Genomic DNA, 42,490 nt, shown 5'->3' with positions numbered 1-42,490 from the left:
TTTAAAAATTTACCAGAGGGTGGGGCAGAGGGGATTTCGTTTGGCAAAAGCTTCTCGGCCACTTGTGAGAAGGTCGTTAAGCTTTATTGCTTCTGCTCAGGGTGTAAAGGCCACTTGCCACAATGATGGTGCCGCCCAATAGGGTTAGATTGTCCGGACGTTCAGCAAAGACAACAAAACCCAATCCCATTGCAAAAACCAGTCTTACATAGCGGAATGGTGCCACGACAGAAACGTCTCCGCATCGCATGGCCAGTGACAAAAAATTATAAGCCAGCGATCCAATTAGGATTGCGGTAATCAAATGAAGGATTGAGCGTTCGTCAGGTATGGTAACACTGCCTGTTATTGACAAGGCGACGATCCCCGCAATGATCAACATCAGAAATCCGTAAACACCCAACTGAATGTTGGATACGGCTATCGGCGTCGCGCGTGACCCCAGATCGCGCCCGGCGAAACCCAGAGTTCCCAAAACAGCGAAGAGGGATGCCAGCTCAAATCCTCCCAAGCCGGGTCGCAGGATGAGCATCACTCCAAAAAACCCCATCAGGATGGCAACCCAACGGTGCAGTCCAACTCTCTCCTTAAAAAAGAGTATTGCACCGATCGTAACAAACAGCGGCGTGGCTTGTAAAACGGCTGAAACACTGGACAAAGTTGTCAAAGCCAGGGCATTGAAGAAAAAAACATGCCCTGCAATCTCACACACTGAGCGCAGCGCTAGGATCGGTGAAAGGATGCCGGACGCGAAAATGGCTTCACCTCGTCTGTAAGCCAAGATCGCAAAAACGATCATTCCACCGGTGCCAAAAAGGATCAGCATCTGCCCCACCGGCATTTGCTCCATAACTCTTTTGAGCAACATGTCTTGTAAGGAAAATCCAGCCATGGCGAACACCATAAACAAGCTGCCACGCAAATTTGGATTCTGGATTATTGAACTGGCGTTCATATGGTTTGGTGTCTTTCACCTTGACCAATCTGACGCATCCACCGAAAACGGTCTTACCTATTGTATGGCGCAAGGGTAGATGTCAGATCATTCTCAAACAATTTTCAGGTCACCAACCAAAGTGTGTGTGGTATCCAAGCAGGAGGGGTGGTGTCCTTCTGTTAATCTTGGAAATAGTGAGGATATTTTTCCCGAGCAACGATAAGGGATGTATCAAGACGGGAAAGATGAACCCGTGTGAGAGACACGGCTTCTTCGATATCACGATGCTGCAATGCTGAAACGATCTTGGTGTGATCCGAAAGCAACTCGTCCATGCTTTCGGTGCTCGTGATGTCCAGCATACACAGCCGATCTACGTGAGACTTGTATTCCGCGATCGTATCATAGGCAAACTCGCAATTGGCGGCTTTGCATAGCAAATGATGGAACTCATAATCAAGCGTGTGAAGGCGATCGCCATCCTTGGTTTGAACCGCTTTTTGTTGTTCCGCAATATTTTCCCTAAGCGCTTTCAGATTGTCTGCATTTGCACTTTCACATCCACGCCGAACGACCTCCACCTCTATCGCAATGCGAAGGAACCAGGAATTAAGAATGTCGCGGCTGGAAAGCTTGCGGACCGTTGTTGCTCTTTGCGGTTGAACGCGAACCAAATTCAAATGACTCAAGCGAATAAAGGCTTCACGAACTGGCTGGCGGGAAACCTGATGCCGACTGGCGACCTCAGCTTCAGATAGTTTGGCTCCGGGCTCAAGGCGAAGTTTCACAATGTCCTGTCGCAGCATTTCGAATATCGCATCTGCGGTGGTGCGTCTCTGACCACCGATCTGTAGAGCACTGGTATTCATTTTCTATTCCAAACCGCCATAGTCAGTAACCCTCATATGCCATCCGTATTCGGTGCATTCTTATACAGAAAAACCGGATGCCTCGGCCAGCCTTTTATACGGCTTTTGTTCATTCAATACATCATTCATTGGCCAAGCCGAGATAAAAATATCCAAGCCACCCCAACTAGTATGCATTACCATTCTAGTCTACTAAATTATTGACATGCAAGGTGGGCTGTGATTTTCTTTTACCGTCGCTTTCTAGCTTCACGGCTCGAACCTACTGGGCCGACTTCGATATGTCATTGGGAGGAACCAATATGACTTTCTTGAAATCCGCATCTAAATTCGCATCAGGAGCCGTGTTTGCCGGCGCGCTGGTCATATCTGCAACGGCAACGCAAGCCGCAGACATGACCCTGCGTGGCGCCAGCTTGTTCGATGAGAGCCATGCCTATACCAAAACGCTCATGAAATTTGGTGAGCTGGTCAACAAATATGCCGACACAGAGGTTACGTTTGATCTGCGCCTCAACAGCGAGCTGGGCATTGAACCCGATTATGTCAACTTCCTGACACAGGGTGTTGCCATTGACTATGCCATCATCGCCCCGTCCAACCTAGCGCGCTTTGCACCAGCAGTCCCTTTGATGGACATGCCTTTTGTTTTTCGCGACCTAGAGCATTGGAATGCGGTTCTTTCTAGCGACGTCCTAAAGCCCCTTGAAGATGAGTTGCTTGAAAAAGCGGACCTAAAGATTATTGGATATGCAGGCGGTGGCACGCGTAACCTGATCTCCGATAAGCAGATTTCCAATCTTGAAGAGTTAAAGGGCCACAAAATGCGCGTAATGGGTGCTCCCATTCAGGCCCGCATTTTTGGCGCAGCCTCAGCAGCTCCTTCGGCGATTGCCTACTCAGAAGTCTATAACGCCATTCAAACCGGTGTTGTCTCCGGTCTTGAAAATGAAGCCGCAAGCCTGTTGCAGTATAAATTCTTTGAGGTTGCTCCACACGTAACACTTACCCAGCATTCTATAACCGTTCGTCCGATTGTCTTTAGTGGCAAAAGTTTTGCTAAATTGTCTCCGGAAATGCAGGCCGTGGTGCTTAAAGCCGGCAAGGAAGCTGGCGAATATGGTCGCAAAGTTGAATCGACCGAAGATGGCCAGAAACTGACACAGATGAAGGATGCCAAGCAAATCGAAGTGCACGAATTTGCTGATCGCGACAAGCTGCTTGCGATGGTTATTCCTGTTCAGAAGGCCTATGCCGAAGAGCTTGGAGCGACGGCTCTGCTTGATGCCATTCAGGCAAAATAATCAAATTTCCCTCTCACTCCCATGGTCTTCGGACCATGGGGGTTCTTAGGTGCATCTGCATCAAGACTTCAAGGGTTGACTATGATTAAGAATTTCCTCGAAGGACTTTGCCAGGTCTTGCGTGTTTTGGTTGGCGCCCTGATTGCGGTATTGATCATCCCTGTCGCCATGCAGGTTCTTGCCCGGTATACGGGAATAATTCCTGTCTATCTATGGACCGAAGAGCTCGCCAACTTTATTTTTGTTTGGGTCGTCATGTTGGGATCCATGATCGCAGTATGGGAGGGCACGCATTTTGATGTGCTCGTCTTTCCCGAGGCGACATCCCGCTGGGGGATGCTTTTGCAAAAGGGGTTTGTCCTGATCATGGTCAGCGCATTCGCACTTCTCTTTGCGTGGTATGGCATCGGATATGCGAAGTTCGGCTCAATCCAGAGCTCCGTTATGCTACAGGCAAATCTGCTCTTTACCTATATCACGGTTCCTCTGGCCGGTTTTGTCTGGTCGGCCTTTTCGCTCTATCACCTATGGGAAGTGATACAAACTTTTCGTGAGTCAGGACACGCGTCGCAATGATTATAACCACAGGTATTGCTTGTTTGCTCTTGGTCGGGACCTTCTTGGTTCTCGTCCTCTTGCGTGTTCCGGTAGCTTTCGCGTTGGGCATTGCTACCATACCAGTAGTTGTGCTGGACATCAGGCTTACGCCCTTCCTGATCATGGATCGTATGTTCCAGTCGTACGATTCCTTCATTCTGCTCGCTGTACCCTTCTTTCTGCTTGCAGCCAATTTGATGAACTCGGGCAAAATAACCGATCGGCTTATCGAATTATCGCGGGTCCTTACCGGCTGGCTTCCCGGTGGCTTGGGTCAGGTCAATGTCGCGGTGTCGATGTTGTTTGCCGGTATTTCAGGTTCGTCTACGGCTGATGCGGCAGGGTGCGGCAAAATTCTGATACCTGCAATGATTAAGCAGGGTTATAGCCCCCGTTTTGCTGTCGCCATCACCGCCTGCTCTTCTGTTATGGGTGTTATTATTCCGCCAAGCATTCTGATGGTCGTCTGGGGTGGGGTCATGTCCATTTCAGTGGGCGCCTTGTTCCTTGCTGGCGCCGTGCCGGGGTTTCTGATCGCTGCCGCCTTGATGGGAACCGTTTATGCTTATGCTCGAATTTATGATTATCCGACGGCAGGCAAACCGAGCTGGAGAGACTTCTGCTCTGCCTTCAAGGGAGCGTGGCTCGCTCTGATGACGCCGGTACTGGTCATCGGTGGTATTGTAGGAGGCATCGTAACGCCGACTGAGAGTGCTATCATCGCTGCCTTCTATTCGTTGATCCTGGGCATGTTTGTTTATCGCACCATCAATCCCAAAGAACTTGTTAGTGTTCTCTATGAGACAGGGCGCTTTGCTTCCATTTCCCTGTTCGCAATTGGAACCGCTTCGGCTTTTGGGTGGATGTTAGCATATTACAATGTTCCTCGGCTTATTGTCGGGCTGCTGACAAACCTTGAGTTTGGCCAGTTTGGAACCTCGCTGGTGATTGCGGCACTCTTCTTGCTGTTTGGGTTATTCATCGATGCTATCCCGACAATCATCATCTTGGGCACAGTTCTCTTTCCGGTCGCCACCGCAGCGGAAATTCATCCTGTTGTTTTTGCTATTATCGGTATTATCTCGCTGGCCTTCGGGCTTGTAACGCCTCCATATGGTTTATGCTTGCTCATCTCCGCCTCAATTGCCAATCTCAACGTCGTACATGTGCTGCGAGACACGGTGATTATTTTGATGCCAATGCTGCTAATCCTGCTTATCGTGATTTTATTCCCAGAGATTGCACTTTGGCTTCCCAAGACATTGATGCCAGCCACGTTTAAGTAGGCGTGGTCACCAGCATTCGCAGGATCCGCAGCGCTTGTAGCCGCGGGTCCTGATACTACTCTGGCGATGCCCCTTGGTGGCGATCAAATGCAAAATGCTTGTGAGCCTTGGAACTGTTCGCGTGGTTTGATCATGTGAAGACGCATAAGCTCTTCAGCGGCGGCGGTATCCCGCGCTTCGACAGCCTCAAGAATGGGCGCTCATTCTTTGTCGAGAAACCGTAGGGCCGAGGTTCCTTCGGCCTTGAGCTCTTCAAGGCTTGAAAGGCCCATCAGTTGCAAGGTGGTCTCGGTTTCGACCTTCAAAAGCTGAAACAATTTGGACACGCCGCGTTCGCCCTTGGCTGTGACAGCCCATGTGAACGGGCGGCCCATTAGCACAAAATCGGCGCCAAGGGCGATGGCTTTGATCACATCACTGCCACGCCGGAAGCCGCTGTCCACATAGAGTGATTTTTCGCACCCGAGCGCTTGGCGGATGCCTGCGACGAGAGAAATTGTCGATAGACCATGATCAAGCTGTCGGCCGCCATGGTTGGATAGGACGATGCCATCAATATCTTCTTTGGCAGCCTGTGCTGCGTCTTTGATATCGGATATGCCTTTGATGATCAGTTTGCCATCCCATTGCTTGCGTAAGGTGCGGATGGTTTCCCATGTTAAATTTTTATCAAGGCGCCCGGCAAGGGAGCCGGACTGAGCCAAAGCCCCTTTGCCAAAATCCGCTTCCCTACCTTTGATGATTTCAACTTGAGGGAATGGCCCCATCGCCATGTCGAGCGTCCAGCCGGGACGGGTGGCGAACTGCATGGCCAAGTGCGGCGTGATACGATCAACCGCGCGGAAGCCGTTGCGAACATCTTTTTCACGTACCGATGTGATCGCCGTATCCACCGTCAGGAAAATGGTATCAACACCTGCTTTGCGGCATTGGCTCAAATAGGAGGCATTCACGTCGGGATCAATGTCGAGATAAAGCTGGAATTGCGGCGCAACGCCTGTTTCGCGCGCTATCGTTTCCGGACCCGCAATGGAAAATGTGGAAAGCACAAAAGGCACACCTGCCTTGGCTGCGGCCTTGGCAATGGCGAGATCGCCACCCCTCCGATAAAGCCCTTGATATCCAACAGGGCCCGGACCAAAGGGCAGGGTGTATCGGGTGCTATTCAGCAGTGTGCTGATATCGGGGTCTTTCAGATTTGTAAGCACCTTCTGCCGCAGAGCAATGCGTTCAAAATCGGCACCGTTGCGCTTCAGTGTCGTTTCGGTAAAGGCCCCGCCATCAACATAGTCCGCAAAAATCTTGGGCAAGCGTCGCCGCGCTGCTTTTTGGAAATCATCGACATTGAGAAAGTGGCGATCAAAAGACATGGAGTTTGCTTTCTTGGTCTTGGCGTGGCGCGTTGATTGGCTGATGCTTTGCCTCTGATGGGCGATGCGTCAGTCTGGCATAATGGAATCGAAAAAGGAGGAGAAGGCGTCCTTGCCCGAAACAGGGCGTGAGCCTGCGCTAAGGGCAACGGCAAACCCGATGGCCGAAGAGATAGGATTATGCAAATCTGCACCTTGCCCCGCATTGAGATTCATCACCAGCGTTGGGGAGAGGAACAAGCCGATGCGGATGACATCTTCCCAATCCTCTGGCAGCAAGCCTTGCGCCTTGAGATGGGCTAACCAGGGTTTCCAGAAAATCTCGGCTTTCACAGTTAGCATCTGTTCGCGCACGGGCGATAGCGCCCAGTCGGTCTCAATGAATAACTTGCCACTCTCATGGCGAACCGATGCGCTAAAGCGTTCTTTGGTGAGATCGGCGCTGTAAAGCCATAAGGGATGGGCAAAAACATTGTGAAAGGTAGATTTGACCTCTGCCAGCAATGACGGCACGTCGCGCCCGGCAAAGGCAGGATCGAAAAAGGCCAGACGATCGGATGCCACGCCGCGCTCATACCAGACATTGGCATTGTGGGCATCCCCATGGGCGATAATACCGCCAGCATCGGCGAGTCTTTCGGGCTGATAGCGTCGGTGTGCAAGGTCAAACAGTTCACCAAGACTGCGATGATATTCTAGGCCATTGATAACCGGACGGGCGGATGAAAGCACTTGCCAATCAAGGCCCATCTCGTTGGGGAACGCAAACCGCTTGCCCACATAGAAGTGCTTGAAGCGTCCGCCGGGATAGGTGCCGCTGGCGGGATCGATCAGGCGCTCGTGAAAGAGGCGATGGATTGGCTCGGCGCGTGATTGCGCAGGCGTAATCGGATGTAGACTGTCTTTTGCCGTTGCCAGAAGGCGTCTATTGAGATCAGCTTCCGCCTCAACAGCGCGCTGGATCGCGTCCTTGTCTTGGGAACCATCAAGCTCATAGAGCAGGTCGGAAAATCGCGGATCAGAGCGGCGGGCATAGACCAGGACCTGTTCACCGGGCAAAGTCGACATATACACCGGTTGGTCCACGGGCAATCCGGCGCTGGCGAGAATATCGGCACGGTAATACTCGCCCCGCATTGCTTCTTCGCCTTCCTCCTGATGGAACTTGAAGAAATAGTCTTTGCCGCTTGCCGAGAAAAAGCCGTTGAGGGAATTGAGGGAGTATTTGTCCAGATTGATCTTCAGACCTTCCACCGGAAGGTCGAACAAGTCACAGAGCAGAGCCTGAAGCATGGCTTGAGCCTGCTGCAGGTCATCTCGTGCCACGGCGCGAATTTCGGCCGTGCGGGAAAGGGGAGTGGTCATGGCAGTCTGATTAGCCTTCCTGACAGTTGATTATGGTCTTAAGGCTGGTCACATCGCCTGCGAGATGGCGCAGATAGGCGTCGGGGATCGCATCAAGTGAAATCGGTTCAGAGATCACCTGATCAAGATGTGGCGACAGGCTTGGCAACAAGTCTGCAATTGTTTGCAGCTCGCCGCCATAGGCGTGGCAGCCAACAAGAGAAATTTCCTTCTCAACCAGCGTGACCGGATTGAGATCAAGTGTCCCATGGCCAATACCAACCAGCCCGACAGCACCACCGGCGGCAAGCTTCTCGATCAACTGCCCGATCACATGGGGAGAGCCTGTTGCGTCAACCGCATAACGTGGCGCTTGGCAGCCCCAGTCTTGAGACAAATCTAGGATCCGTCCGCCTGTCATTTCAGCGACTGTATTGGCGCGCGGTTCATTGCGATCAATCACAGCAACTTTGTGCCCGTCCTGCGCCGCAAGTAGGGCCACAAGGCCGCCAATGGGACCACAGCCAGCAATGAGAATTTCAGTACCCTCGGGGATATTGAGTTTATTGAGGACATGCAGCGCAACGGCCAGCGGTTCGGCAAGCGCAAGATGGCGATCGGCAACATTCGCAGGGGCTTTGATCACATTGCGCGCCGGAAGGGTCACGGCTTGCGCAAATCCGCCGTCAATGATTTCACCTATGAAGCCAAGATTTTCGCAGACTTGCCCGAGGTCGTCACGGCAATTGCGGCAGTGTCCGCAGATGTGCCGACTGTCGACGATTACCCGATCCCCAACGCAGACATGGGAAACTTTAGCGCCGATGGATGAAATCACACCGGTGAATTCATGCCCGGCGACCGATGGCGCGCGTGTAATCCATTCACCCGTGCTGAAATTATGCAAATCCGAACCGCATATTCCCGCATAGGTCACATCAAGCGTCACTTCATTTTCCAATGGAGGGGCAGGCGGGCCGATGTCCTCGACCCGCAAATCCTTCACCCCAAACAAGCGCACTGCTTTCATGGTGCTTTGATCCCTCAATCCTTGAGATATTGCTCGCGCAGCTCGCTGACAGCGTTGGCGTGAGAGGAAAAGCCTTCGTAATCGGCAAGGATCTTGGCGTTGGCCGCGAGTTCCGGATAGCCCTTTGGTGTGACGTAGCCAATAGAACTACGGCGCACAAAATCGCTGACCGACAAGGGCCCCCATGTGTTGGCACCCATTGACGTTGGCAACACGGCATTGGGACCAAGCGCAAAGTTGGCAATGGTAACCGGCGTGTGGGTGCCCATCAGGATTTCGGATGCTTCGGTGATCATGCCGAGATATTCAAATGCTTTAGTGGAGAGAATTTCCAGATGCTCCGGAGCATACTCGTTGACCAAAGCACAGGCATCATCCATATCGCGCGCCAAAACAATGCCGCCCGAAGAACCGGTTAGAACAGCTTTGGAAAATTCCACGCGTTGCTCGGTCATGTTGGCCCAGTGCTTGGGCAGGGCTGCAAGGGCTTCTTTGGCAACGCGCTCGGATGAGGTGATGAGCCACGCGGAACTGTCGGGACCATGCTCGGCTTCGATCAGTAGATCCATTGCGGCCAGACCACCATCAACCGTGTCGTCTGCGAGAATGACCACTTCAGACGGACCGGCAGGCAAACCCGGGTCAATCACACCAGCCAGCAGGCGTTTTGCTGCAACGACCCAAGGGCTACCCGGGCCAACAATCTTTTTGGCAGGCATGATGGTTTCCGTGCCAAAAGCGGCAGCGGCCACGGCCTGTGCGCCGCCAACTTTATAAACGGTATCCACGCCTGCAAGACGAGCCGCCACCAATGTGGCTGCATCCACTTTCCCATCCGGTCCCGGAGGTGTGAAAATGGCAATATTAGGCACTTTGGCAACAACCGCCGGTGTGGTCGTCATCATGGTGACAGACGGAAATGAGCCTTTGCCACGCGGTACATAGAGTGCAACCGAGTTTATCGGGGTGAAACGATCTCCGGCAAAGGCACCGGGGCGCACTTCTTTCAGCCACATGGGTTCTGGAGCTTGTTCCTCATGGAAGCTGCGGATATTCTCAATGCCATACCGAATGGCGTTGATTACCTCTTCCTCAACCAGATTGAAGGCTTCTTCGAATTCTTCCTCGGATGCTTTTAGATTGTCGACAGTCAGGCCTTGCGCCTTGTCGAGTTCTGTACCAAAGCGCACGAGCGCAGCGTCGCCCTCGGTCTTGACGGCATCAATAATTGGCTGAACTTTTTCTAGAAAGAAAGAAAGGTCCGTTTCGGACCGCTTCACCAGCTCTTTGCGCTCTTCTGGCGACAGATCGGCCAGAACCTTGTAGGTTACTTCAGTCATCGGGCATTCCTTTCTATATGATTTGGCTGCTGGTCCACATCATCTATTGGCGTAAAGCGTCTTCACTTTGATTTGAGGAAAATCTCCAGCCCTACAATCTTGTCGAGCAACCACACTGCCAAAAGCGCGATCAGGACGAAAACAACAGAGATCGCCGCAAGGTCAGGTGTGATAATGGAGCGGATATTATTGTAGATCTGCACGGGCAGGGTCACTGTGCGCGCATCGGTCAGCAGTAGGCTGACGAGGAATTCGGTCATTGCCAGCACGAACATCAAAAGCCCGCCGGTGATAACGCCGGGCATAACGGCAGGCAGGGTGACATACCAGAAGGTCTCAATCCGTCCGGCACCACAATTTTCCGCTGCCAGTTCCAGATCCCTGTCCAGAACCGCAGCCGAGGAAGACACCGACCAGATAATGAAGGGTAGGTTGATCACCGCGCAAGCCACACCGACTGGCCAAACATTGCCAAGAATGCCCCATTCACCAAATACCAGCATCATGCCGATGCCGGAGCCAATTAGCGGTACAGTGAAAGGCAGCAGCAAATAGATGTTGATCAGATTGATGAACCGCAGTCGGTAGCGTGTCAGCGCGATACCTGCCAAGGTGCCGATTGGCAGTGAAACGGCGACACAGACCGTGGAGACGATGAGCGAACGCCATAGGGCAAGGCGCAGATCTCGCGCCATGGCAATTTTCTCATACCACTTGAGTGAAAAGCCTTCGGGCGGAAAGGCAATGATATTGCCAGATGTCACAGACGCACCAATGACGATGATGGTTGGCAATGACAGCGTAATGACGCTAATCATAACCAGCGACCAGAAAATGACCTTTTGCGATGGACTCGTCATTTTTTTGCTCCCATGCCGAGCGTGCCTGCGCCAAAGATCATAAAGACAATTCCGACCATTATTGACCCGATACCAACCAGAACAAGCGCCAGTGCGGCACCCAGGCCTTGATTGGAGGTCCGGAAGAATTGATCATAAATGGCGTTGGCGATGAAATCTTGCGAACCACCACCAAGCATTGCCGGCATGGCAAAATCAGTCAGTGACAAGGTGGCCACCACCAGCCCAGCACCAATCAGTCCGGGCTTGGCCATAGGCAAAATGACATGCCAAAGCGTCTGCCTCCAGTTGGCGCCAAGAGAGCCAGCTGCGGTTTCTATTTCTTGTGGAATGGCTGTCAACGCAGGGGCGAGCAACAGAACAGCAAAGGGCAGCATATATTGCACCAAACCGAAAATGACGGCCGGGAAATTGAACAGAAGCCGCATCGGTGCGATGCCGACAAGACCGAGAACCTCATTTACTGCGCCCGAGTTGCCAAGGATGATGAGCCAGCCATAGGCCCGCACCACCTGACCGATGAAAAAGGGAAGGAACAAAATAACCAGAAGGGTTTTGCGGGTCAGGGCAGAGCGGGTGCGAACCAGAATGTAGGAATAGGGGAAGGCGAGCAACAATGTGAAAACCACGGTCAGAAAAGCGCCAAGCAGAGAACGCCAGATCACTTTGGCATAGGTCGCGCTCTCAATGATGGTTGCATAATTCTCACCAGAATAGGTCTCAGAGAACAAATATGTTGAGGTATCGAGCGTCCGCATAGAGCTGTCTGCAATCTGAACAAGCCCGATTACCAGAATACCCACCAGTAACAGCGCCGGAGACAGCAATAACCATCCGGTATATCGGCTCATGGATTTGGGCCAGAGCAAGCTGGTGCCTGTCTCAAGACTGTCCATTATCCGCCAACGCATTGGATAACGAAAACGGGTTTTGTTGACGGTTGGATTGTTCATTCTGGGTCTTCTCTCCCCGCGGGAAGCATGCATGTGCGGGCATGTTTGGGTCAAAAACCCAGCGAATGGGGGATTATCTAGTATTAGGCCGCTATCGCTGGGGTCAGGTTTGGGCAATAGGCGGTGCCGGATACGCAGTACTTAGCCGCGTATCCGGCAAAATATTAGCCCTGCATGATTTCCTTGAATTTGGAGAACCAGTCACTTTCATTCTCGACCTGAACCTTATTCGAGACACGGATGAGATGCTCGAAATCTTCTGGTTTGGTCGGATAGGAGGGATCGCCCACCAGATTTGCAGGAGGCGTCAGGCCTGGAACCACACCGGGTAGGCCAAGGCCGTTGCACCAGATCTGCTGTGCATCCTTGGAGATGGCGAAGTTGATATATTGCTTGGCCCAGTATAGCTCATTCTCTGGCAGGCCTTTAGGGATCCACAAGCCGTCAGTGTCGAACTTGCAGCCTTCTTCGGGAACAGTCCAAGCGATTTCGACGCCATTTTTCTTGGCCGCCAGCGCGTTGGTTGAGATGGTGCAAGCTGCATCGATCTCGCCATTCTGGAACCAAGTGGTGAAATCGGGGTCTTCACCGAGCAGGGGCTCTTGAGCCTTCATTTGTTCGACAAAGTCCCAACATGCGGCCATATCGTCAGGAATGCCATCAAGGGATCCGCCGCCAGCAACCTGAGCAGGGAAATGGAAGCCAATGCCGTCATTATAGAGCGCGATGCGGCCCTTGAATTTGGGATCAAGTAGGTCTTTCCAGCTCTTTGGTGGGCCGTCAGGGAATGCTTCTGGACGATAGGCCAACACATAGACATAGCCATAGGTGTTAACGATAGGGTAGCCATCCATGCCCACCGGCTTGGCGAGATCGGTTGTATTGGCCAGATTGGCCAGGCCCGTAAGATCCTCTGTCACACCGCGCAAGGCAGATTTGGTTGCGTTGGTGGTGGTGTCCCAGTTGACATGAATGGGTGGAACGCGTTTTTGTGCCACGGCCGCCCAGACCTTGGGCTGAATTTCATTGTCTTCAGTGAGATCATGGCGTATTTCGATGCCGGTCATTTTGGTGAAGGGATTGGATACCCCTGCTTTGAGGGCCTCTACCCATTCCCCGCCCCAGGCGCGGACAATGATTTCGGTTGGCTTTTCTGGCGCTGCAGCCAAAAGACGCCCACTTGGCATCGTGCTTAGAAGCGCTACGCTACCTCCTGCGACACCAGCACGCAAGATTGAGCGCCGGGATAGGCCTTTCTTGATATTCACCATGTGTCTGTTCTCCTGTCGATGGTTTGATTGGGCACTGCTTTGATATTGTTATTATTGGGCAGCATGTTGGAAAATTTTCATGTCTTTCGCGTTCCAGCCAAAGCGGACTTCAACGCCCGGCTCGAAAAGATCGAACTCGTGCGGATCATGATGGAAAATCTGGAATTTGACTCCCGGTAGTGCGGTGGAGACAACAACATAAATGAGCCTCTCGCCTTCAAAAATCACATCTTCGACAGATCCGGCTAATTGTATTTCGCAGTCAGCCAGAGCCGCGCCGCTCTCGCTTCCCACGAGCCGGATTTGTTCAGCACGGATCGCTCCGCGTACTGACGCCCCCGCTGTGATATCAGGGGCATGGCGGCCGGGCAGCTCTTGGTTGCCAACCTTTAGCCCGTCAGCACTGGCCACGCCGTCGATAAATGTGGATATACCGATGAAGCTGGCAACAAACAGATTGTTGGGCGAACGATAGAGGCCAACAGGTTTTGATTGTTGCTGAATGACGCCATTGTTCATGACGATGATATCATCCGAAACCACAAGAGCTTCACGTTGGTCGTGTGTCACGTTGATGGTCGTCACACCCAATTCTTTCTGGATGCGGCGAAATTCGAGCTGCATCTCTTCACGCAACTTGCGATCAAGAGCGGCCAGAGGCTCATCAAGCAACAACAGGTCCGGTTCAAACACCAAGGCCCGCGCAATAGCGACGCGCTGTTGCTGCCCGCCGGACAATTCGTGTGGACTACGCTCGCCATACCCGTCCAGCTTCACCAGACTGAGAAATTGCTCGACCTTGTCGGGGATCAGAGAGGGATCGGTCCTGCGCATTTTCAAGGGAAAGGCGACATTCTCCGCCGCGGTCATATGGGGAAACAGGGCCAGTTTCTGGAACACCATTCCAACCGAACGGCGATGCGGAGGTGCAGCATCCACTGGTTTCCCGCCGATGGTTATGACGCCACTGGTTGGTGGCTGAAAACCGGCAATCATCCGTAGCAAGGTGGTTTTGCCGGAACCCGAGGGACCAAGAATAGTTAGAAATGTGCCTTTCTCAACATCAAAAGATGCATTATCAACCGCAGGGAGGTCTGCCCCGAAATCCATTGTGACGTCACGGGCGCTGACCGCAATCCGGTCATCGGCATCACTTTTGGTCTGCCGGTGCATACTACTCATGCCTTATCCTCGTTCTTCATCGGCAACACCAAAATAGATCATTGGGTCGGGTGGGCAGTCTTTTAAAGATGCATTATGTATATACTATTCCGCTACGCTGCAGAACCTTACAGATGCCGTCACTATGCTCAAATAGCCGCCAAATAGCCACCATCAATGCCTAAAATTTGTCCTGTGACATAATTAGAGGCAGGCGAGGCAAGAAACAATACCGCACCGATCAGATCGTCAAGTTGTCCAAAACGACCTAACGGAATTTTGGACTGCATGCCCTCGGCCCACTCTTCGTTTTGATAGAAGCCCTCGGTCATCTCAGTTCGGAAGTAACCCGGCGCTATGGCGTTGACACGAATACCATCAGATGCCCATTCTGTTGCGAGTGCGCGAGTCATGCCCGATATGCCGGATTTCGATGAGCCATAGGGCACCGCCGTCGGGACCCCCACAAAGGAGGTGAGGGAGGCGAGATTGATAATTGACCCGCGCTTTTTCTCCGCCATGGATTTGGCCACGGCTTGAGATGTGAAGAAAGCGCCTTTCAAATTGGTATCCAGAATCTTGTCCCAAAGTGCCTCTTCAATGTCCTTGGCGGGGCAGACATCCTCAACCCCGGCATTATTGACAAGAATATCAATAGGGCCAATGGCCCCAAGAGCGTTTCGAATAGCCTCTACGTCGCGTTGATCACAGGCGATACTGTCCACATTGCGTCCAATGGCCTTTATCGCATCTGCGGTTGAAGCAAGGCTTTCTGTATTGCGTGCGGTAATCACCAAATCCGCCCCGGACTTTGCCAAGCCAATAGCGAGCGCCTTGCCTATCCCACGGCTGGCACCGGTAACCACGGCGCGCTGGCCTGAGAGGGAAAACAGTTTGCCCAGATGCTCAAGGAGGGTGTCGTTCATTTTTATCTCCGGCGGTGATGAATACAAATATTGTCGATTGCATTATTATGTATAGACAATATGCTAGACGGATTGGTGATAAACTTCAATGAGAGGCCTTCTAATGACATCCCAAAAATTCATACTAAGGTCGGAACTAACCACACTCAAGCCATACAATGCGGGTTTGTCGCTGCAGGATGTGGCGGAAAAAGCAGCAGGCAAGCCAATAGCAAAACTTGCTTCCAACGAAAATCCCTATCAGATGCCGAACGTCATCGCAGAAGCCATGCATCAAGAGATTGCTACCGCCTATCGTTATCCTGATCCGCAAGGCCGTGCTCTCGCGAAATCTATCGCGGAATTCTGCGGTTGTGATGCGGAGCAAGTGATCCTTGGCAATGGGTCCGAGGATCTATTGAATATACTAGCACGCACTATATTGCGGTCCGGCGACGAAGTGGTCACACTTTATCCGTCCTTTCCGCTGCATGAAGATTACGCCATCATGATGGGCGCTCATGTCACACGCATCGGGCTTGTTGATCACAACAAAATTGATGTGGATGCACTGGTAAAGGCTGTTTCCCGCCCCGTACGCCTGACGATTTTTGCAAATCCGATGAACCCGACAGGCCTTTGGTTGACGGCAGACGAGCTGGATCGTGTGCTAGCTGCTCAACATCCGCAATCAGTTTTATGTATCGACGAGGCCTATCTGGAATTTGCGTCCTATCAGAGCGATGGCCAGTCATACCTCCCTGCAACGGAGCGCCTGAAACACCATGACAAACCGTTGTTGGTGTTGCGCACATTCTCCAAAGCCTATGGGCTGGCTGGTTTGCGCATCGGTTATGGCCTTACCAACAATTCCACTCTGCGTTTGGGGCTCGATTTGGTTCGCACGCCATTCAATGCAAATTCCGTGGCCCAAGCGGGTGCTGTCGTAGCGTTACAAAATCCCGCTGCCATCTATCCGGTTTTGCAACAGATCGTGGAGCAGCGTCAGATGCTGTTGACAGGGCTCGAAGCCTTGGGCCTTTTTGTTCTGCCCTCTCTTGGCAATTTTCTGTTCTTCTCGACATCGGAGCCTGCGACGCAAATTGCAGAAAAACTTATATGTGAAGGGGTGATCGTTAAGCCTTGGAAGCAAGCGGGGTATGAAAATTGGCTGAGAGTTTCTGTTGGGGTGGAACAGGAAAATCGGCAATTCCTGTCAGCTCTTGCAGGTATCCTCACACAAAATACTTAAAACTGAGCAATCAATTGATGGGCTTGGCCGGGATAGAGGAGCCGAGCCCAAGTAACCCAAGTGGCATCAATCTCTGTGCGGCGGATGATTTCAAGGCAGGCACTGCCCGGATCAAGCTCCAGCAGACGGGCGCTTGGATTGCTGACATTGATGGCACGGATCTGGTGGGCTGCCTTTGTCCAAGGCATGACCTTGAGCAGCCAACTTCCCGGTGCCAGACAGGCAAAATCCTGTTCAAGAACATTGGGCACGATATCGCTGTTGATATAGCGCGTTTCAAGGCAGAAGGGCGTATCACAAGAGTAATGAATGCCTTCCAGAAACAAGCCGCCTGTATCCGTTGTTGCCGGCAATGTGAGCTGTTCTAAGTTTTTGGCACTCATTGGGTGGTTTTGACGCGTCAGGAGATCCCAGCGATAAGTCTTGTCGAGCGCGAGCACTTCCCGCTCGATATCGGTAATTTCCATCACAGCCGATTGGGCTCTTGGCTCGGCAACGAACGTTCCCTTCTTCTTGCGCCGATACACATATCCTTCATTCGCGAGCTGTGTGAGGACTTTGTTCATTGTCATACGAGAGACGCCATAAGAGTCGGCGAGAACTGTCTCAATGGGCAATTGAAAGCCCGGTTGCCAAGTGCCATCAATGATTTGTTCCAATATATCCGACTTGATGCGGGCATGACTGGTCTTGGATGAACGGCTGGATGTCATGAAACTAAAATCAACCCTCAAACTTTATAGGTGCATTCACTGGAGGTTGGGAAACGCTTATATATCTGTAATCATTGAATTTTTAATATATGTATACACTTAATTATAGCCATCTATTCGGTACATGCAATAGACCGGCCCAGAAGACTGGAGTGACGCTGGATTGAAGAGACGGGCATAGTCACGCAAACGGCTGCACCTCTGGCAGCCGTTGATCCTTGTTTCTAAGCATCTCCTTGTTTCCCAATTGGGAGGTTAAAGAAGATTTCCCGTTCGTCACGACATATATCTCTAGATTTTAACGCTTCATCCAGCCCAGAGTTTTGTCTGTTGGTTCCGTCGATTTATATTCAGCGCCAAGTGGCGTGGTCCAGCCTAACTCTGCAATTCTTTCGAAGACAAAGCCATAATTGACCTCACCATGATCCGGAGCGCCGCGATCGGGCACAGAGGCAAACTGGATATGACCGGTGATAGGCAGCAGCTTTTCAAGCCGACGGACCAAATCACCTTCCATGATTTGCAAATGATAGCAATCAAACATCAGTTTGAGATTGGAAGCGCCAACTTCAAGAATAATGGTTTTGGCTTGTTCTGAGGTGCCTAAAAAGTAATTGGGTGCATCATAATGATTGAGAGGTTCAATCAGGATTGTGACGCCGATCTTGGCGGCTTCTGCTGTGGCATAGCGGAGGTTTTCAACGAATGTTACGTGTGCCTTGGGGCCTCCGGCAAAACCGGACATGACGTGGACGTTGGGCGCGCCAATCGCAGCAGCATAGGCAAGAGCTTCATCAATCGCTGCGCGCGCTTCCTCTTCGCGTCCGGGAACAGCCGCAAGGCCATTGTCTCCGGCTTCAACATTGCCACGCCGTGTGTTCAACCCCAGCATAACAAGGCCGGTCTCGTCGAGGGCAGCTTTGACCTCTGTTGCCGGTGTGTCAAACGGCCAGTGGCACTCTACCGCAGCAAATCCTGCGGCTTTCGCAGCGCGAATTGCATCGGGTAAACTCCGGTCATTCCAGAGAAATCCAAGATTGGCTGAAAATTTTGTCATGCATCCCACTCCACATTGAATTTTTTGACCAGTGCCTGAATCTGATCATCATTAAGACCGCGCGGTGCGTGTCCACGTGTCATCATGGCAAGTCTTGCTGTGTCTTCCAGTTCCTCAATCGCATTGCAGGCCGCCTCTACATCTTTGCTGGCAACAACAGGACCGTGATTGGCCAACATAACCGCGGAGCGTTTGCCTGCCAGTCCTTTGACGGCTTGACCCATGGCCTCGTCGCCGGGGAGAAAGAAAGGCAGCAGTTTGACCTTACCCAATTTCATGATGGCGTAAGGGGTGAGCGCAGGCAGGAAGTTGTCCGCATCCACATCCGGCATCATGGACAACGCAACCGAATGGCAGGAATGCAAATGCACCACCGCACCCGCTGTACTGCGGGTCTCATAAAAGGCCAAATGAAGCGGCATTTCCTTTGTCGGCTTGTCTCCATCAATCAGGTTCGCTCGTTCATCAAAACGAGATAGCCGCGCGGGATCCAGTCGCCCAAAACAGGAACCAGAGGGGGAAACCAACAATCCCCCATCGGCGGTGCGCGCTGAAATATTCCCAGTGGAGCCACCGGTCAATCCTCGATCAAACAATGATTTGGCAAGCAAACAAATCTGGTCTCGAAGCTGGCTTTCTGCACTCATTATATTTCCAGCTCCTTTAACCGGGCAAAGGCATCGGCAAAGAAACCGACGGCCCCGAAGTTGCCTGACTTCAAGGTCAAGGCAATTTCCTGCCCCTGACTAACACAGAAGGACCACGGAACACCGGGGGCAATTTCGGCGCTGACATCAAGCTTGGTCACATCTAGTGCCTTTGTTACCGCGCCAGAAGTCTCGCCACCAGCGACAACAAAACGCCGCGCCCCTTGCGTTAGGGCTGCAACAGCCAATGCAGCCAGAGCATCTTCGATAATTTCACCTGCTTTGGCAACACCCAGCTGGGCTTGTGCCGCTTTGACATCTGCCGGCTCAGCGGTTGCATAGATTAGCGGGGCGCAGGCCAGATCTTGCGCAGCCAGCCAATCCAAAGCCCCTTTGGTACCATGCTTGGCCAACTCCAAAGGGTCCAACCGATAACTTGGCGCTTGGCTTGAATAGCTTGCCACTTGCGCTCGGGTCATCGCCGAACAGGAACCTGACAGCACAATGGCTTTTGGGGACAGGTGCGGAACTTGCGTCTTGGCAAAGTCCGCAGAGAGACTGCCTTCTTCCAAATAGAGATGCGGCAAAGGCATGGCGATCGCGCTGCCGCCGGTCATGAGTTTCATGTCCTGACAGGCTTTCGAAATCGTGAAGAGATCCTCATTGGCAACAGCATCCACAACCACATGAGCTACACCGTCTGCAGCCAAGTCCTCAAGCCGCGCTTTAAGAGCGTCAGGCCCTTTGGCGACAGTCAGACGATTGGCCAACCCGACAGGTTTGGTGACCTGCGGCTCTAGAAGCCGCATCAAATTGCTGTCACGCATAGGGGTCAGGGGATGGTCTTTCATGGGGCTTTCGGCCAATGGCAGCTCACCAACAAACAAATTCCCCATAAATATGGAACGCCCATTTTCAGGGAACGCCGGACAATAGATGGTTTGTTCCGCACCAATTTCTGCCATTAACGCTTCTGCGACTGGTCCGATATTACCTTCAGCAGTACAGTCAAAGGTGGAGCAATATTTCCAGAAGAATCGCTCGGCCCCTGCGCGTTTGAGCCAGTCTAGTGCCGCCTTACACTCCGCAACAGCCTCCTTGACAGGTGCTGTGCGGCATTTGAGGGCGATGACTTCGAAAGCCGCCGTATCCTTTGGCTCCTCGATAGGCACCCCCATACGGAGCGAAACCTTTACTCCCGAGCGCGCCAGAAGCCCGGCCAGATCCGTGGCTCCGGTAAAATCATCGGCAATGCAGCCAAGTAGAGTCGTCATCTTGCTTCCTCAGTATCGTTTGTGTCGCACGCAGCGGGCGCCCCTATCTGGGCCGAACGACAGATCATCTATTTACACGTGTCGGTTTGCTCTAATGCTCGTTAGCCAAAGACCATCGCAACGGGCCACAGTGTAATCGCAGGGATGTATGAGACCAGCAGCAAGCAAATGATAACTGTCGCGACAAACCAGACAAGTTGGGGTACGATTTCTTCCAGTGATATCTTGGCTACGGCGCAAGCGGCAAAGAGATTGACCCCCAGGGGTGGGGTGATCATACCCAGAGCCAAATTGACGACCATAATGAGCCCGAAATGCATCGGATCAATGCCGAACTGGATAGCGACAGGAGCGAGGATGGGTGCGAGCACCAAAATGGCTGCTGATGTTTCGATAAACATACCGATGAAGAGCAAAAGAGCATTGACAGCCAACAGGAAACCAAACTTGGTTTCAAAGACGCTCGAGAACCAGTCAGCAATTTGCCCGGGCAGCCCTGACCGTGAAATCAGGAATGAGAACAGAGCCGCCGCCGAGATAATCAACATAATCGCAGATGTAGAAATCATCGTTTGCGTCAGGATGCGTGGGATGTCCTTTAAATGAAGCTCACGGTAGAAAAAGAAACCGACAATAATTGCGCATGCCACGGCCGCCGCTGAGGCTTCCGTTGGTGTAAAGATACCAGAATAGATCCCGCCAATGATAACGAATGGCACCAACAAGGCTGGTATCGCTTTGATAAAGGCATCCCTCAGACGGGGGCGATTTAGCCGGTCTTCAAGACCATACCCCTTAAGACGACATATAACGATCACCAGCGCCATCAGAGCGACGCCGACCAACAATCCCGGACCAATGCCTGCAATGAATAGTTTGCCAATCGAAGTTTCTGTGGCCACGCCATAAAGGATGAGTGGGATAGATGGTGGTATCAGAACACCCAGCTCTGCCGAGCTGGCCTGAATGGAAGCCGCAAGTGGGCGTGGGTAGCCGTGACGCGCCATGGCCGGCACGAGGATCGAACCGATTGCAAATGTGGTTGCGACGCTGGAGCCTGATACTGACGCAAACATCATGCATGTCAAGACACAAGAGCAGGCCAATCCGCCCTGAATGTCGCCGACCATCGATTTTGCAAGATTGACGAGCCTTGCAGAAATCCCGGCTCCAGCCATCAGGTTACCCGCAAGAATAAACAGGGGAATTGCGACCAACGGAAAACTATCCAGTCCGACAAACATGCGTTGTGGGATTAGAAGTAGGGGTAAACGTCCATCGATATCAATACCGACGATGGAAGCGAGGCCGATCGCAATTGCAATCGGGACCCCCATGAGGAAGAAGATAACGAGTGAGACAACTATGGCACCATTCATAACTCAGATACCTCCTCTTTCTCAGGCATATCGCCGGACCGAATGGCCCGTACGGTGCAGGCAAGAACAGCAATGATTGTAAAAACCGTGCCGAATGGAAGAGCCGCATAAGCCCATGCAATCGAAAAGGACAACCCACCCATTTTTTGGGATAGGACGCGTAGCGTCATCAAATATCCTTGCCAAAAAAGAAAGGCGAAAAAGATCAAGGACATGGCGTTGGCCGCGACATAGAGCCTAACGCCCCATTTGGGCGGAAGTGCTAGTTGTACGATGGTAATCGCTATCATCCCGCCTCGCTGGTAGGCGACAGAGATACCAAGGAACACGGACCATATCATTGCTGCACGCGTGAAAGTTTCTGACCATATTGAAGGTTGGCCAAAAACAAAGCGGGTTGTAACCTGGTAGAGTGCCAATATGGTTGCGATGATGAGAAAGCTAACTCCAAGAAAGAGTGCTATTCGAGTTGTTATCCGCTCAAGCTTCAAGAAAGCATCCACGTCGCGACCTCCTACAATTTGAGACTAAGGTTGCCCGCAGCACTTGGGCGCTGCGGGCGGAGATCGCTCATCGGGCGAGGATCTTATCTACGAGTTCGGTGCCATACTTGTCAGTGAAGATTGCATAGGCAGGTTTGGCCAACTTGGCAAAAGGTGCTTTGTCAATTTCGGTGACGACTTCCATGCCATTTTCACGCAAAAGGGCAACGCCTTCATTTTCAAGGCGAGTGACTTCATCTCGCGTTGTTTTTACGGCTACCGCTGCGGCTTCATAGAACCAGTTTTGTTCCGCTTCAGAAAGGCTATCCCAAAGAACCGGGGACACCATAATGATGGACGGGGAATATACGTGACCGGTTAAAGTCGCATATTTTTGGACTTCCCAGAATTTGGCAGCAGAAATAACCGTGACCGGGTTTTCTTGGCCATCAACAACACCTTGTTGCAGTGCGGTGAACAACTCAGGGAACGCCATTGGTGTTGGTGCCGCACCCATTGCTGTGAAGGCCGCCATATGCATCTGATTTTCCATCGTACGCAGTTTTAGCCCTTTAAGGTCGGCGGGTGTTTTCACTGGGTGTTTGGAGTTGGTGACATGGCGGAAGCCATTTTCGCTCCAAGCCAATGCTTTCAGGTCGTTTTCGCTGACTTTATCAAGCAGCGCCTGACCAATTTCACCATCAAGTGTGCTGCGTGCATGTTCGTAGTCGCGGAACAAGAACGGCAGATCAAGTACATAGACTTCCGGTACGAAGTTACCGAGTGGGCCGGTCGAAGATATGACGAGATCCAGCGAACCAATCTGCAGGCCTTCAATCATGTCGCGTTCACCACCAAGGGCGCCAGCGGCAGCTTGCCGACCTGTAAATTTACCGCTCGACAGGTCTTCAAGTGTGTCAAAGAAAGCTTCAACGCCAACACCATAGTGTGATGTTTCGCTTTGAGTATGGCCCATGACCAATTCAGTTGCCTGCACTGGTCCAACAGAAAGAGCTGCTGCGACGAGGAATGATGAGAATACGTGTTTCATAGGTTTTTCCTCCCTATAGTTGTGAATATTTAATGCTGGCAGGTCTCCTCCAGTCAGCACGTCGATTTTATATAGGCTCGAATAAGCTCATCGAAGCTGGCATCGGAGCGGAAGCCCAGTGCTTCTGCGCGCGGTGTTGTGATGCCGCCGGGCCATGTGCCTACAATGGCTTCAATTTTGGGATCTGGATCATCTTTGACCAGAGCGGCCGCGTCTGGACCGACAATTGCACTGAGGCGTTCGATCATTGCTTCAACTGAGATACTGAGGCCCGGTAATGTGATGGTTGTTTGGTTGCCAATCGCATCCTGCTCTAAACCAATGGCATGCAAAACCGAATTCACCGCCATGTCTGGTGAAGCAAGGTAGAGCTGTGTTGAGCGCGGCACCGGTAAGCGAGCTTCCTCTCCCGAAATAGGCTCACGAATGATGCCGCTGGCAAAGCTGGACGCTGCACTATTGGGCTTTCCGGGGCGCACAGAAATGGTTGGGAAGCGAATGGAACGACCAAACAGGAAATTCTTGCGGCTGGCATCTCTGACAAGATATTCTCCGATGACTTTTTGAGAGCCATAGGAAGAAAGAGGCATTGGTGGACGGTCTTGATCGATGACTTCATTGTTGCTGCAGCTGAAAACGGCAAGCGAGGAAGAGAAGACAAAGACAGGTGGCTGGGGTCTGGTTCTGCAACAATTGATCAAAGCGACCAGAGCATCAACGTTGATCCTGATGCCCAACTCAAAATCGGCTTCGGCTGCGCTGCTGACAACAGCGGCTAGATGGACGATAACATCGGGAGAAATCTCCCGAATTGCATCTTGTGTTTCCGCCGCGGTCAGATCACCAACAAGGGGCTCCACAATCGTAAACTCCGATGCGAGCTTATCGACGGCTTCCGCGGCGATATCACAAGCAAAGATCGTCTTGATTGCCTTTCGGGAGCCATTGACTGCAATTGTTCCTTGATTAACCAGCTCTCGAACAACCCTTTGACCAATGAAGCCTCCTGCTCCTGTCACCAATATCTTCATTTTCATAACCTTTATATTTTGCAGCACTTGCCACGCGATGGGAGGCTTCTCTTTAAATTTCAGGAGTCTCTCATGAGGGATTTTGTTGTGATGTAGACATTTTGCAGATGCTCGGCGAAGGCCTGACTGGCAGCATCTGGGTCACGTTTCTTCAGTCCAGCGAGAATTTTTTCATGCTCGCGACAGCTGGCTTCGATGACGCTGGGAACCGCAACGATTTTCCGTCGCCGAGCCATTTCATAACCGTAAAGATCAAAGACAAAATCAGCGAGGATTCTGTTGCCGCAAGATTCGTAGATTGAAATGTGAAAGCCTCGGTCACTCACTAGGAACCGTACAGGATCGTTGATCATTTTATACTGAGCGGCAAGCATCTCTTCGAGCTTAGCCAGTGTGTCGTCGTCGATTCTTTGCGCTGAACTTCGGATGACATCAACTTCCATTGACATTCTGGCAGCATGGATCTCTTCAATATTATATTCATTGATTGGGCGAACCCGCCGTGTCTCTGCCTCTACTTGATCGGAGATCACTCGTGTTTTGACACCTTGAGCAATTTGCACGATGCCCTTGGCCGAAAGAAGCTGGATACCACTGCGGATACTTGAGCGGCTCAAGCCGAAGGATACCGCCAACTCTCTTTCGCTTGGTAGATCATCGCCGATGCTTAAAACACCTGTGGCTATGAGCGAAGATATTTTCGAGGCGACCAAATCTCGCGCAGAAGATGGGCGCAATGCTTCTTCAAATAGGGGAGGGACGTTATAAGATTTGATCATAGCTTTTGGGGCTCTGGTATGCTGGTATGACTATCGTACCAGTTAGCCTACGAGTAGATATGGAAGCTGTCAAATCATTTAGGTGCTGAGTCACCACCAAAATGTCGCATCCCTTTTTTTGTTGAGAAATTTAGAAATTAATTATTATATTCAATTGCTTAGTATTTTTAGAATGGGTAGCCAACTTGGCTGGGATGAATAAACTGCGAATATCGCGCATTTCTCGCAATCACAATGTGTCGTTTCTTATTTTGCAGCATAGCCAAACAGGCTGCTCTGGAAATCGGATATCTTTATCATAAGAAGGCTTCTAATTTGCAGGCCAAAACCTTGCACATCGTCCAAATTCCGATCATCAAGCCGACACATCAACTTCAAATCGGCTGGTGATGCCAATCAGACAGTGTGAGACAAACATACCTCTGATGGCCAATCGTTATGTCTGTAATGACAAGGCAAGCCTGATGGCGCCAGTCTCTCTTTGATAAAAACGGGTCGTTCAAATCAAACGCTCTTATAAAAACATGGTTTAAGAGACAATCGATGCTGGTCATGAGCCGAATTGCTGCGGGAGGCCTTTTCAAGGCACCGCTAAAGACTCGCCTGCTTTTGGCGTGCGCGCCTCCATAACTATTCATGTCTAATTGTTTCTGATTTATATTTATGATATACGTGGAAACATTAAAATTTTAACGATTTAGTCATTAATTTATCTTCAGAAGGCGATTGTCATGAAAATCAAACATTCATTTTTCACCATCGCTCTTGCTCTCGGCCTGAGCATCGGCGCACTGCCCCTCAGCGTACCAGGAACGTCTCTAGGTATATCGACCGTATCAGAAGCTCAAGCGCATCGCATTGGACGGCCTCATCGGCACTATCGCCGTCCTGCGATACGTCACTATCGTCGTCCTGCTCCGCGTCGCTATTATCGCCCACCACCACGCCGCTATTGCAACGTTCGAGCATGTTCCGCGCACTATAGAAGTTTCCGGGCTTATGACTGCACATTCCAGCCCTATAATGGACCGCGTCGCGTATGCCGCAGATGATCATACAAATCGAGTGACGCGTTTAAATCTCAACGGAGAAAGCCTCGCCACCAAGCGGGGTTTTTTGTTGCCTTGACTTGCATCCTGCTCATATTCTGTCAATCGGAGCATAGCTAATGCCGATTGACAGTTTGATCTCAACGGAATAGCGAAGGTGCAGCTCTAAGAAAAGGGAATGGTCGAAGATTTTGGCTGTTCAATGCATGACACTGGATGTGTTGACGCGTGATTGTCCAATTACGTTGGAACCGATGGTACAAAAATGGTTTCTGGAAAAGCGCCTATGAATTCGCCCGGCATTCGATTTGCCGTACCGCCACTTGTTTTTACGCTCTGTTTTGTGACTGCAGGCGCATTGCAATGGTTTTTGTTTAGTGACATCAAATTGCTACCCTTTCTTCCGTTTATGCTGCATAGCGCGTTCGGTTTGATGATCGGCCTTGCGGGGTTTGCATTCATGATGGCTGCCTGGTTCCATTTTCTGTTGATCGGCACCACGGTGACAACCAGCACACCAGTCAACATTCTGGTTGAAAACGGTGCATTTCACTATAGCCGCAATCCCATGTATGTCGGCTTTGTTTCGCTGTTGGTTGCCGGAGCCGTTGGCTTCAATAGTCTGCCTTTCCTTCTTGCTGCAGCCTTTATGTTTGTCTACCTAAGCCAATATATCATTCCTCGCGAAGAGCGATATATGAACGCGGCATTCCCCGAAAGCTACCCGAGCTATTGCCGAAAAGTGCGGCGCTGGTTATAGCTCGCAAATATCATTGCCTGTTGCGGACTGGAAAAATCGAGGGAGCCGATGCTTGCACGGCATAGTGAGCCATGACCCAAAGCTGATCAATTTTGGTTTATTTGGGCCATCACCGTTATTTGCGCAAAGCCTGAGCAAGAGCTTCACCCAATTGACCCATTCCATTTCCTTTGCCTTTAAGGTTTGATGTGCCTTTAGGGCTTGATGGTGATTTTTCTTGCGGCCGCGGAGCTGCTCGGCCACCTCGAACAGGATCGCCAATTTCAGGCGCAGATTTCATCGACAAGCCGATGCGCTTTGCTTTTACGTCCACTGACGTGACCACAACCCTCACGACCTGCCCAGCTTTAACAATCTTCGAAGCATCGCTAACAAAGCTGTCTGCCAACTGCGAGATATGCACCAACCCATCCTGATGAACACCCACATCAACAAATGCTCCAAAGGCGGCAACATTCGTCACAGTCCCTTCAAGTCGCATTCCGGGTTGAAGATCAGAAATCTCATTGACACCATCTTTAAAGGTCGCTGTTTTGAACTCTGGGCGTGGGTCCCGTCCGGGTTTTCTCAGCTCGGCTATAATATCCTTGATCGTGGGTATTCCAAAATCTCCAGAGATAAAATTCTCGGGATTAACATCCTTGAGGCTGTTGTCGTCTCCCATGATTTCTCTTAAGTCGCGACCGCAGTCTGCAACGATCTTTTTAGCAATTTTATAGGTCTCTGGATGAACACCTGAGGCATCAAGCGGTTCTTTTCCGCCTATCACTCTCAAGAACCCTGCACATTGTGAGAAAGCACGAGCGCCAAGCCGTGGAACCGATTTTAACTCAGAACGTTTCTTAAAAATGCCATTTGTATCGCGGTAGTGAACGATGGACTCAGCAAGGGATGGTCCCACACCTGCCACATAAGACAACAATGCTGGTGAAGCGGTATTTACATCAACACCAACAGAGTTCACCACGTCTTCCACTGCGCCAGCCAAGGCTTTTGCCAAACGGGACTGGTCCACATCATGCTGGTACTGACCAACACCAATGGCTTTGGGATCAATCTTCACCAACTCCGCAAGCGGGTCTTGCAACCGGCGTGCGATGGAAACGGCCCCACGCAGAGACACGTCAAGATCGGGAAACTCACGCGAGGCAAATGCGGATGCGGAGTAGACCGAGGCCCCCGCCTCACTGACGACCACCTTAGTCGGCTTTTTGCCATCGATGTTGGTCAATAGCTCCGCCATCAACGCATCAGTTTCACGCGATCCTGTACCATTGCCGATGGCGACGAGTTCCACGCCGTGTTTTTTAATAAGAGAACCAAGCTCCACCAAAGTGCCGCGCACATCGTTGCGAGGCGCATAGGGATAAACTGTGCTTGTATCCAGCAGCTTGCCCGTTGCGTCTACAATCGCAACTTTCACGCCCGTGCGGATTCCTGGATCTAGGCCCATCGTTGTTTTCATACCGGCAGGAGCGGTCATCAAAAGGGCTTTAAGATTGGTAACAAAAATATCGATGGCTTCTTGTTCTGCACGCTCCCTAATCTCTGAAGTCATTTCGGAAACAAGCCGCTTTGCGTATTTTTGCTTCCATGTCCAATCGACGACAGTGTCCAGGAAGGCATTGCCACGGGGGACCTTGTTGTCATTGACGATAGCAGACTTGGAAAATGACACAGCGTCATCCTCAATATCGATATCAAATGACAAATAACCGGCTTCTTCGCCTCGCAGCATTGCTAAAACACGGTGACCAGGGGCTTTGGCCCAGCTTTCCGTGTGATCAAAATAATCAGCGAATTTCTGGCCCTCGGCGTCCTTGCCCGAAATGACCTGAGCTTTCAGCCGAGCCGACTTTTTCACAACGGGGCGGATTTTTGCCGCTGTATCGGGATGAAGGGAAAATCTTTCAGACAAGATATCGCGGACACCAATCAACGCCGCTTTAACATCCTCGATTTTTTCACTTATATAGGATCTTGCCATTGTGTTGGGATCATGCGCAGGGTGCGCCAAGATAGCATCAGCAAGCGGCAACAAGCCGTTATCAATTGCTTTCTGTGCTCTGGTTTTTACCTTTATGCGGAAGGGGGCGTTAATGTCTTCGAGTTCGGCCTTTGTTGTTGCCTTGTCCAAACGAAGCGCGATGTCCTTGGTTAGCTTCCCCTGTGCTTCAATCGCTTTTTTTACGGCATCCCGCCGCTTTGAGAAGTCACGCAGATAAATAAGGCGCTCATCCAGCTTGCGCAGCTGAATATCGTCAAGTCCTCCGGTCACTTCTTTCCGATATCGCGCTATAAAGGGAATGGTGTCGCCATTATCGACCAGTTCGACGGCCGCGATGACCTGTTTTAACTGACAGCCAATTTCAGCGGCGATCACAGAGGCGATGGACATTTCAGCGGTCAAATTCATGACAAATACCTTACATTTACGACAAGCTGATAGTGATGCATTTATGCGCCATAGGAAAGCTTGTTAATTTCGGCCATCAAAGACGTTCCGGTGATGGGTCAGCCGCCAGCGATATCGTCGTAATCCCCCACACGCATGTAGGCAAATTCTCGGTAGAGCTTGATAGTGGGGCGTAGCCCAAATAGGACAGAGCCGATAAGGAAAAACCAGGTCCCAATGTATGTTGTCGTTTCGCTGAAAAACAAGATGCTACCAATCACAAATAGTGCCGCTGCCGAAAAATCGACGAGCGTATAGGCCAATTCGCAATAAGCATAAATTCTCTTATGCTTCTCGCTGCGTACGTGGTTGTCGGGGCTAAATAACGTCATGGGCAACTCCTTAAGCAAGGCCGGGCAGGACTGCTTTGACACCGGCCACAATCATTTCAACTGCGATTGCAAGTAAGATCATACCCATCAACCGGGTCATGATGACCCGCATTGTGTCGCTAAGAACTTTTCCAAAGAAGGATGCAAAGAACAGTGCCACAAATAGAATGGCGAGGATGACAGCAACGACGCCGCCGATGTAGATGAACTCTTTAATCCCCTGGGTATGCCCTGCATAAATGATCAGTGTCGCAATCGTTCCTGGCCCGACGATCATTGGAAATGTGATCGGATAAAAAGCGAGCCCTGACAAATCTGCCATATGTTCCTTTTCACCGTCGGTTCCGTGATGCGAGGTGATGTCCTGTCCATTGAGCATTGACCACGCGATGTGGGCAAGCACAATGCCTCCGGCAATCCGAAACAAATCAATCGAAATACCGAAAAAGCCAATGATTTGTTGACCTGCAAACAGAATGACTGCGCACATAATTGCGGAAAACAGGATGACTTTGACAGCTAGAGTGCGTTGCTGCACCACTGAAAACTTAGTGGTTAGAGCTAGGAAAAGCGGTAAATTGACGAAGGGGTTCATGATTGCAAAGAAGGCACCAAAGGCCTTGGTTAGCTCAGCAGAATCCATGAAGTTTCTTTCTATTTTTTAGTGAAGATCGGCCTTCGTTCGGGAGCACGTCATAATATGAGGTTCAACTGGCCGAATATATGGGACCCACAGTACAAGCGAGAACTCTAAGTTTTGGTCAATTTATTTTCAAAGAAAAACAAAGGCGTGTATGCGGACGGCCCATTAGAAGACCATGGAGCATGCAAACGTCAACATTAAATCTGGGTTGGTTTGGTCTTAGGAGCGGACCTCGTTGTGGTCTTGCATAAGCTCTGATTATACCCACGCAAAACCGCAACGAACTCAACAGCGTTCGTTGCGGTGCAACTTTGCTTGTTGACACAACAAGCCTCATCAAGACATTTCAGACCGCCGTGAGCAAATGCATTAGAACGGTCCACAACAAATAGAGACCCGAATAGGCAATCACCGCGCAACCATCGGGTGACAGGCGGGACGTTTGCGTCCGGCCTTTAAGGGTCGGACGCTTTTGTTGTCGATCTATTTCTTTGAAACAGATTTGAAGTCATAGAAAAATCCCGCGGGATGGACCCGATAACCGGATACATTGGCCTTGGAAGCGGTAACATAGATCTTGTGCACCAATGGGATGATTGGCGGATCTTGTTGCAAGATGTCCTGCGCCTTGGCATAAGTCGCCATGGCTTCCTCACCCACATCGAGGGTCCGCCCCTTGTCGACAAGGGCGTCAAATTTGGGGTTGGACCAATTCTGGTAATTTAGACCAGCCTTGGAATGGAATTGGGATTTGAGATGCAAGTCGGGATGTCCGGTCATTTCTGGGGTCCAGAAAACAACTGAAACATCATAATCTCCCTGTTTGACCAAATCGAGCATACCGCCCCAAGTATACATTCCGACAGTGGACTGAATGCCATGTTGAGCTAGAAGTGCCACCATGGTTTCAGTGATAGTCGCCATTTCGGCGCGGCTGGAATAGCTCAGAACACGCAGATTCAGCGGCTTGCCGTCCTTGGCCCAGATGCCATTGTCCTTTGCATAACCGGCTTCTGTCAGCAATGCTTCGGCCTGAGCCACATCGACACTGAATGGGGTGATATCCTTGGCATACCACGGGAAGTCTTTAGGGAAAAAAGCCCAAGCCGGTTTGCCAATACCGTCCAGCGCTCCTTTTACCAGAATATCGCGATCAACCAGCAGGTTAATGGCTTTACGAACACGCACATCATGCAATGGACTCAATTCACCGGCATTGAAAGCCCCATAATAAAGGCCAGCACTGGGCGCCATGGATACGGTGAAGTTTTCGTCCGCTTTCAAACGGGTGACATCGGAAGGCAATAGTTGCACAACAAAATCAACTTCGCCTGTTTCAAGAGCCAAAGCGCGTGCATTGTGGTCTGGAATATAACGATAGACAACTTTGTCCAATGCTGGCGCTTTGCCCCAGTAATCGTCAAACCGTTCCACGGTGGTGTGATCCTGCTTGGCATATTCTTTGAATACCCAAGGTCCCGTTCCGACAGGTTTTACGAATGCCCCCTCGGCATCAAAAGAAGACTTCGCATAAATCACGGCGATTGCGTCAGTGAGCTGATTGGGAAGAGCAGCGAATGGTTCTGTTGTCTCGATCTGCAACTCAAGGGGCGAGACTGGCGTGATGGTCTCGATATTCAACAAATCTGCCGCATATGGCAGCAGAGCAACCACGCGTTCGAGGGAAAATTTGGCTGCGGTCGCATCAAAAACTGTGCCATCATGGAACTTGACCCCATCGCGCAGTTTGAAGCTCCAGACTGTGGGTGAGAGACGATCCCAAGACATGGCAAGGCCCGGGACCAGCTTCATGTCATAATCAAGCTTGATCAGCGTATCCAGAATTTCGCTTTCATTGAAAAAACGACTGCGCCGCGGCTTCATGGATAGAGGGAATGCTTCCCACATAGTGGCCACGGTCAGCGTGTTTTCTTCGCTGGCATAGGCCTTTTCGGCGGTCAGGATCTGCGGCAACAAAACAGCGCCTGCCATCATAACAGCAAATGCTGTTCTGCGGAGCGAGCGGATGGTGAATGACATGGATTCTCCTTTAATTAAGGTGGTTTGTGCGCGAACCGCGCAAATGGTCCCCCAGGGCGTCGCCCAAAAGGTTGACCGCTATGACAAAGCTCATGATGGTTAGGCCGGGAGCGAGAACAAGACGGGGGTAGGCACGCATATGACTGCGGGAATCTGCGATCATGCGCCCCCATTCCGGGGTGCCCGCTTCAACACCCAAACCCAAAAAACTGAGACCAGCAAATGCCAGAATGACCCAGGAAAGCGAGAATGTGCAGAGCGTCAGAATGGGTGCGGCTATGTTGGGAAACAGATGACGTCGCAAAATCGCAACAGGGCGAACACCGAGGGATTCTGCGGCCATAACATAAGCTTTTGACCGCTCGACAATGACAATGTTGCGGATCAGTCTGGCATATTCGGTCCAGTGGACCGCTGCGAGTGCCAGTATAACGGCCTTTAGCCCAAGGCCTAGAATACCGGCTATTACCATCGCAATTGCAAGAGCGGGCAACACGGATATGCCCTCGCACAAGCGCATCAGAAGGCGATCAGGCAAGCCGCCAAAATAGCCTGCGATGGCCCCGGCGCAACAGCCAAGCACTACGGAGACGAACACCACGCAAAGAGCGGACAATGTTGTTAATCTCGCGCCAAACAACAGACGTGATAAGACATCTCGCCCCATTTGATCTGTACCCAGCCAATGGCGGGCCGAGATTGGATCAAGCCGCCCTAGAATATCAATGGCGTAAGGGTCGTAGGGCGAAGCCAATGGGGCTAGCAAAACAAAGGCGACCAACCCTGTCAGGGCAAGCGCCAACCAAGGTGCTTTGCGCATTTTTGTTTGTGTGGATGGATTTTGGCGCGTCGAATTCATGGCTACAGAATATCTCGCACGCGAGGATCATAAATGGTGATGACATAATCGATAGCGAGATTGATCAAGATATAGCTTGAAGCAATAACCAGAAAACAAGCCTGAATCAGCGGATAATCGCGATTGAGTAAGGCTTCAACCAACAGGCTACCAAGCCCCGGCCATGCGAACAGAGTTTCAACGATAATCATACCGTCGAAAATCCGCGCGAGCTGTAGGCCCGCGAGGGTCAGGGTGGCGGGAAGAATATTGGGGGTCACATGCTTGAAGAATATGCGCAACGATCCAAGGCCTTTTGCTTTGGCCGTGCGAACATAGTCCTGAGAAGCTTCATCAAGCAATGACGAGCGTATATACCGGACGAGTATGCCGGAGATTGATGTTGCAATCACCAAGGTCGGCAATACTGCATGGGCCAGCGTTGTATGACCAAAACTGGGAAGCCAGCCAAGGGTTAGGGAAAAGAGCAAGGACAGCAAAAGTGCATACCAGAAATTGGGTATGGACATTCCGACAACAGACAGCATTACAAACAGGCGGTCCAAACATCCGCCTGAACGATAAGCACACAAGAATCCAATTGGCAGGGCGATAAGCAAAGCAGTGATCATGGAAAAAATTGCCAGAGAAATGGACCGGCCGATGCGGACGGTTATGTCGGCCAAGACCGGTTCTCCTGTTATGAAGGACGTGCCCAGATCTCCATGCAACAGAGCGCCGAGCCAGCGCAAATACTGTATCGGCAGGGGGGCATCAAACCCTTGGCTGGCTGAAAATCTCGCGACGGTTGCTGCGTCAGGCAAGGTGCCATCCATCTGAGACATAAGCAGGATTTCTGCAAAATCTCCCGGTAGCAGGTGCAATAAGGCAAACCCCACCATCGACATGCACAATAGCAACATCATGGCTTGCAAAAGGCGTTGCCCTAGTTGGCTAATCATCACTGTATATCCTCAGCCAAAGACGATGGCGGCCTTGTGCAGTATTTAACTTGAGTTAAATACTCATAAATAAATCTGGCTGTCTAGCTCTGTTGTGAAAAATATGATTTTAATATTCAACTAATGTGTGGTGGCAAAGACTGGCCGCTCCGAGAGCCGATTGTTGCCAAGCTTTATCCAAGCCTTAGTGTATGAACCGGGATCTATTCCCGATTTGGGTTTTGCTAAACCCGCTGGGCCGTTTCATAGGCTCAACGGGACATGATAACCTAATGTCTTGAAGCATCGAATTTAGCCAACACAAACCATAAGCACGGTCTACATATGGAGCACTTTAAAAAGCTCTTTTGGATTGGTTGCCATCAGTGTGGCGACCATAGTGTGCTTGAAAGCTTGATAACGGGCTTGATCTTCGAGGCTACCTTTGCGTGGCTGGAACTGTTTGACCATCGAGCGGAATTCTTCAGTGATATAAGTTTCAGTAGGCCACAGCGCGATGCGCTTACCATCATAGGAAAACTCAAAATAGAACCGGCCGACCAGCGCTTCAGGGGCTTCCATTGGCAAATCTTCGGTCTTGATTGAGATGTTGGCTTGGTTTGTTGTCCTGCCTCGCAGCACCAACTCAATACAGTCAAGAACGCCCGGGCCGGGGAAACCAACTTGCATCTTTACATTACTGCGGTCGATCAAGTGGTCAGATTTCAGCTCGTCAAAGGCACGCGTGAACATCTGAAACATCAGGGCTGTAGCAATAATTTGATCGGGTCCTGCATAGCGGACCAAATCGGATCGCGTGAAAGAAAGGGGGCAATCTCCATCTACCAAATCGATGCTTGAGGCATGGCGGGCTTCAACGCCATATGGGTTGGTTGTTAAGTTGGTCATCTGGCTACTCCAAAGCGCTCGGTACAATGACCTCACTGAGATCATTGGTTTGTTTCAAAAGATTGTTCGTGCGTAGGACGCTATGTCAGCCTCTATGCAGACCAGCTTTTCCTTTCAAGAACGGTGGTAACATCGGCCCACACGGCCACTATGGGACGCAGGTCCTGATCAGTCCCCTCAGTTCAGCTCTTCATCAGGCTTTACGGCCCTGTCTCGGGCGTCCGCTTAACCCTTTAAAAGCGCCGCGAGATGACCAGAATTCCTCAAAGACTTAATCTTGAGTATTGGATGCAACATATTGCGGTAATTATCCTGAGTCAAATATTCATAAATAATTTTGAACAGCATAAGCAATTGAAATGGTTTGGTTTAATTTTTCATGTGCCATTTAGTCGCATTTTCAATATGAGCGTAAAAACAATTCAACTTGCGTTCGGGATACAAATTTGACTAAATATGATTTTAAAATTCAAGTTTTAAAACCACCCTTCGTAGGGGCGGTAATGGAAGATCTAGCGTATGAGTGCTACCCCTTCAGGTCGATTCTTGTTTTTGAATAATACAGCAGGTGCGTTGCCTGTATTCCTTACCAATCTGGTCCATCATCATTTTGATTGCATCCAGCAATATGAAGCGGATCGTCTGGATTGGTCGTGCTATGACGCCATCATTTTAACGATTCACTCCGATCAACGTCATTTGATGGAATTAGCAGGCCACTTTGATGCTTATTTGAAAAGCGGAGGAACCATTTTCTTTAATGGGCATGTTGTGCAGCGCTTCTTGCCTGAGTTGTGTGCCTTTAAGCCTTTGCCCAAACGGGGGAAATTGGACCTGATGGTACATCGGGAAAAAGAGCATCCAGTATTCGAGGGCATTGACAGCGCGATGCTGTCCTTTCGCAAAGGGGTTTCGGGCTTTTACGGGCGAGGCATGAACCCTCCACCCGAAGGAGCCGAAATCCTCAACTCGGTTGGCCCGGACCATTGGCCCCTAGATTGGATCGCAACCCGTTCCACTGGTGGACGCCTGTTTATGCACGCGGGCAACGATTTCTGGGGGTTTTGGATGATTGGATCTCCGCAGAATTTGCCGATTGTACAGCGATTATTCGACTGGCTAGCCACCAGTTCAAACATTAATTCGTCTGAATCGGTAGCTTAGGATCCATCATGTATATTCAGGAAAATTCAGGGCCTAATCCAGTAATTGCCGCGATTGATGCCGGTTTTTATTTCCACCACCAGTCTTTGCGTGAAGAACCCACCGCGCATTTTTTTGATCACATTGTCTATATCCGCGATGTGCCGCTGACGGACCTGACCCAGTTTGACACCGTGATCATTCCCTGCCGAACCAACGCTTTCCAGCTTGCCCCGCTCTCGCAGCAGTTTGTTGCCTATATGAAAGCGGGCGGTAGATTGGTGGTGATGGGAGAAACATTCCCTGACCGATGGTTACCCGATGTCAATTTCACTGGTATGGACACCAATTTCTGGTGGTGGCTTGAGGCGGGGGCGGATTTGGGTGTTCAGATCGTAGACAAAGCCCACCCGATGGCAGCACATGTCAGCAAGGAGGCAGCAACTTGGCATTTGCATGGGACTTTGGATCCTCTCAATGACAATCAGAAAAGCCTGATCGCGACAAAGGACGGAGGATGCCTGATGTTCGAGGATGTCACCAGTTATGCGCCGGGGCGGCTTGTTGTAACCACGCTCGATCCGTTTTTCCATCACGGCAGTCACTTTATGCCAACGACCACTGTGTTTTTGGAGGCGTTTTTAACATGGCTGTCCAGCGACATCCCTCAGCAGCACGGATGATCGCCATATGCCTTTCCACGACCAGTCTGACGATCCTCCGCGTGATAGACGCCAAATGGCCATGGCTTGGTTGAATGAACGGAATGCGTTCGGTATTGAGGCAATTTGACTTTTGCGACAGCAATGCCGTGAAACATGATTGTTCAACGCGGCTCAAAACTGTTCAATGGGTCTCATGGCTAAAGCCAAAAACCTATCTTTTGACGCATATCTGGCCTATTTTGCCATATATCGAGGCTACGCGTGACAATGAAACCATCTTACCTTGACCGGGTGCCGGGCGGGCGTAATTGTCGACGGGCATCATTGTAAAGTTTGCGGGTTTAACGGGAGAGTGGAATGACAGACCAATTGCGCTGGGGTATTTTGGCGACAGGATTGATTGCCGAGTTATTTGTAACGGATCTGATCGCGTCCGGTCTTCAAGTTTCTGCGGTCGGTTCGCGGTCAGAGGCAAAGGCAAGAGCATTTGCGAACCGCTTCGCCATGGCCAAAGCTCACGGAAGCTACGAGTCTCTTGTTGCTGACCCTGACGTTGATATTATTTATATTGCCACGCCCCATCCCTATCATGCAGCGGGCGCTCGATTGGCACTTGAGGCTGGTAAACATGTATTGGTCGAGAAGGCCTTTACACAAAATGCAGCCGAAGCTGAAGCCATTGCAGCGCTGGCACGAGATAAAAATCTGGTTCTGCTAGAGGCAATGTGGACCCGTTTCTTGCCGCATATGAAACGCATCCGTGACATTATTGATAGCGGCACCTTGGGGACGCTTCGTTCCATTCATGCCGAGCATCGGCAGTTTCTGCCAACGGATCCCAAACACAGGCTGAATGCCCCCGAACTTGGCGGTGGAGCCTTGCTCGATCTTGGAATTTATCCGGTTTCTTTTGCTTATGATATACTCGGCGCACCGTCATCAGTTATGGCAACAGCGCGATTCACCAACACCGGCGTCGATGCGGAAATTGCCATCACGATGAGGCATGCTGGTGAGGCAATTTCCACCAGCGTATCCGCATTGGATTGCGCAGGCCCCAATGAAGCCATCGTCTATGGTTCCAAAGCCCGCATAGAGATTGCCGGTGTCTGGTATAGTCCGACTTCGTTCCGAGTGGTTGATCACAACGGTAATGTTCTGGAAGAGTTTGAACAACAGGTAAAAAGCCGCGGCATGCAGTATCAAGCCTTCGAAATGGAGAGTCTCGTGAAATCGGGCAATCCGGAGTCAACCCTTATGCCACTCAGCCAAACGCTTGCCATCATGCATACACTGGATACCATCCGTGAGCAAATTGGCCTGGTCTATCCCAATGAGATAAAGGCGCCCTGACGTTCAAGGCTCCTTTGGCTCGTTGCTCATTAGCCGGTTGATTGCGTCGCCAAAGATAAATGGCCACTCAAGGAGGATGTAGAGGACGTCGTCTGCAGACATGAACACCATAGAGAGACGCGTTACCTAACCATTTGCGGCCTAATTTGCCGACAGTGATCCAGCTACCGTAACTATTCCGTCATGGACAAGTCTCTTCTTTGCGTTTTCCAAAATCGAGTGATAGCCCTTGAAATGCCAAGAAGAGACCGTCCTCTTAGTCTGAACCAGTTAAGGTCAAGAAGTTCGCTGCCCAAGCAACACCGTTATCACCGCGAAACACAACGCTTACGTGGGCCGTGGTAAGGTTGGTAAGTGTCATCTGAAACCCGGTACGATTTATAATGACTGCGACACCACGCTACGTGTGGCGTGCTGGCTCGTGAGCCTTTTGTGACACCCTTGATGATCGCACCCAAGAAAGCAGCGGGTGGAAACCAGTAGCCATTATATTGGCGATAGCCAGCCCGCCGCTTACTATATCCGCGATGACCATTATAATAATAATAACTATTACGGCGCACAAGACGCGTGCTATCACGGCTTTGCTTGCGGTCCTTCCGGTAATCAATCTGAGTAACACTTGCTTGCCCGTTTTCAATCAAAGGCACAGTGCTTGGTAAAGCCATCGCTGGCATAAAAGCGCTGGCGCACATTGAAACGGTCAATGTGCCAACACAGAGGCTCTTGTAAAACGCATTCATCCGCATTTTTTATTGTCCTGGTTTTCTTGAAGAATAAAACGTCTCCCGATACTTTCGTTGCCTAAAATTGACATAGAAAGAGGGAGGTGACCTAAGGTGTATTCAAGCTTATTAGCCCACGTTCTTTCAGACATGATTTAACGCAGAAGTGTCTCCTGTGACCGATCATGTCATTGGGTCGAGGGCCATTCATTACTTTTCTATCTGCTACCAAACTTATCGGCTCAGTGGCTGACAGCCGGTTGGTTCCAAATGAACCAATTTCAGGGATCTAACTGTTCCATTGGTTGAAATGAAAAAGAAACGCACATCCGCAGATGGACATGCGCATGATTGGCCAATCGCACACATTGTCCATTTATTCTCAAGAATGCAGCATAATTATGGTGGTCTTCTCACGCTGCTTTTCATGTCTTTAGGCGGAATAACTGTCATTTGTTGCGATGGAAAAAGCAATAGAGAAGGGATGTAACGGCCCTGTAGTTCGGGCCATACCTGAAATAGAGGATGCAGGCAGGGGGGTATCTGCCTTCCCATAACAGGACCAAGAAAGGCCGCCATTTGACTGGATGGTGTGGCACATTGGATCGCCGTGTCATGACAGCAAGAAAGAGATGGGCAAACGCAAAATCGCTCATATCCTTAAGATAAGATCTTTTCCGGCGCCCTCATTCTGCGGTGTATTTTTGTGAAAATCGATAAAACAACAGGATAGTCACGCTGCGGAATTCAGCCGCTGTATTTTATACTGTGATGGGGTGAGGCCCGTAATTTTTTTAAAGACCGAATTGAATGTGGACTTGGAGTTGAAGCCGGATTTATAGGCCATATCAAGCAAGGTCATATGCTGACTGTTAGGAGCTGCTATGAGGCCCTTTACGTGATCAATGCGGTAGTCATTAATATATAAATAAAAATTTTTGCCAAGCTGCTCGGATAGGATTTGGGTTAAGTAATGTCTTGGAATACGCAGCTGGCGGGCGAGTTTCTCAATAGTGAGATTCGGATCAAGATAGGGTGCCTTCGTTTTTGTGTAATGTTCCAATCGTTGCAAGTAATCCTTGGCCTTGTCTTCTGTCAGACCGGAGCGTTCATACTTTTCATGAGGCTCGTCATTGGATTTGCTCCGCCCATCCTCTCCAACCCGCTCGATCGTGATGTCAGCGGTACCATTGGCCAAGGCGTCTATTGCCTGATCGGTTGCAAAAATCTGCGTCTGTTTGAGGCCAAAGAAGCTGAGTGCAAAAATGAAGCCTGTGATGACGGGGCCGTGAGATCGGAACCATTCGGGCATGGAGAAAAGGACGGCTATGAGAGGTGTGAGGTAGGCAGCAATGAAGATACAAGTTAGCCAAATGAGCCACTTCAGAGTTATCTGAGTGGTTAGGGATGAGAAATTATCGAGCATTTCCTGACTGTGTCTAAGCAACCGCCAGATGACCACACCAGAGTAGCTCAGGAGCAAAACGATATTGCCAATACCGATCAGTTGAGGCCAGATAGCTCCTGTCTTTTCCAATTCCGCGGTATCTCCAATAAAAATCTTATAGAGAACCACAGCCATGAAGGGAAGAAAGTGAAAAAGATGCCGCAGGGCCAGTTTATTGATGTCACCCGTGAGGCTTTCGACATACAGCCATAGAAAAGGGCCAAGACAGAGAGAATAGGCAAAATCACGATCAAATGGCGCAGGGAGTATATCAGCACCCCTGGCACCCAAAACATTGGAAATCTGAGGCAGTGCAAGCATAAGCATCCAAGCCATCAAAATCTTGTCGCTCAACGTTTTACGTTTCTTCGAGCCGATAAAGACAATGGTAAAGACAGCGTGGGCAATTCCGATGAGTAGAATCTCGTTCATTTGGGCAACATACTGTATCAGGCCGACAATGGCACTCTATCTGCTAAACAAAATACATACCTGGATAGACGGCACAACATTTGAATTTAGGCGAGCGCTCGTTTAACGAGTTTGGGCCTTTGCAAGGGATTGTTACGTCAAATAGCAAAGGCTTACCAAACGGAAATTTTTTGATGGCCTTTTTGAAGGAGAACCCGATGGTGTGATTAGGTGATTTAATGCGCCTAGGCAGTTTATGATCTCACTCAACGACAAATTCCTGTTGTTTTCATAGCAGCGGGTATGCATAATTTAAATATCAAATTAAATATCCAAATATGAATTTAGAATTTGATGGTAAAGATCAAAGGGCGCTTGCCAAGTTTGACAAAATATTGGGTGCAATACGTGAGATGGACAAAAACCTCCAAACCATAGTCCCCTAAGAGTTGACTGGGGTTACAACCTTGAATAGTCCAACAGCTCTCACTGCTTCATGAACGCTCATTTGAAGTAGATGATTGGGTTTCATGAGGTGATGCAGNCCTTGAATAGTCCAACAGCTCTCACTGCTTCATGAACGCTCATTTGAAGTAGATGATTGGGTTTCATGAGGTGATGCAGATGAGTGATGCGACGATAAAGTACAGGGCGCCGGCGTTGGAACGCGGGCTGGACATTATTGAGCTGTTGAGCGAACAAGAAGAGCCGCTGACCAAGAAGGATATGGCAGAAAAACTCGGGCGTTCTGTTAACGAGCTGTTTCGAATGCTCAATATCCTTGAGGCGAGGGGATATGTCGCGATTGATAGCGAAACTGGCAAGTATCACCTGACTTTAAAAACATTCGAGCTGTCAAACAAATCCCCCCCTCTCGAAAGATTGTTAAGCGCAGCGAGCACCGAGTTATCCGATCTCGCAGGCGTCACGCAACAATCCTGTCATCTCACTGTCTTTCATGACGGCATGATGGTTGTCGTGGCAAAACAGGATAGCCCCTATAAAATGGGATTTTCCATTCGGATGAGTGCACGGATTGACATTCATGCGTCTGGCTCAGGTCTTGCTATGTTGGCCTATCAAACAAAAGAACAAGCAAAAGCCATTTTAAGTCAAACGCATGCTTCACCGATAGAAATGGACGGTGCTATGAGCAAGTTGGAGAAGGTTCGCGAGCAGGGCTTCTTTGTCGGAGCCAGCCCTCAAGTCAGCGGCATGACCAACATCAGTTACCCCATATTTAATGCCAAGCAGCAAGTTGAGGGCGTATTGACGATGCCTTTTTTGACGCTTAACTCAGACAGTCTGCATCATCAGGTGGTTAGTTTTGAAGAGTCCCGACGTGCCGTTGGTGCAACAGCAGCGCGATTGACTGCGGCAATCGGTGGCAAATACCCCACCCTATAAGCCTGCACCCGCCTATTTTCAAATAGGGTGAAGGCAATATTTCACATATGAATCTTATAATTCATTATTCAATTTATTTTTCAGAAAACCTGTCCGTTTCCGCGTTCAGATTCAACGGTTGCACTAAAAAATGCGTCACATTTATGCGTTTAATGCAATGCTGTCCCGAGTAGAGTGCAGAGTATAGCGGATAAATTGGAAAAAATTACTAATTTATGGTTTGTATTGGGAGGAAAATACTAAATAGGCATCTTATTTTCTCCAATTCCCCTCTGCTTTTTCAGTCAAATTTTAGTGCAACAATATGAAATTACGAATGTTTTTACATTTCATGTCTGTATGAAAGCCATTATTCATAAATAAATTCATACTTGACTGTTATAATTTATTTATGAATAATTTGAATTGAGAGTTCATAACCCCTTTTTGGACGAGGTAGTCCCATGGCTGAACGTAAACAATATGTCTACACAATCAAAG

40 protein-coding genes are annotated in these 42,490 nt (G+C 50.4%); 11 read left to right on the top strand and 29 right to left on the bottom strand.

The window, feature by feature from the left end; genetic code table 11:
- Positions 1–76 precede the first annotated feature (76 nt).
- Positions 77–892 carry a DMT family transporter gene (locus tag C0081_RS10810; RefSeq protein ID WP_245417922.1) on the bottom strand — a complete coding sequence of 272 codons (816 nt, stop codon included), beginning with the start codon at positions 890–892 and terminating at the stop codon, positions 77–79.
- On the opposite strand from C0081_RS10810, the gene C0081_RS23205 reads away from it, so the two are divergent.
- Positions 891–1,034: a hypothetical protein gene (locus C0081_RS23205; protein ID WP_180966840.1), complete on the top strand. Its 144-nt coding sequence runs from the start codon at positions 891–893 to the stop codon at positions 1,032–1,034. The genes C0081_RS10810 and C0081_RS23205 overlap by 2 nt on opposite strands.
- A gap of 82 nt (positions 1,035–1,116) precedes the next feature.
- Here the strand turns inward: C0081_RS23205 and C0081_RS10805 are convergent, their stop codons facing one another.
- Positions 1,117–1,806 carry a GntR family transcriptional regulator gene (locus C0081_RS10805; protein ID WP_101533845.1) on the bottom strand — a complete coding sequence of 230 codons (690 nt, stop codon included), beginning with the start codon at positions 1,804–1,806 and terminating at the stop codon, positions 1,117–1,119.
- Between the two features lie 302 nt (positions 1,807–2,108).
- Between C0081_RS10805 and C0081_RS10800 the strand changes: the two genes are divergently transcribed.
- The 3 genes from C0081_RS10800 to C0081_RS10790 all read left to right on the top strand — a co-directional run bounded on the left by C0081_RS10800 (position 2,109) and on the right by C0081_RS10790 (position 4,993).
- Positions 2,109–3,110 carry a TRAP transporter substrate-binding protein gene (locus C0081_RS10800; RefSeq protein WP_101533844.1) on the top strand — a complete coding sequence of 334 codons (1,002 nt, stop codon included), beginning with the start codon at positions 2,109–2,111 and terminating at the stop codon, positions 3,108–3,110.
- A gap of 81 nt (positions 3,111–3,191) precedes the next feature.
- The gene (locus tag C0081_RS10795) at positions 3,192–3,686 is read left to right on the top strand and encodes a TRAP transporter small permease (RefSeq protein WP_101533843.1); all 495 of its coding nucleotides are present in this window, start codon (positions 3,192–3,194) and stop codon (positions 3,684–3,686) included.
- A complete protein-coding gene (locus C0081_RS10790) occupies positions 3,683–4,993 on the top strand; it encodes a TRAP transporter large permease (protein WP_101533842.1) in 1,311 nt (436 codons plus the stop codon). Before C0081_RS10795 ends, C0081_RS10790 begins: the two co-directional genes overlap by 4 nt.
- Positions 4,994–5,193: 200 nt before the next feature.
- Here C0081_RS10790 and C0081_RS10785 read toward each other — a convergent pair whose 3' ends face one another.
- From C0081_RS10785 to C0081_RS10745, 9 genes are all read right to left on the bottom strand, one after another.
- A complete protein-coding gene (locus C0081_RS10785; RefSeq protein ID WP_101533841.1) occupies positions 5,194–6,363 on the bottom strand; it encodes an alpha-hydroxy acid oxidase in 1,170 nt (389 codons plus the stop codon).
- Between the two features lie 69 nt (positions 6,364–6,432).
- Positions 6,433–7,728, bottom strand: a complete 1,296-nt coding sequence (locus C0081_RS10780; protein ID WP_101533840.1) for a hypothetical protein — start codon at positions 7,726–7,728, stop codon at positions 6,433–6,435.
- Between the two features lie 10 nt (positions 7,729–7,738).
- On the bottom strand, positions 7,739–8,737 hold the full coding sequence (locus C0081_RS10775) for a zinc-dependent alcohol dehydrogenase (RefSeq protein WP_101533839.1): 999 nt from the start codon (positions 8,735–8,737) through the stop codon (positions 7,739–7,741).
- A 14-nt stretch (positions 8,738–8,751) separates the two neighbouring features.
- Positions 8,752–10,077: a histidinol dehydrogenase gene (gene hisD, locus C0081_RS10770; protein ID WP_101533838.1), complete on the bottom strand. Its 1,326-nt coding sequence runs from the start codon at positions 10,075–10,077 to the stop codon at positions 8,752–8,754.
- Positions 10,078–10,139: 62 nt separating this feature from the next.
- Positions 10,140–10,937, bottom strand: a complete 798-nt coding sequence (locus C0081_RS10765; RefSeq protein ID WP_101533837.1) for an ABC transporter permease — start codon at positions 10,935–10,937, stop codon at positions 10,140–10,142.
- Positions 10,934–11,890 carry an ABC transporter permease gene (locus C0081_RS10760; protein WP_101533836.1) on the bottom strand — a complete coding sequence of 319 codons (957 nt, stop codon included), beginning with the start codon at positions 11,888–11,890 and terminating at the stop codon, positions 10,934–10,936. The genes C0081_RS10765 and C0081_RS10760 overlap by 4 nt, the downstream gene beginning before the upstream one ends.
- A gap of 164 nt (positions 11,891–12,054) precedes the next feature.
- Entirely contained in the window at positions 12,055–13,161 is a 1,107-nt protein-coding gene (locus C0081_RS10755) for an ABC transporter substrate-binding protein (RefSeq protein ID WP_101533835.1), read from the bottom strand.
- Positions 13,162–13,212: 51 nt separating this feature from the next.
- Entirely contained in the window at positions 13,213–14,343 is a 1,131-nt protein-coding gene (locus tag C0081_RS10750) for an ABC transporter ATP-binding protein (RefSeq protein ID WP_101533834.1), read from the bottom strand.
- Between the two features lie 128 nt (positions 14,344–14,471).
- A complete protein-coding gene (locus C0081_RS10745; RefSeq protein ID WP_101533833.1) occupies positions 14,472–15,248 on the bottom strand; it encodes an SDR family NAD(P)-dependent oxidoreductase in 777 nt (258 codons plus the stop codon).
- A 103-nt stretch (positions 15,249–15,351) separates the two neighbouring features.
- Here C0081_RS10745 and hisC point away from each other — a divergent pair, with 103 nt between their 5' ends.
- On the top strand, positions 15,352–16,479 hold the full coding sequence (gene hisC, locus C0081_RS10740; RefSeq protein ID WP_101533832.1) for a histidinol-phosphate transaminase: 1,128 nt from the start codon (positions 15,352–15,354) through the stop codon (positions 16,477–16,479).
- Here the strand turns inward: hisC and C0081_RS10735 are convergent.
- The 9 genes from C0081_RS10735 to C0081_RS10695 all read right to left on the bottom strand — a co-directional run bounded on the left by C0081_RS10735 (position 16,476) and on the right by C0081_RS10695 (position 24,892).
- The gene (locus C0081_RS10735) at positions 16,476–17,192 is read right to left on the bottom strand and encodes a histidine utilization transcriptional repressor HutC (protein WP_101533831.1); all 717 of its coding nucleotides are present in this window, start codon (positions 17,190–17,192) and stop codon (positions 16,476–16,478) included. The two genes, hisC and C0081_RS10735, sit on opposite strands and share 4 nt — an antisense overlap.
- Positions 17,193–17,490: 298 nt before the next feature.
- Positions 17,491–18,249, bottom strand: coding sequence for a hydroxypyruvate isomerase family protein (locus C0081_RS10730; RefSeq protein ID WP_101533830.1), 759 nt, complete (start codon positions 18,247–18,249; stop codon positions 17,491–17,493).
- Entirely contained in the window at positions 18,246–18,896 is a 651-nt protein-coding gene (otnC, locus tag C0081_RS10725) for a 3-oxo-tetronate 4-phosphate decarboxylase (protein WP_101533829.1), read from the bottom strand. Before otnC ends, C0081_RS10730 begins: the two co-directional genes overlap by 4 nt.
- Positions 18,896–20,170, bottom strand: a complete 1,275-nt coding sequence (otnK, locus tag C0081_RS10720; RefSeq protein WP_101533828.1) for a 3-oxo-tetronate kinase — start codon at positions 20,168–20,170, stop codon at positions 18,896–18,898. Before otnK ends, otnC begins: the two co-directional genes overlap by 1 nt.
- Positions 20,171–20,271: 101 nt before the next feature.
- Positions 20,272–21,549: a TRAP transporter large permease gene (locus tag C0081_RS10715; RefSeq protein WP_101533827.1), complete on the bottom strand. Its 1,278-nt coding sequence runs from the start codon at positions 21,547–21,549 to the stop codon at positions 20,272–20,274.
- Positions 21,546–22,052 (bottom strand): TRAP transporter small permease, encoded by a 507-nt coding sequence (locus C0081_RS10710; protein ID WP_101533826.1) that lies wholly within the window; start codon positions 22,050–22,052, stop codon positions 21,546–21,548. The genes C0081_RS10715 and C0081_RS10710 overlap by 4 nt, the downstream gene beginning before the upstream one ends.
- Before the next feature lie 67 nt (positions 22,053–22,119).
- Complete coding sequence (locus C0081_RS10705) at positions 22,120–23,082, bottom strand: TRAP transporter substrate-binding protein (RefSeq protein WP_101533825.1); 963 nt, start codon at positions 23,080–23,082, stop codon at positions 22,120–22,122.
- A gap of 53 nt (positions 23,083–23,135) precedes the next feature.
- Positions 23,136–24,113, bottom strand: coding sequence for a D-erythronate dehydrogenase (gene denD, locus C0081_RS10700; protein WP_101533849.1), 978 nt, complete (start codon positions 24,111–24,113; stop codon positions 23,136–23,138).
- A gap of 59 nt (positions 24,114–24,172) precedes the next feature.
- Positions 24,173–24,892: a FadR/GntR family transcriptional regulator gene (locus tag C0081_RS10695; protein WP_101533824.1), complete on the bottom strand. Its 720-nt coding sequence runs from the start codon at positions 24,890–24,892 to the stop codon at positions 24,173–24,175.
- Between the two features lie 731 nt (positions 24,893–25,623).
- Here C0081_RS10695 and C0081_RS23855 point away from each other — a divergent pair.
- Complete coding sequence (locus tag C0081_RS23855; RefSeq protein WP_101533823.1) at positions 25,624–25,944, top strand: BA14K family protein; 321 nt, start codon at positions 25,624–25,626, stop codon at positions 25,942–25,944.
- A gap of 283 nt (positions 25,945–26,227) precedes the next feature.
- Positions 26,228–26,701 carry a methyltransferase family protein gene (locus C0081_RS10685; RefSeq protein WP_180966839.1) on the top strand — a complete coding sequence of 158 codons (474 nt, stop codon included), beginning with the start codon at positions 26,228–26,230 and terminating at the stop codon, positions 26,699–26,701.
- Between the two features lie 115 nt (positions 26,702–26,816).
- On the opposite strand, the gene C0081_RS10680 is transcribed toward C0081_RS10685, so the two are convergent.
- From C0081_RS10680 to C0081_RS10650, 7 genes are all read right to left on the bottom strand, one after another.
- Complete coding sequence (locus C0081_RS10680; RefSeq protein WP_101533848.1) at positions 26,817–29,111, bottom strand: Tex family protein; 2,295 nt, start codon at positions 29,109–29,111, stop codon at positions 26,817–26,819.
- A 104-nt stretch (positions 29,112–29,215) separates the two neighbouring features.
- Positions 29,216–29,488, bottom strand: a complete 273-nt coding sequence (locus C0081_RS10675; protein WP_101533821.1) for a YrhK family protein — start codon at positions 29,486–29,488, stop codon at positions 29,216–29,218.
- Positions 29,489–29,498: 10 nt separating this feature from the next.
- Positions 29,499–30,131 (bottom strand): MarC family protein, encoded by a 633-nt coding sequence (locus C0081_RS10670; protein ID WP_101533820.1) that lies wholly within the window; start codon positions 30,129–30,131, stop codon positions 29,499–29,501.
- 483 nt (positions 30,132–30,614) lie between these two features.
- Positions 30,615–32,171, bottom strand: coding sequence for an ABC transporter substrate-binding protein (locus tag C0081_RS10665; protein WP_101533819.1), 1,557 nt, complete (start codon positions 32,169–32,171; stop codon positions 30,615–30,617).
- 10 nt (positions 32,172–32,181) lie between these two features.
- Positions 32,182–33,030 carry an ABC transporter permease gene (locus C0081_RS10660; protein ID WP_101533818.1) on the bottom strand — a complete coding sequence of 283 codons (849 nt, stop codon included), beginning with the start codon at positions 33,028–33,030 and terminating at the stop codon, positions 32,182–32,184.
- Positions 33,031–33,032: 2 nt separating this feature from the next.
- Positions 33,033–33,971 carry an ABC transporter permease gene (locus tag C0081_RS10655; RefSeq protein WP_101533817.1) on the bottom strand — a complete coding sequence of 313 codons (939 nt, stop codon included), beginning with the start codon at positions 33,969–33,971 and terminating at the stop codon, positions 33,033–33,035.
- 318 nt (positions 33,972–34,289) lie between these two features.
- A complete protein-coding gene (locus C0081_RS10650) occupies positions 34,290–34,859 on the bottom strand; it encodes a hypothetical protein (RefSeq protein WP_101533816.1) in 570 nt (189 codons plus the stop codon).
- Positions 34,860–35,378: 519 nt separating this feature from the next.
- Here C0081_RS10650 and C0081_RS10645 point away from each other — a divergent pair.
- The 3 genes from C0081_RS10645 (at position 35,379) to C0081_RS10630 (ending at position 38,020) form a co-directional block, all read left to right on the top strand.
- Positions 35,379–36,023, top strand: coding sequence for a hypothetical protein (locus tag C0081_RS10645; protein ID WP_101533815.1), 645 nt, complete (start codon positions 35,379–35,381; stop codon positions 36,021–36,023).
- Between the two features lie 8 nt (positions 36,024–36,031).
- Positions 36,032–36,685 carry a hypothetical protein gene (locus tag C0081_RS10640; RefSeq protein ID WP_101533814.1) on the top strand — a complete coding sequence of 218 codons (654 nt, stop codon included), beginning with the start codon at positions 36,032–36,034 and terminating at the stop codon, positions 36,683–36,685.
- Positions 36,686–37,024: 339 nt separating this feature from the next.
- The gene (locus C0081_RS10630; RefSeq protein WP_101533812.1) at positions 37,025–38,020 is read left to right on the top strand and encodes a Gfo/Idh/MocA family protein; all 996 of its coding nucleotides are present in this window, start codon (positions 37,025–37,027) and stop codon (positions 38,018–38,020) included.
- 308 nt (positions 38,021–38,328) lie between these two features.
- Here C0081_RS10630 and C0081_RS10625 read toward each other — a convergent pair whose 3' ends face one another.
- A complete protein-coding gene (locus C0081_RS10625) occupies positions 38,329–38,769 on the bottom strand; it encodes a BA14K family protein (RefSeq protein WP_245417921.1) in 441 nt (146 codons plus the stop codon).
- Positions 38,770–39,478: 709 nt separating this feature from the next.
- A complete protein-coding gene (locus C0081_RS10620; RefSeq protein WP_101533811.1) occupies positions 39,479–40,624 on the bottom strand; it encodes a helix-turn-helix transcriptional regulator in 1,146 nt (381 codons plus the stop codon).
- 603 nt (positions 40,625–41,227) lie between these two features.
- Between C0081_RS10620 and C0081_RS10615 the strand changes: the two genes are divergently transcribed.
- Entirely contained in the window at positions 41,228–42,010 is a 783-nt protein-coding gene (locus C0081_RS10615) for an IclR family transcriptional regulator (protein WP_180966838.1), read from the top strand.
- The last annotated feature ends 480 nt before the right edge of the window (positions 42,011–42,490 follow it).

This window comes from Cohaesibacter celericrescens (assembly GCF_002866925.1).
In the GTDB taxonomy this organism is placed as follows: domain Bacteria; phylum Pseudomonadota; class Alphaproteobacteria; order Rhizobiales; family Cohaesibacteraceae; genus Cohaesibacter; species Cohaesibacter celericrescens.
Note: the sequence above shows the minus strand (reverse complement) of the source record. Positions and strands in the feature narration are given on the sequence as shown.

What these genes read in the sequence shown, in the direction of transcription:
- C0081_RS10615 (WP_180966838.1), top strand. Translation starts at nt 41,228, where the DNA reads ATGAGTGATGCGACGATAAAGTACAGGGCGCCGGCGTTGGAACGCGGG.
- C0081_RS10735 (WP_101533831.1), bottom strand. Translation starts at nt 17,192, where the DNA reads ATGACATCCAGCCGTTCATCCAAGACCAGTCATGCCCGCATCAAGTCG.
- C0081_RS10780 (WP_101533840.1), bottom strand. Translation starts at nt 7,728, where the DNA reads ATGACCACTCCCCTTTCCCGCACGGCCGAAATTCGCGCCGTGGCACGA.
- C0081_RS10805 (WP_101533845.1), bottom strand. Translation starts at nt 1,806, where the DNA reads ATGAATACCAGTGCTCTACAGATCGGTGGTCAGAGACGCACCACCGCA.
- C0081_RS10760 (WP_101533836.1), bottom strand. Translation starts at nt 11,890, where the DNA reads ATGAACAATCCAACCGTCAACAAAACCCGTTTTCGTTATCCAATGCGT.
- hisD (WP_101533838.1), bottom strand. Translation starts at nt 10,077, where the DNA reads ATGACTGAAGTAACCTACAAGGTTCTGGCCGATCTGTCGCCAGAAGAG.
- C0081_RS10790 (WP_101533842.1), top strand. Translation starts at nt 3,683, where the DNA reads ATGATTATAACCACAGGTATTGCTTGTTTGCTCTTGGTCGGGACCTTC.
- C0081_RS10625 (WP_245417921.1), bottom strand. Translation starts at nt 38,769, where the DNA reads ATGCGGATGAATGCGTTTTACAAGAGCCTCTGTGTTGGCACATTGACC.
- C0081_RS10800 (WP_101533844.1), top strand. Translation starts at nt 2,109, where the DNA reads ATGACTTTCTTGAAATCCGCATCTAAATTCGCATCAGGAGCCGTGTTT.
- C0081_RS10630 (WP_101533812.1), top strand. Translation starts at nt 37,025, where the DNA reads ATGACAGACCAATTGCGCTGGGGTATTTTGGCGACAGGATTGATTGCC.
- C0081_RS10695 (WP_101533824.1), bottom strand. Translation starts at nt 24,892, where the DNA reads ATGATCAAATCTTATAACGTCCCTCCCCTATTTGAAGAAGCATTGCGC.
- denD (WP_101533849.1), bottom strand. Translation starts at nt 24,113, where the DNA reads ATGAAGATATTGGTGACAGGAGCAGGAGGCTTCATTGGTCAAAGGGTT.
- C0081_RS10775 (WP_101533839.1), bottom strand. Translation starts at nt 8,737, where the DNA reads ATGAAAGCAGTGCGCTTGTTTGGGGTGAAGGATTTGCGGGTCGAGGAC.
- C0081_RS10785 (WP_101533841.1), bottom strand. Translation starts at nt 6,363, where the DNA reads ATGTCTTTTGATCGCCACTTTCTCAATGTCGATGATTTCCAAAAAGCA.
- C0081_RS10675 (WP_101533821.1), bottom strand. Translation starts at nt 29,488, where the DNA reads ATGACGTTATTTAGCCCCGACAACCACGTACGCAGCGAGAAGCATAAG.
- otnC (WP_101533829.1), bottom strand. Translation starts at nt 18,896, where the DNA reads ATGAGTGCAGAAAGCCAGCTTCGAGACCAGATTTGTTTGCTTGCCAAA.
- C0081_RS23205 (WP_180966840.1), top strand. Translation starts at nt 891, where the DNA reads ATGGCGAACACCATAAACAAGCTGCCACGCAAATTTGGATTCTGGATT.
- C0081_RS10665 (WP_101533819.1), bottom strand. Translation starts at nt 32,171, where the DNA reads ATGTCATTCACCATCCGCTCGCTCCGCAGAACAGCATTTGCTGTTATG.
- C0081_RS10685 (WP_180966839.1), top strand. Translation starts at nt 26,228, where the DNA reads ATGAATTCGCCCGGCATTCGATTTGCCGTACCGCCACTTGTTTTTACG.
- C0081_RS10755 (WP_101533835.1), bottom strand. Translation starts at nt 13,161, where the DNA reads ATGGTGAATATCAAGAAAGGCCTATCCCGGCGCTCAATCTTGCGTGCT.
- C0081_RS10645 (WP_101533815.1), top strand. Translation starts at nt 35,379, where the DNA reads ATGAGTGCTACCCCTTCAGGTCGATTCTTGTTTTTGAATAATACAGCA.
- C0081_RS10650 (WP_101533816.1), bottom strand. Translation starts at nt 34,859, where the DNA reads ATGACCAACTTAACAACCAACCCATATGGCGTTGAAGCCCGCCATGCC.
- C0081_RS10810 (WP_245417922.1), bottom strand. Translation starts at nt 892, where the DNA reads ATGGCTGGATTTTCCTTACAAGACATGTTGCTCAAAAGAGTTATGGAG.
- C0081_RS10620 (WP_101533811.1), bottom strand. Translation starts at nt 40,624, where the DNA reads ATGAACGAGATTCTACTCATCGGAATTGCCCACGCTGTCTTTACCATT.
- C0081_RS10745 (WP_101533833.1), bottom strand. Translation starts at nt 15,248, where the DNA reads ATGAACGACACCCTCCTTGAGCATCTGGGCAAACTGTTTTCCCTCTCA.
- hisC (WP_101533832.1), top strand. Translation starts at nt 15,352, where the DNA reads ATGACATCCCAAAAATTCATACTAAGGTCGGAACTAACCACACTCAAG.
- C0081_RS23855 (WP_101533823.1), top strand. Translation starts at nt 25,624, where the DNA reads ATGAAAATCAAACATTCATTTTTCACCATCGCTCTTGCTCTCGGCCTG.
- C0081_RS10750 (WP_101533834.1), bottom strand. Translation starts at nt 14,343, where the DNA reads ATGAGTAGTATGCACCGGCAGACCAAAAGTGATGCCGATGACCGGATT.
- C0081_RS10640 (WP_101533814.1), top strand. Translation starts at nt 36,032, where the DNA reads ATGTATATTCAGGAAAATTCAGGGCCTAATCCAGTAATTGCCGCGATT.
- C0081_RS10795 (WP_101533843.1), top strand. Translation starts at nt 3,192, where the DNA reads ATGATTAAGAATTTCCTCGAAGGACTTTGCCAGGTCTTGCGTGTTTTG.
- C0081_RS10705 (WP_101533825.1), bottom strand. Translation starts at nt 23,082, where the DNA reads ATGAAACACGTATTCTCATCATTCCTCGTCGCAGCAGCTCTTTCTGTT.
- C0081_RS10715 (WP_101533827.1), bottom strand. Translation starts at nt 21,549, where the DNA reads ATGAATGGTGCCATAGTTGTCTCACTCGTTATCTTCTTCCTCATGGGG.
- C0081_RS10660 (WP_101533818.1), bottom strand. Translation starts at nt 33,030, where the DNA reads ATGAATTCGACGCGCCAAAATCCATCCACACAAACAAAAATGCGCAAA.
- otnK (WP_101533828.1), bottom strand. Translation starts at nt 20,170, where the DNA reads ATGACGACTCTACTTGGCTGCATTGCCGATGATTTTACCGGAGCCACG.
- C0081_RS10730 (WP_101533830.1), bottom strand. Translation starts at nt 18,249, where the DNA reads ATGACAAAATTTTCAGCCAATCTTGGATTTCTCTGGAATGACCGGAGT.
- C0081_RS10765 (WP_101533837.1), bottom strand. Translation starts at nt 10,937, where the DNA reads ATGACGAGTCCATCGCAAAAGGTCATTTTCTGGTCGCTGGTTATGATT.
- C0081_RS10670 (WP_101533820.1), bottom strand. Translation starts at nt 30,131, where the DNA reads ATGGATTCTGCTGAGCTAACCAAGGCCTTTGGTGCCTTCTTTGCAATC.
- C0081_RS10655 (WP_101533817.1), bottom strand. Translation starts at nt 33,971, where the DNA reads ATGATTAGCCAACTAGGGCAACGCCTTTTGCAAGCCATGATGTTGCTA.